The organism is Streptomyces xylophagus, assembly GCF_000716435.1.
Taxonomy (GTDB): domain Bacteria; phylum Actinomycetota; class Actinomycetes; order Streptomycetales; family Streptomycetaceae; genus Streptomyces; species Streptomyces xylophagus.
This window is the reverse complement of record NZ_JNWO01000001.1, coordinates 573025-630695: the sequence shown is the minus strand read 5'-3', so window position 1 is coordinate 630695 and position 57671 is coordinate 573025. Positions and strand designations below refer to the sequence as shown.

General features: G+C 70.3%; 46 protein-coding genes and 1 pseudogene (2 of these 47 only partly in view). 22 read left to right on the top strand and 25 right to left on the bottom strand.

Annotation, left to right across the window (positions count from 1 at the left end; all coding sequences use genetic code 11):
- A protein-coding gene (locus tag OO70_RS02820; protein WP_043663123.1) for a SpoIIE family protein phosphatase crosses the window boundary here: on the top strand, window positions 1-620 show its 3' end. The gene continues 2317 nt to the left of window position 1, outside the view; only the last 620 of its 2937 coding nucleotides appear in the window; its start codon lies beyond the left edge, outside the window; its stop codon occupies window positions 618-620.
- Here OO70_RS02820 and OO70_RS02815 read toward each other — a convergent pair.
- Window positions 577-1158, bottom strand: a complete 582-nt coding sequence (locus OO70_RS02815; RefSeq protein ID WP_043663120.1) for an AAA family ATPase — start codon at window positions 1156-1158, stop codon at window positions 577-579. The genes OO70_RS02820 and OO70_RS02815 overlap by 44 nt on opposite strands.
- Window positions 1159-1401: 243 nt before the next feature.
- On the opposite strand from OO70_RS02815, the gene OO70_RS02810 reads away from it, so the two are divergent.
- A complete protein-coding gene (locus OO70_RS02810; protein WP_043663117.1) occupies window positions 1402-4611 on the top strand; it encodes a TIM-barrel domain-containing protein in 3210 nt (1069 codons plus the stop codon).
- Window positions 4612-4694: 83 nt separating this feature from the next.
- Here the strand turns inward: OO70_RS02810 and OO70_RS02805 are convergent, their stop codons facing one another.
- The 3 genes from OO70_RS02805 to OO70_RS02795 all read right to left on the bottom strand — a co-directional run bounded on the left by OO70_RS02805 (window position 4695) and on the right by OO70_RS02795 (window position 7845).
- Complete coding sequence (locus OO70_RS02805) at window positions 4695-6269, bottom strand: flavin-containing monooxygenase (RefSeq protein ID WP_234336675.1); 1575 nt, start codon at window positions 6267-6269, stop codon at window positions 4695-4697.
- A 2-nt stretch (window positions 6270-6271) separates the two neighbouring features.
- Window positions 6272-6736, bottom strand: coding sequence for a cupin domain-containing protein (locus OO70_RS02800; RefSeq protein ID WP_234336674.1), 465 nt, complete (start codon window positions 6734-6736; stop codon window positions 6272-6274).
- Window positions 6737-7059: 323 nt separating this feature from the next.
- Window positions 7060-7845 (bottom strand): IclR family transcriptional regulator, encoded by a 786-nt coding sequence (locus tag OO70_RS02795; RefSeq protein WP_043663655.1) that lies wholly within the window; start codon window positions 7843-7845, stop codon window positions 7060-7062.
- A gap of 65 nt (window positions 7846-7910) precedes the next feature.
- Between OO70_RS02795 and OO70_RS02790 the strand changes: the two genes are divergently transcribed.
- Genes OO70_RS02790 through OO70_RS02775 form a run of 4 tightly spaced genes read left to right on the top strand, consistent with a single transcriptional unit; the run spans window position 7911 to window position 11003 of the window.
- On the top strand, window positions 7911-8693 hold the full coding sequence (locus tag OO70_RS02790) for an SDR family oxidoreductase (protein ID WP_043663111.1): 783 nt from the start codon (window positions 7911-7913) through the stop codon (window positions 8691-8693).
- Window positions 8693-9196: a cupin domain-containing protein gene (locus tag OO70_RS02785; protein WP_043663108.1), complete on the top strand. Its 504-nt coding sequence runs from the start codon at window positions 8693-8695 to the stop codon at window positions 9194-9196. Before OO70_RS02790 ends, OO70_RS02785 begins: the two co-directional genes overlap by 1 nt.
- Entirely contained in the window at window positions 9193-10071 is an 879-nt protein-coding gene (locus tag OO70_RS02780; RefSeq protein ID WP_043663106.1) for an alpha/beta fold hydrolase, read from the top strand. Before OO70_RS02785 ends, OO70_RS02780 begins: the two co-directional genes overlap by 4 nt.
- Window positions 10068-11003 (top strand): DODA-type extradiol aromatic ring-opening family dioxygenase, encoded by a 936-nt coding sequence (locus OO70_RS02775; protein WP_043663103.1) that lies wholly within the window; start codon window positions 10068-10070, stop codon window positions 11001-11003. Before OO70_RS02780 ends, OO70_RS02775 begins: the two co-directional genes overlap by 4 nt.
- Before the next feature lie 53 nt (window positions 11004-11056).
- Here the strand turns inward: OO70_RS02775 and OO70_RS55250 are convergent, their stop codons facing one another.
- Window positions 11057-11515, bottom strand: a complete 459-nt coding sequence (locus OO70_RS55250) for a hypothetical protein (RefSeq protein ID WP_199827244.1) — start codon at window positions 11513-11515, stop codon at window positions 11057-11059.
- Here OO70_RS55250 and OO70_RS02770 point away from each other — a divergent pair.
- The gene (locus tag OO70_RS02770; RefSeq protein WP_234336673.1) at window positions 11495-11869 is read left to right on the top strand and encodes an MmyB family transcriptional regulator; all 375 of its coding nucleotides are present in this window, start codon (window positions 11495-11497) and stop codon (window positions 11867-11869) included. The genes OO70_RS55250 and OO70_RS02770 overlap by 21 nt on opposite strands.
- A 21-nt stretch (window positions 11870-11890) precedes the next feature.
- On the opposite strand, the gene OO70_RS02765 is transcribed toward OO70_RS02770, so the two are convergent.
- Window positions 11891-12868, bottom strand: a complete 978-nt coding sequence (locus OO70_RS02765) for an Lrp/AsnC ligand binding domain-containing protein (protein WP_043663101.1) — start codon at window positions 12866-12868, stop codon at window positions 11891-11893.
- Window positions 12869-13097: 229 nt separating this feature from the next.
- Here OO70_RS02765 and OO70_RS02760 point away from each other — a divergent pair, with 229 nt between their 5' ends.
- Entirely contained in the window at window positions 13098-13940 is an 843-nt protein-coding gene (locus OO70_RS02760) for a PhzF family phenazine biosynthesis protein (protein WP_043663649.1), read from the top strand.
- Window positions 13941-13965: 25 nt separating this feature from the next.
- On the opposite strand, the gene OO70_RS02755 is transcribed toward OO70_RS02760, so the two are convergent.
- Window positions 13966-14409, bottom strand: coding sequence for an Lrp/AsnC family transcriptional regulator (locus OO70_RS02755; protein ID WP_043663098.1), 444 nt, complete (start codon window positions 14407-14409; stop codon window positions 13966-13968).
- Between the two features lie 183 nt (window positions 14410-14592).
- Between OO70_RS02755 and OO70_RS02750 the strand changes: the two genes are divergently transcribed.
- From OO70_RS02750 to OO70_RS02740, 3 genes are all read left to right on the top strand, one after another.
- Window positions 14593-15777 (top strand): trans-sulfuration enzyme family protein, encoded by a 1185-nt coding sequence (locus OO70_RS02750; protein ID WP_043663097.1) that lies wholly within the window; start codon window positions 14593-14595, stop codon window positions 15775-15777.
- Between the two features lie 176 nt (window positions 15778-15953).
- Window positions 15954-17267: an amidohydrolase family protein gene (locus tag OO70_RS02745; protein ID WP_043663095.1), complete on the top strand. Its 1314-nt coding sequence runs from the start codon at window positions 15954-15956 to the stop codon at window positions 17265-17267.
- 164 nt (window positions 17268-17431) lie between these two features.
- Window positions 17432-18013: a GNAT family N-acetyltransferase gene (locus OO70_RS02740; RefSeq protein ID WP_051740512.1), complete on the top strand. Its 582-nt coding sequence runs from the start codon at window positions 17432-17434 to the stop codon at window positions 18011-18013.
- Between the two features lie 22 nt (window positions 18014-18035).
- On the opposite strand, the gene OO70_RS02735 is transcribed toward OO70_RS02740, so the two are convergent.
- The 3 genes from OO70_RS02735 to OO70_RS02725 all read right to left on the bottom strand — a co-directional run bounded on the left by OO70_RS02735 (window position 18036) and on the right by OO70_RS02725 (window position 21505).
- On the bottom strand, window positions 18036-19019 hold the full coding sequence (locus OO70_RS02735; RefSeq protein WP_234336672.1) for a threonine ammonia-lyase: 984 nt from the start codon (window positions 19017-19019) through the stop codon (window positions 18036-18038).
- Window positions 19020-19336: 317 nt separating this feature from the next.
- On the bottom strand, window positions 19337-20011 hold the full coding sequence (locus OO70_RS02730) for a hypothetical protein (protein ID WP_158711400.1): 675 nt from the start codon (window positions 20009-20011) through the stop codon (window positions 19337-19339).
- Window positions 20012-20239: 228 nt separating this feature from the next.
- The gene (locus tag OO70_RS02725; RefSeq protein WP_158711399.1) at window positions 20240-21505 is read right to left on the bottom strand and encodes a hypothetical protein; all 1266 of its coding nucleotides are present in this window, start codon (window positions 21503-21505) and stop codon (window positions 20240-20242) included.
- Window positions 21506-21717: 212 nt separating this feature from the next.
- Between OO70_RS02725 and OO70_RS02720 the strand changes: the two genes are divergently transcribed.
- Window positions 21718-22134 carry a response regulator gene (locus OO70_RS02720; RefSeq protein ID WP_051740510.1) on the top strand — a complete coding sequence of 139 codons (417 nt, stop codon included), beginning with the start codon at window positions 21718-21720 and terminating at the stop codon, window positions 22132-22134.
- Between the two features lie 18 nt (window positions 22135-22152).
- Here the strand turns inward: OO70_RS02720 and OO70_RS02715 are convergent, their stop codons facing one another.
- Together OO70_RS02715 and OO70_RS02710 are read right to left on the bottom strand one after the other, a co-directional pair.
- Window positions 22153-22812: a response regulator transcription factor gene (locus OO70_RS02715; protein WP_043663087.1), complete on the bottom strand. Its 660-nt coding sequence runs from the start codon at window positions 22810-22812 to the stop codon at window positions 22153-22155.
- Window positions 22813-22871: 59 nt separating this feature from the next.
- The gene (locus tag OO70_RS02710; protein ID WP_234336671.1) at window positions 22872-24593 is read right to left on the bottom strand and encodes a sensor histidine kinase; all 1722 of its coding nucleotides are present in this window, start codon (window positions 24591-24593) and stop codon (window positions 22872-22874) included.
- A gap of 480 nt (window positions 24594-25073) precedes the next feature.
- On the opposite strand from OO70_RS02710, the gene OO70_RS02705 reads away from it, so the two are divergent.
- Genes OO70_RS02705 through OO70_RS02695 form a run of 3 tightly spaced genes read left to right on the top strand, consistent with a single transcriptional unit; the run spans window position 25074 to window position 28018 of the window.
- On the top strand, window positions 25074-26768 hold the full coding sequence (locus tag OO70_RS02705) for a GH25 family lysozyme (RefSeq protein WP_043663083.1): 1695 nt from the start codon (window positions 25074-25076) through the stop codon (window positions 26766-26768).
- Between the two features lie 32 nt (window positions 26769-26800).
- Window positions 26801-27217: a hypothetical protein gene (locus OO70_RS02700; protein WP_043663081.1), complete on the top strand. Its 417-nt coding sequence runs from the start codon at window positions 26801-26803 to the stop codon at window positions 27215-27217.
- Window positions 27218-27268: 51 nt separating this feature from the next.
- Entirely contained in the window at window positions 27269-28018 is a 750-nt protein-coding gene (locus tag OO70_RS02695; RefSeq protein WP_043663080.1) for a D-Ala-D-Ala carboxypeptidase family metallohydrolase, read from the top strand.
- Between the two features lie 65 nt (window positions 28019-28083).
- Here OO70_RS02695 and OO70_RS02690 read toward each other — a convergent pair whose 3' ends face one another.
- Complete coding sequence (locus tag OO70_RS02690; RefSeq protein WP_043663079.1) at window positions 28084-29160, bottom strand: helix-turn-helix domain-containing protein; 1077 nt, start codon at window positions 29158-29160, stop codon at window positions 28084-28086.
- Window positions 29161-29430: 270 nt separating this feature from the next.
- On the opposite strand from OO70_RS02690, the gene OO70_RS02685 reads away from it, so the two are divergent.
- Window positions 29431-31575, top strand: coding sequence for a tetratricopeptide repeat protein (locus OO70_RS02685; protein WP_158711398.1), 2145 nt, complete (start codon window positions 29431-29433; stop codon window positions 31573-31575).
- Window positions 31576-31600: 25 nt separating this feature from the next.
- On the opposite strand, the gene OO70_RS02680 is transcribed toward OO70_RS02685, so the two are convergent.
- The 9 genes and pseudogenes from OO70_RS02680 to OO70_RS02645 all read right to left on the bottom strand — a co-directional run bounded on the left by OO70_RS02680 (window position 31601) and on the right by OO70_RS02645 (window position 49509).
- Window positions 31601-32278: a hypothetical protein gene (locus tag OO70_RS02680; protein WP_043663078.1), complete on the bottom strand. Its 678-nt coding sequence runs from the start codon at window positions 32276-32278 to the stop codon at window positions 31601-31603.
- A 34-nt stretch (window positions 32279-32312) separates the two neighbouring features.
- Window positions 32313-33191, bottom strand: a complete 879-nt coding sequence (locus OO70_RS02675) for a TauD/TfdA dioxygenase family protein (RefSeq protein WP_043663076.1) — start codon at window positions 33189-33191, stop codon at window positions 32313-32315.
- A 43-nt stretch (window positions 33192-33234) separates the two neighbouring features.
- A complete protein-coding gene (locus tag OO70_RS02670) occupies window positions 33235-33930 on the bottom strand; it encodes a hypothetical protein (RefSeq protein ID WP_199827227.1) in 696 nt (231 codons plus the stop codon).
- Window positions 33875-34945, bottom strand: a complete 1071-nt coding sequence (locus tag OO70_RS02665) for a GSCFA domain-containing protein (protein ID WP_043663074.1) — start codon at window positions 34943-34945, stop codon at window positions 33875-33877. The genes OO70_RS02670 and OO70_RS02665 overlap by 56 nt, the downstream gene beginning before the upstream one ends.
- Window positions 34946-34955: 10 nt before the next feature.
- Entirely contained in the window at window positions 34956-40679 is a 5724-nt protein-coding gene (locus tag OO70_RS56780; protein WP_324604828.1) for an SDR family NAD(P)-dependent oxidoreductase, read from the bottom strand.
- A 326-nt stretch (window positions 40680-41005) separates the two neighbouring features.
- A pseudogene (locus OO70_RS56775) lies at window positions 41006-44056 on the bottom strand (amino acid adenylation domain-containing protein); the annotation flags it as partial.
- A complete protein-coding gene (locus OO70_RS02655) occupies window positions 44056-48033 on the bottom strand; it encodes a non-ribosomal peptide synthetase (protein WP_407702731.1) in 3978 nt (1325 codons plus the stop codon). The pseudogene OO70_RS56775 and the gene OO70_RS02655, both read right to left, overlap by 1 nt.
- A 570-nt stretch (window positions 48034-48603) precedes the next feature.
- Window positions 48604-48990 carry a cupin domain-containing protein gene (locus OO70_RS52005; protein ID WP_078651203.1) on the bottom strand — a complete coding sequence of 129 codons (387 nt, stop codon included), beginning with the start codon at window positions 48988-48990 and terminating at the stop codon, window positions 48604-48606.
- A 39-nt stretch (window positions 48991-49029) separates the two neighbouring features.
- Window positions 49030-49509, bottom strand: a complete 480-nt coding sequence (locus tag OO70_RS02645) for a MarR family winged helix-turn-helix transcriptional regulator (protein ID WP_043663068.1) — start codon at window positions 49507-49509, stop codon at window positions 49030-49032.
- A 96-nt stretch (window positions 49510-49605) separates the two neighbouring features.
- Here OO70_RS02645 and OO70_RS02640 point away from each other — a divergent pair, with 96 nt between their 5' ends.
- On the top strand, window positions 49606-50496 hold the full coding sequence (locus tag OO70_RS02640; RefSeq protein WP_043663065.1) for an alpha/beta fold hydrolase: 891 nt from the start codon (window positions 49606-49608) through the stop codon (window positions 50494-50496).
- A gap of 82 nt (window positions 50497-50578) precedes the next feature.
- On the opposite strand, the gene OO70_RS02635 is transcribed toward OO70_RS02640, so the two are convergent.
- Window positions 50579-51784 carry a glycosyltransferase gene (locus OO70_RS02635; RefSeq protein ID WP_043663062.1) on the bottom strand — a complete coding sequence of 402 codons (1206 nt, stop codon included), beginning with the start codon at window positions 51782-51784 and terminating at the stop codon, window positions 50579-50581.
- 367 nt (window positions 51785-52151) lie between these two features.
- Here OO70_RS02635 and OO70_RS02630 point away from each other — a divergent pair, with 367 nt between their 5' ends.
- Both OO70_RS02630 and OO70_RS02625 read left to right on the top strand, forming a co-directional pair.
- The gene (locus OO70_RS02630) at window positions 52152-52841 is read left to right on the top strand and encodes a glycosyltransferase family protein (RefSeq protein WP_106971596.1); all 690 of its coding nucleotides are present in this window, start codon (window positions 52152-52154) and stop codon (window positions 52839-52841) included.
- 130 nt (window positions 52842-52971) lie between these two features.
- Complete coding sequence (locus OO70_RS02625; RefSeq protein ID WP_234336670.1) at window positions 52972-53862, top strand: NHL repeat-containing protein; 891 nt, start codon at window positions 52972-52974, stop codon at window positions 53860-53862.
- A gap of 126 nt (window positions 53863-53988) precedes the next feature.
- Here the strand turns inward: OO70_RS02625 and OO70_RS02620 are convergent, their stop codons facing one another.
- Window positions 53989-54648 (bottom strand): MSMEG_1061 family FMN-dependent PPOX-type flavoprotein, encoded by a 660-nt coding sequence (locus tag OO70_RS02620; protein WP_043663057.1) that lies wholly within the window; start codon window positions 54646-54648, stop codon window positions 53989-53991.
- A 364-nt stretch (window positions 54649-55012) separates the two neighbouring features.
- The gene (locus OO70_RS02615; RefSeq protein WP_043663054.1) at window positions 55013-55432 is read right to left on the bottom strand and encodes a RidA family protein; all 420 of its coding nucleotides are present in this window, start codon (window positions 55430-55432) and stop codon (window positions 55013-55015) included.
- Window positions 55433-55580: 148 nt separating this feature from the next.
- Here OO70_RS02615 and OO70_RS02610 point away from each other — a divergent pair, with 148 nt between their 5' ends.
- The 3 genes in view from OO70_RS02610 to OO70_RS02600 are tightly spaced (at most 2 nt apart) and all read left to right on the top strand, a layout consistent with a single transcriptional unit that may run on beyond the window.
- Window positions 55581-56405: a fumarylacetoacetate hydrolase family protein gene (locus OO70_RS02610; RefSeq protein WP_043663052.1), complete on the top strand. Its 825-nt coding sequence runs from the start codon at window positions 55581-55583 to the stop codon at window positions 56403-56405.
- A gap of 2 nt (window positions 56406-56407) precedes the next feature.
- Window positions 56408-56893, top strand: a complete 486-nt coding sequence (locus OO70_RS02605) for a cupin domain-containing protein (protein ID WP_043663049.1) — start codon at window positions 56408-56410, stop codon at window positions 56891-56893.
- A protein-coding gene (locus tag OO70_RS02600) for an acyl-CoA thioesterase (protein WP_043663046.1) crosses the window boundary here: on the top strand, window positions 56890-57671 show its 5' portion. It continues 172 nt past the right edge of the window; the window shows 782 of its 954 coding nt (coding positions 1-782); its start codon is at window positions 56890-56892; its stop codon lies off the right edge, out of view. The genes OO70_RS02605 and OO70_RS02600 overlap by 4 nt, the downstream gene beginning before the upstream one ends.

The following is a 57671-nucleotide window of genomic DNA, read 5'->3' as shown; positions in this document are numbered from 1 at the left end:
GCACCGCGCACCGGACCGAGAGCGGCGAGGAAGCGGACCTGGAGCAGCTCTGCGACACCCTCACGGCGGGCCTGCTCCCCGCCGAACACCCGACGGCCGACGACGCCGCCCTCCTCGTCGCTCGTCTCCACGCCCTGACCAGCGACCGGATGGCCTCCTGGCCGCTGCCCGAGGACCCACGGGCGGCCGGCCAGGCCCGCCGTCACGTCCGGGAGCAGCTGCGCACCTGGGGCCTGGAGGACCTGACCCCGACCACGGAACTCCTGGCCAGCGAGCTGGTCGGCAACGTCGTACGCCATGCCAAGGGCCCGGTCAGTCTGCGTCTGCTGCACGGCGCCGAGTTGATCTGCGAGGTCTTCGACGGCAGCCTGACGATGCCCCGTATCCGCCGCGCCACGGACACGGACGAGGGCGGTCGCGGTCTGCAGCTGGTCGCCGCCCTCTCCCAGCACTGGGGCACGCGCTACACACCGACAGGCAAATGCATCTGGACGGAACAGGCCCTTCTCACTCCGGGGGCCCGGCAGGAACTGCCTTCCGACGACCTGGAGTTGATGTTCCCGGGCATGGAGAACTTCAACGGGGATCTCGACGCGCTGCCGTTCGGGGACGAGGACTGACCGGGCGGGGCCGATTCGCCTTGCGAACCGCGTCGATCACGCTGTCCACCACCTCGGTCACCGGCTTTGACGCGTCGATGATCGTCGCGCCACGGCTTTCGTAGCTCGCTCGCATCCGAGGATTCCACTTCAGGGCGGCTGCAAGTTCCTCGGGATGTTGCCCGAACGCGTTCGTGGTGCGGGTCGCGAGCCGGTGGCGGAGGGTGTCCTCGTCGATCACCAGGCACACGACGAGGTCGAAGAGATCGCGGACGTCCGCCTCGTTCTCCGCCGACCCGCACAAGAACGCGGTGCGGGAACGGGACTCCTCGACGAGGGTCTCCACGCGGTCGCGGACGATCGCCCACCCGTATCGGTCGAGCCAGCCCTCGGGAACCGGATACGGAGGGTCCCTCACGACCTCGCCCTCAGCTCGGTCGATCCAGCGGCTGAAGCCGTCCTCGTCGGCGTCGAGCGCGACGTGGCCGCGCTTCCGCAACGCCCCGCAGACCGTGGACTTGCCGGTCCCTGAGTTGCCCGTCACCCACACCAACGTCACGCCGCCAGCGTAGACGGCCGATCGATCCTCAACAGCCCCTCGCACGAGAGGACTTGACAACGATGTCGGCAGGCAGCAGATTCCACCGGGCGCGAACGGGAACCGGCACACCTTCACCACGGGCCCCCGCAGGCCCGTTTCAGGACGGAGCTGTCCGTGAGAAGAAGAAGATCGACGTTTCGCACGACGCGCCTCCCGCGACGGCGTGTCACGGTCGTCGCCCTCGTCAGCAGCCTGGCGGCCATGATCGTGCCCGCGGCCGGAGCGGCATCGGCGGACGCACCGGCGGCGGCCCATCGCCCCGCGTCGGTGACGTCGGGCAACGCACGTTTCCAGGTCCTCTCCCCCACCCTGATCCGCACGGAGTACGCGCAGGACGGGAAGTTCACCGACAGCGCGACGTACAACGCGATCGGCCGCAGCGCGTTCGCGCCGACCTCCTACACCTCCAGCACGTCCGACGGCTGGCTGACCATCACCACGAGCGCGGTCACCCTGCGGTACCAGGTGGGGTCGGGACCGTTCGACGCCCAGAACCTCTCCGTACGGCTGTCGGCCGGTGGAACACCGGTCACCGCCGCGCCCTGGCAGCGGCTCACGTGTGGTCTGGGCGCCCTGTGCGAGGCCGAGCAACTGCCGCGCAGCGGGCCCTCATTCGCCTCGGACCACACCGGTTACACCGGCTCCGGTTTCGTGGCGGGCTTCGAGGGGACGGGCAACTCCCTGTCCGCCGACGTCGACGTGGCAACGGCGGGGACGTACCAATTCGATGCCCGCTACGCCAACTCCCTCGGCGGCGACGGCCAGAACACCACCCGCACCCTGACGTTGTCGGTGGACGGCGGCGCGAGCCGGACCGTCAGCCTGCCGACCACCGCGAACTGGGACACGTGGGCCCTGGCGACCAGCGCGGTGCAACTGAGCGCCGGCCACCACACGATCACGCTGACGAGGACCGCCACGGACTCCGGTGACGTCAACATCGACAGCGTCGCCCTGGTGAACCAGGACGGCGGCTTTCCGGCGACGTCCACAACCGCGATCGTGGGCTGCGGGTTCGGCGCGAACTGCGAGGCAGAGGCCGGCCGCGCCTCGGGCACGGCGATCACGGCCACCGACCACGCCGGCTACTCCGGCAGCGGCTTCCTCGCCGAACTCAACCAGGGAGCGGGCACGTTGACCCACGTGGTCGGCGTACCGGCCGACGGCACCTACGCGTTGCAGGTGCGCTATGCCAACGCGACCGGCCGTGACGGGCTCTACCAGACCCGTACGGCCACGGTGTCCTCCGGCGGCACCACGCAGACCCTGTCTCTGCCTGTCACCGGCAACTGGGACACGTGGAAGACCGCCTCGGTCCCCGTCACTCTCAAGGCAGGGGCGAACGACGTCGCCATCGCCTGCCCGGACGCCGCGAGTTGCCACGTCAACCTCGACACGGTCGCCGTCACCGCGACCGGCGCGGCGGCCCCGCAACCGCACCTCGCGCTCGGCGGTTACCGCCGCAGCCTCGACGGCTACAACGGCGACAACGGCGCGCCGGCCATCACACCCGGCCTGTTGTACAAGGACGGCTGGTACCTGCTCGACGACACGGCCTCGGCTCTCTACGACACCGGCACCCGCCAGGTCACCCAGCGCCCGTCCCACGGCGGGACGCCGTACCAGGACGGCTATGTCTTCGGCTACGGCCACGACTACAAGCAGGCCCTGTCCGACCTGGCCACCCTGACCGGCCCGTCCGAACTGCTTCCCCAATGGGCGTACGGCGTCTGGTACTCGGAGTACATCGACCGCACCGCCGCCGACTACGAGAACAAGATCCTGCCCGCCTTCCGCGCCGAGGGCGTACCCCTGGACGTCCTGGTGACCGACACGGACTTCAAGTCGCCCAACACCTGGAGCGGTTGGGAGATCGACCCGTCCAAGTTCCCCGATCCGAAGGCGTTCTTCGACTGGGCCGCCTCCCAGGGTCTGCACGACACGCTCAACATCCACCCGAGCATCCTCAGCAGCGACCCGCAGTTCGCACAGGCCCAGGCGACCGCCAAGGGCAAGCTGCACAAGGGTGGTTGTGCCCCTGCCGCGAGCAGCGGGGCCGGGGACTGCTACACCTTCGACTGGGGCGACCCCGACCAGCTGAAGGCGTACATGGACCTGCATCAGACCATGGACCAACAGGGCAACGACTTCTGGTGGCTCGACTGGTGCTGCGACGCCTCCCAGTCCTCGCTGCCCGGTGTCACTCCCGACGCGTGGATCAACCAGCAGTACGCGACGGACGCCGACAAGACCGTCGGCCGCGGATTCGCCGTCTCCCGCGCCTACGGCTCCCTCCAGGCGGGCGGCTACAGCAGCCAGCAGGGCCTGCCGACCGGGCCGTGGGCCGACAAGCGCACCACCGTCCACTTCACCGGCGACACCTCCTCCACCTGGGGCACCTTGAAAGGGGAGGTCGGCTACACACCGGGCGAGGCGGCCGCCACCGGCCTCTCGGCGATCAGCCATGACATCGGCGGCCACAACGACACGACGAACCTGACCGGTTCGGAGACCTACACCTCCGGCGGCACGACCCAGACCACGCACAGACTCCCCGACGACATGTACGCCCGCTGGGTCCAGCTCGGCACCTTCCAGCCCATCGACCGCCTGCACAGCAACCACAGCGACCGACTGCCCTGGCAGTACGGCACCGCGGCGCGCGCCTCAGCGGACAAGTTCCTCAACCTCCGCGAGAACCTGGTGCCTTACACCTATTCGCTCGCACAGCAGGCTGCCACGACCGGCGTCCCGGTCACCCGCCCGACGTACCTGGAATATCCCAATGAGCCGCAGGCGTACGCCACTTCGGGCAGCGAGTACTTCTACGGCCCCGACATGCTCGTCGCCCCCGTCACCACACCCGGCACCACGGCGACGACGTCGGTGTGGTTCCCGCCCGGCAGCCAGTGGACCGACTACTTCACCGGGCAGACCTACGCCAGCGGCACCACCCAGAACATCACCAACGGCCTCGACACCATGCCGGTGTTCGTCAAGGCGGGCTCCGTCGTCCCGACCCGCACGGACAACGTCACCAGCAACGACAAGGCCCCACTGACCAAGGTCACGCTCACCGTCGCCGCGGGCGCCTCCGGCTCCTACAACCTCTACGAGGACGACGGAACCACCACCGGGCACGGCCACAGCGCCGTCACGAAGATCCGGTACCGCGAGAACGGCTCCCGGCACACACTGACGATCAGCCCCACGACCGGGTCCTTCCACGGCCAGGTCAAAAACCGGCAGTGGACCGTCGCCCTCCTCGGCGTCACCGCCCCGAGCGTCGTGCGGGTGGGAGGGGCTCAACTGCCCGCTCACGCCTACCACTTCGACAGCACGACCGGCACCCTGACCGTCACACTCCCCGCGCGGAGCGTGCACGCACCGATCACCGTGACGTACGGCTGACCGGCTCCCGCCGGTGCCCGCGTCCCGGCTGAACTGCCTCCGCACCCCGGCGAGTTCGTCCCGCGCCGGGGTGCGACGGTTCCTCAGCCCTGCGACGAGGTTTTCGTCAGGCTCTCCGGCGACGTACTTCCCGGGCCGGGAAGGGCACGGAGGTGCGGTCGGTCCCGGTCTCCGGGCTCGGCCGGCGTCAGGCGCTCGATCAGCATCGGCGTCAGCCGTCGGTACGCGGCCGGATCGACCGGGCCGAGCCAGTGAACGGCGCGGACGAGCCGGTTGATGTTGAGATCCAGGTCGCCGAGTACTTCGTCGGCGTTGTGCATGGAGAACGGGATGATCTTCGTGCCGCGACAGTGGTGCGTGTCGGTGGCGATGTCCATGAAAGCCAACTGCTCGACGACCGCGTGCCTCATGGTCTCGGTGTCGGGTGTCTCCAGCGCGCCGGCGAGGTCGGCCGCGATCCACAGCGCGGCGATCTCCGCGTTGAGCGGGCTGAAGAAGGAGGAGTTGTAGCCGTTGAAGAACAGGCCGGGAATCCCCAGGGGCAGGATCTGGCGGTAGAGCATGAAGTTCCCGCGCTCGTCCAGCAGTTGCTCGCGCACCCCCTCGGGCAGGAACGGGACGCCTTGGGTGAAGCCGGTGGCGCAGACGACCAGGTCCGCCCGCAGCGTGGTGCCGTCGGACAGGCGGGCGGAGGGCTCGCCGTCCACGACGAGGAGTTCCTCGATGGTGCGGTCCCGGTGGACGGTGATGTCACCTGCCGTGACAGCCTCGAAGAATCCCTCGGTCGCGAGCCCGATGGCGCCGCGCACGATGTCCTCCATCGTTCCCTCGGGCACCAAGTCGAGCCGCCTGAGGCCGAGTTGCCGTATCGACACCGTGCCGATGGAGTTGATCATCCGGCGGCGCAGGCCGTTGCCGGGGCCGTGCAGGAAGCGTTCGAAGCCGCGCGGGCGGATGTAGCGGAACAGTCCTTCGCCGAGCCGGGTGAGCAGCAGCATCTTGAAGTTCAGCCGGCCACCGATCTTCCGCGGGACCTTCCACAGCAGTTGCCGCGCGATCACGTCGGTGCGGGCGGCGACAGCACTGATCGGCACAGCGACATCGCAGGCCGACTTGCCGTAGCCGACGACGAGGACGTTGCGGTCGCGCGCCTGCTCGGCGTCGTGGAACTCGGTGCCCGCGCACACCCGGCCGCCGGCCGCGGTGAACTCCGCCAGGCCGTCGAACTTCGGCACGGCCGGTTCGCAGAACACCCCGTTGGCGACGACGAGTCGGTCGTAGATCTCCGTGTCGTGCGTACCTGCGGAGTCGCGGTACTCGACGCTCCACCTGCCGTCGTCGGTCGGGGCGGCCGAGATCACCTCGGTGCTCAGCCGCAGCGCGGGTTCGAGGCCGAAGTGGGCGGTGTAGTCGGCGAGGTAGGACTGGACCTGGGCGCCGTTCGGCCACTCCGGGAAGTCCGCGGGCATGGGGAAGTCGGAGAACGAGTACTGCGCTTTCGGGCTCTGTGTGGTGACTCCCGGATAGCGGCGCGTCCGGCTCCACACGCCGCCCACGTCCGGGGCCTTCTCGAACACGTCCGTGCGGTGCCCGGCCTGCGTGAGCACCTTCGCGGTGACCAGGCCCGCGAGGCCGGCACCGATGATGGCGATTCTCATGGTCACGCGACCTCGGGCGGCAGTTGGAGCTCGATGCCGAAGTCCGCCATGATCTTCTTCATCAGGCCGATGTCCTTCGGGCCGGGCGGCATGTCCGCGAGCGTCTGGTAGTACTCCTCCAGGCCGGCGGGCGAGACGACCGAGATGACGCGCGACTCCTCCGGGTAGGGGTTGCGGAAGGCGTGGATCACGTCGCGCGGCAGGTACAGGTAGTCGCCGTGTTCGAGGACGAAGTCCCTGCCACCGAGGTGCACGTCGAGCCGTCCGGCCAGGCAGATGAAGGACTCGTCCTCCCGGGTGTGCAGGTGGGGCGGCGGCCCGTCCGTCTCCGGCGGGACCGTGTACTCGAACAGCGAGTACGCGTCGTGCGTCGCCGCGCCGTCCGCCTTGAGGGTGATGCCCAGCCCGATCGCCGCGATCTTGTGCCCTTCGCGGGAGGGCAGCATGTAGCCACCGCCTAGAGTCACCGTTGTCTCCTTCCGGTCGCCACCACGGCCGTCCGACCGCGGCGCTGGTCCGCTGCGATCAGCGTCGGTTCGGCGCGACGGATACGCAATCATCCGTCCCACGTGCTGGGACTATTTCAACGGCGGGCACCGTGCGCCCGGGAGGCCGCCGCGGCGGCGAGCCGCACCGAGGGCCCGGCCCGACCAGCACGGTCCACGGCCGTGGACCCCGTGACGAACAAGGCCGCAGCGACCCGACCGTCCGGGCCGAAGACCGGGACGGCGACGCAGCTCCGATCAACGCGGCCGACACGCAATCAGCCGTCCCACCCGCCAGGACGACTTCAACGGCGCGTGCTGTACGCCCGAGAGGCCGCCGCGGCGGCGAGCCGCACCGCGGGCCCGGCCCGGTCGGCGCGGACCAGGGCGGTGGGCCCGGTCACGGACAGGGCCGCGGCGACCTCGCCGTCCGGGCCGAAGATCGGGGCGGCGACGCAGCTCACGCCGATGTTGCCCTCCTCGCGTTCGACCGCCCAGCCCCTGGCCGGCACGGCGGTCAGCTCGCGGATGACGGCCTCCTTGGTGGTCAGTGTGCGCGGGTTGCGCGGCGGCGTTCCGGCATCGAGTACGGCGTCGATGGTCGCGGTCTCGCTGTAGGCGAGGATGGCCCGGCCCAGCGCCGAGCAGTACGCCGGGACGATCCCGCCGACCTGGGAGAGCATGGGCATCGGGCGGTGGCCGGTGATCTTGTCAACGACCAGGATCTGCGCGCCGTCCAGGACGCCGAGCTGCACGGTGGTCCTGGTCGCGCTGTGCAGGTCCTGGAGGTAGGGCAGCACGGCCTCGCGCAGCTCCAGCCGGATCGGCGCCAAGCTCCCGATCTCGAACAGCCGGTTGCCGATCCGGTAGTGGCCGTGGGGTTTGTCCAGCCAGCCGAGACGGATCATCCGGTCCGCCGTCCGGTGCGTGGTCGACCGGGGCAGCCCGCACCGGGCCACGAGCGCGGAGAGAGTCAGCTCGCGGTGCGCCGCGTCGAAGGCACCGAGGATCGCCGCCGCGCGCTCGAGGCCCGAGGTCTCGGCCCTGCTGTCCCGCGCAGTGGGACTCGTCCCTTGTTCCCCGGGGGTCATGCCGGTCACGCTAAGGCTGCTCCCACCCGGCGGACAAGGGGTGGATTCAGGAGGATGCCAACATCATGCGGACAGCATTGGTCGGCGGCGGCGCCAGTGGTATCGGCCACGCGATCGCCGAGCGCCTGGCGGGTTCGGGCGACCGGGTGGTGATCACCGGCCGGCGCGCCGACGCCCTCGAAGCCGCGGCCGACCGGCTCGGCCGCGCGGTGGACGACGGCCCGGCGCGCGAGGTGCACGCCCTGGTGAGCGACATGGCCGATCCGGACTCGGCCGCGGCCGCGATGGAAGAGGTCGAGCACCGCTATGGCGGCCTCGACGTGCTGGTGCTCAACGCAGGCGGTCCGCCGCCCGGTGGAATCCTCGACCTCGACGACACGCGCTGGCGCGAGGCGTCCGAACTGCTGTTGCTCGGCCCGCTGCGGCTGGCCCGGCTGGCGATGCCGGGCATGGCGAAGCGGGGCTTCGGGCGGGTGGTGTTCGTGACGTCCACGGCGGTGCGCCAGCCCCAGCCGGACCTGGCCGCGTCCGTGGTACTGCGCTCCGCGGTCACGGCCGCGGCCAAGCTGCTCTCCCGTGAGTTCGCAACCGAGGGCGTGACCGTCAACTGCGTTGCCCCCGGCGCCACTTCGACCGAGCGGCGCACACAGATCCTCACCAACCGGGCCCGCGCCGCACACCAGGGACTCGACGAACTCGACGCGCAGGACCTCGCGCACATTCCGGCCGGGCGCGCGGCACGCCCGGCGGAGATCGCGGCGGCCGTGGCGTTCCTGGCCTCCGACGACGCGGCATACATCAACGGGACCGTACTCACGGTCGACGGCGGAAGGACGGAGACGATCTGATGGCGGCATCGGGATCCCGCTTCACCATGGCCGATTTCCTCGGCTCGATCCAGGACAGCGTGCAACCCGGCGCCGCGCGGCCGGTCGTCGTGCACGCCGACGAACTCGCACCGCTGCCCGCCGACCAGGTACACAACCCGACCGTGCTGGCGATCGCGGGACTGCTGCCGACGGCCACCTTCGAACTCTTCCGGCAGACCATCCCGGCGGGTCTCAGCTCGGACATGCAGCGCCACCATCACGAGACGGTGCACTTCGTCATCAGCGGGCACGGCCACAGCGAGATCGAGGACGACACCGAGCCCTGGGCCGCCGGCGACTTCATCTACACCCCGCCCTGGACCTGGCACCGCCACTACAACGACTCACGGACCGAGCCGGTCGAGTTCCTGACCATCGAGAACTCCCGCCTGCTGAACCTGCTGGGCGTCGGCCGGCGGCAGAGCGCGGGCCTGGCCACGGTCGCCGAAGCCCGCGCACGATTCAAGGAGGAGCAGGCATGAGCCCGCTGCCCGCCCACATCGGCATCTGGGGCGAACTGTCCGACGTGGAGCACGAGTTGCGCTTCGTCGACGTCGCCGGCGTCCGCACCCGGGTGCTGCGCGCGGGGTCCGGCCCCGAGCTGATCCTGCTGCACGGCACCGGCGGACACCTCGAGGCCTACGCCCGGGACATCGCCGGCCTCGCCACCGACTTCCGCGTCACCGCCTACGACATGGTCGGCCACGGCTGGTCCGACCTCCCGGACCGGCCGTACACGATCGACGTGCTCTCCGATCACCTCCTCGGCCTGATGGACGCGCTGGGCATCGACTCGGCGCACCTGTCCGGCGAATCGCTCGGGGGCTGGGTGACCGCGTGGACCGCGGCGTACCACCCCGAGCGCGTCGAACGCCTCGTGCTCAACACCCCCGGGAACATCGCCAACAAGCCGGAGGTGATGGTCCGCATGCGCGAGAGCACCCTGGCCGCCGTCCGCGACCCCAGCGACGAAACCGTGCGCCGCCGCGTCGAGTTCCTCTTCCACGACACCTCGATGGTCACCGACGAGCTGGTGAACCTGCGCCGAGCCGTCTACGGCCGCCCCGGCTTCCTGCGCGCGATCGAGAACACGTTGGTGCTCCAAGACCCGGAAATACGCAAGGACTTCGCCTGGGACCCCGCCTGGGTCGGCCGGATCACCGCGCCCACGCTGCTCCTGTGGACCGACCACGACCCGACCGGCGGACTCGACGAGGCGGCGATGCTCCAGAGCTGGCTGTCCGACGCCCGCCTGCACGTGATCGAGGACGCGGGCCACTGGCCGCAGTGGGAGAAACCGTCCGAATTCCTGCGCGCCCACCGCGACTTCCTCCTCCTCGGCAAGGACCCGGCATGAGCGAGATCCTCGGCCTGGTCGCCATGTCGCACTCCCCGTTCGCCACCCTGCTGCCGCCCGACGGCCCCGAACAGCCCGGCGGCCGGTTCCTCGCCGAGGCGGCCCGGCTCCCACAAGCGGTCGCACGCCTTGCGCCCGACGCGGTGGTGGTCATCGGCCCCGACCACTTCCACGCGAACTTCTACGACGCGATGCCGCCGTTCCTCATCGGCGTCGAACACGCCGTCGGATTCGGCGACTTCGGCAGCCGGTCGGGCCCGCTGCCCGTCGCCGGTGAACTGGCCTGGTCCGCGTACGACGGGCTCACCCGCGCGGGCTTCGACCTGTCGCTGTCCTACTCGCTGACCATCGACCACGGACTCGTGCAGAGTTACGAGATGGTGTGCGGCGGCACCGACATTCCGCTGGTGCCGCTCGTCGTGAACACCGCCGCGCCCCCGCTGCCGACCATGGAGCGCTGCATCGCCTTCGGCCGGGCGCTCGGCGACGCCCTGCGCGGCGACGGCGCCGCCGGCCGGGTCCTGGTCATCGCGAGCGGCGGGCTCTCCCACTGGCTGCCCAGCAACGACCCGCGTGATCCGGCGATGGCCGAGGAACGCCGGCACTCGGTGATCCACGGCCGCGAGGACGCCCGCGCCTTCGCCGCCGCACGGGAACCCCGGGTCCGGGCGATGGGCGGCGACCCGCACGCCCACGTCAACACCGCCTGGGACCGCTGGTTCCTCAAGCAGCTGGGCACCGGCGAGACCGAGCCGGTCGCGGCACTCGGCGACGCGGGTCTGGAGGAACAGGCGGGCAGCGGCGGCCATGAGATCCGCACCTGGCTGATCGGGCAGGCCGCGGTGCAGGCACCGCTGGTGTGGACGGCGTACGAGCCGGTCCCGGAGTGGATCACCGGTATGGGGATCGGGGCGACCTTCGAGGTGCGCTGACATGCCGGAGGCCGCCGCTGTTCTGCATGTCGGCGCCGTTCGCACCCAGCCACCTACTGGTCGGTCCGGTGGATGCGGAGGGTGGCCGCCAGCCGGGTGATGCCCTGGACGGCGATCTCGGCGAGGTTCGAGCGGGTGACGATCGCGGTGGTCTCGCCGTGTCGGCGGACGCTGCGCAGGTCGCGCTGGACCTGGCGGGAGAGCTGGTGAAGTTCGCGTTGGGCGGTGGCGAGTCGCTGTTCGGAGGCGTTGCGGGCCTGGCGGTGTTCCCTTCGGGTGCGGAGAGTGCCGGTGGCCTCCGAGGAACTCGGTGCGGACATGCCGGCGCTCGATTCTGTGCTGGGCGGCTGGGGCACGGCGACGGGGCGGACACCGACGGTGTCGAGGTACTTCTCGAGGGTGCCGAGGTCGGCGGTGTCGACATACCGGCGACGTATCCGTCCGGACGGACGAGCGCCGACTTCACCCGCCAGCCCCAGAAGGAACGGAACATGCTGGCGCTCTTCCTGCACCCCCAGGCCGACCGCACCTGCCCCAACCGGGCAGCCACCGTCGCCGAGCTCATCGGGATGCTGCGCACCCAGGTCGCCGCCGATCCCGGCCACCCCCGCGCCGTGGAGCTGGTGGGTGAACTCGCCGTCCGCAGCGACGAGTTCGCGGCCCTGTGGGCCCTGCACGACGTGGAGGAACCCACCCGCGGCCAGATGCGCCTCACCCATCCCCAGGTCGGCGAACTGACCCTGGACTGGGACGCCTACCCGATACCGGGCAACCCCGGCCCCGCGCTCCTGGTCTGCACCGCAGCCGAAGGCAGCCCCGACGCCGAACGGCTCCACCTCCTCGCCGGCCGGCTGGGCGCCCCCTGACCCGACAGGGACGTACAGGAGTCAGAGGCTGCCGGGGCGGACCAGACCGGTCCTCTTCACGCCGCTCAGGATGGGCGTGACCTCGATGGTGGAGACGTGGGTGAGGGCGCCGATCGTGTCGCTGAGGAAGTGGTAGAGCGCGTTGAGGTCGGTGGCGGCGACGGCCACGAGGAGGTTGGCCGACCCGGTGGTGGCGGAGGCGAAGCGCACTTGCGGGTGGCGGCTGAGCTGCCGCCCCGTCTCCTCCAGGCCGCCGGGTGCGACGGTGATCCACAGCAGTGCCTCGGTGCGGATGCCCAGCCGGGCGAGGTCGACTTCGGTCGCGAGTCTGAGGACCTGGTCGCCGACCAGCGCCTCGAGTCGGCGCCGGGCGGTGAGAGGCGTGGTGTCGGCGCGGCGGGCGAGGTCGGCGTAGGAGGCTCGTCCGTCCTCGACCAGAGGTGGGATCAGCGCGTGGTCGAGGGGCTGGAGCGCTGAGCGGGCGGCGGGGACGGATACCTCCGGCCGCAGGCCGGTCAGTTCCGCTTCCGTCAGCAGGCCGCCGCTCCAGTCGAAGGCCGCCGGGAAGACCCGCAGGAGGATGTGCGAGGTCCACGACTGGATCGCGGAGGTGGCGGGAAGATCGCGCAGCAGCAGGGAGTTGCGCGCGTCCGGCCCGTCCAGAAAGAGGATGGTGCAGATTTCGTCGCCGCCGCCGAGGATGTCCACCCAGATGGTGTCGGGGCGGCGGGCCAGGGTGGCGGCGATGGCGCTGATCTGGTGGGGCCGGCACCGGATGCGCAGCGCCAGCGGGATCAGATCGGGGAACCAGACAGGGTTGCGTACGGCGGTGGCGCGCAGCGTCTTGTCGTGGAACAGCGGGGCCGCGCGACGCACCACGGTGCGCTCCGAGATGCCCAGGACGCGACCGACGGTGCGCCAGGAAGCCCGCGGGGAGGCCAGCAACGCGCCGGCGATCCGGCTGTCCGTTTCATTCAGAGGTTGGCTTGCTTTCGTCATATCCCTGGGCCTGCTGTCTTTCCTTCGCGCCGTGAATACCTCTCTGTGACTCCCATTGATGCTCCCAGGACCGGCGGCAAGTTCGCCACCACCGGGTCGGCCGATCAGTCCACTTTGTTGTGGCTGGCCCTGTCCTCGTCGCGGCGGCGCCCGTTGGGATGGACCCACTCCGCCCGAGGGGCGGGACGCGCACAATCCGCTGCAGCCGCTTGAAAGGTCCTTGATGACCATGCCGCGCACACGCTCGTTCGTGCAGGTCGACGTGTTTTCCACGAGCCCCTATTCGGGCAACCCGGTCGCGGTCGTCCTGGACGGGACAGACCTGAGCGACGAGGAGATGCAGCGCCTGGCGCGTTGGACGAATCTGTCCGAGACCACGTTCGTACTGCCGTCCACCGTCCCGGAGGCTGACTACCGGTTGCGGATCTTCACTCCCCAGGGCGAGCTGCCGTTCGCCGGGCACCCCACCCTCGGCTCCGCGCGCGCCTGGCTGGACGGCGGCGGCACACCGCAGCACGACGACCACATCGTGCAGGAGTGCGCCGCGGGCCTGGTCACCGTGCGCCGTAGCGAGAACACTCTGGCCTTCGCCGCCCCGCCCCGTGTGCGTGAGGGCGCGCTCGATGACGGTGATCTGCACCGGATCGTGGCCGCGTTCGGCATCACGCGTGACCGGGTCGTGGCCCACCAGTGGGTCGACAACGGTCCCGGCTGGGCCGTGGTCCAACTGCGCACAGCCGAGGAGGTCCTCGCCCTCGAACCCGACCTCGCCCTCATCCCGGACGGGATGGTCGGCGCGATCGGGGCCTACCCTCAAGGGTCCCCGCACCACTTCGAGTTGCGCACCTTCGCCCCCGGCGCCGGCGTGCCCGAGGACCCCGCGTGCGGCAGCATGAACGCCGGCGTCGGCCAGTGGCTCACCTCCACGGGCGCCGCGCCCTCCTCCTACCGGGTCTCCCAGGGCACGCGGCTGGGGCGGTCCGCGCACATCGAGATCACCGCCGACGCGGACGGCACCGTCTGGGTCAGCGGCACCGCCGTCGTCTGCATCCGGGGCACCATCGCTCTCTGACCACGCCACTGGGGTCGGGTGCCCGTCACGCGGTGTCGGCGGAGAGCGTCTTCATGGTGACGTAGCTGGTCACCGTCGCCACGCCGGGCAGGGTGGCCAACTGGTTGGCGTGGAAGTCCTCGTAGGCGGGGAGGTCGGCCACCTCGACCTGGAGCAGATAGTCGAAGTTGCCGGTGATGTGGTGGCAGGCGACCACCTCGGGCAGCTGGGTGACCCCACGCTCGAAGGCGACCACGTCCGCGCGGGTGTGCCGCATGAGCCGGACACCCGCGAACACCCGCAGACTGCGCCCGACCGCGGCGGGATCGATCAGCGCCCGGTAACCGCGGATGACCCCGGCCTCCTCCATCTGACGCACGCGCCGCAGGCAGGGGGACGGGGACAGCCCGACCCGGGCGGCGAGCTCGTTGTTGCTGATACGCCCGTGCTGTTCGAGCACGGCCAGAATCGACCGGTCCACTTCATCCATGGCGGCAGATTATTGCGCCCAAGACTCGACTACCACAATCATGCGCCCGTCCTGCGCGCAATTTGCTGCCGAAATTGCTGAGATCCGGTCACATCGGACCGCCGGTCGGCCACGCTTCATGGAGTCACACCTCGTGAAGTCACACCTCATGGAGTCACACCGACGGTCCACGGAAGGGCAGCCATGCCGGGCACCAGCACCATCACCGTTCACGCCGACCGCGAAGTCCACCCCAGCCGTGCCGTGGCACCGCCCATCTACCAGACGGCGGCGTTCTCGGCCGAGGACGCGGAGACGTTCGCGCAGGGCGCCGTGGACCCCCGGGGCAAGGACTTCTACACCCGCTTCGGCAACCCGAACCATGCCCAAGTCGCTGCCGTCGTAGCCGAATTGGAGGGCACCGAGGCGGCGATGGTCACCGCGTCCGGGATGGCCGCGCTCACCACGGCCGTGCTGGCCCTGGTCTCCGCCGGCGACCACGTCATCGGGCAGAGGTCCACCTACGGCGGTACGGCGTCGGTGCTGCTGAACCTGCTGCCCCGGTTCGGCGTGGCGACCACCTTGGTGGACCAGACCGACGCCGAGGCATTCACGAGGGCGCTGACCCCGCGGACCCGGCTCATCCTGGTGGAATCCCCGAGCAATCCGCTGCTGCAGATCACCGACCTGCGCGCCGTGGCCGAACTGGCCCGCGCGCACGGCGTGCTGACCATGGCGGACAACACCTTCGCCACTCCGCTGAACCAGCGGCCGACGGACTTCGGCATCGATCTGGTCTGGCACAGCGCGACCAAGTACCTCAACGGCCATTCGGACGTCTCCGCCGGAGTGCTCGCCGGGCCGGCCGAGATCCTGGACCGGATCTGGGACGTCGGCCTGCTCACCGGTGCCACGCTGGGCCCGATCGACGCGTGGCTGCTGCTGCGCGGCATGCGAACACTGCCGCTGCGGGTGCCTCGGCACAACGCCAACGGACTGGCACTCGCGGAGGCCCTCAACGCGCACCCGGCGGTGACGAAGGTGCACTATCCCGGCCTGGCGACCCACCCGCAGCACAAGCTGGCCGCCGACCAGATGACCGGTTTCGGCGGGGTGCTCGGCATCGAGTTCGCCGGTGGTTTCGAGAGGGCCGACGCCTTCCTGGCCCGACTGCGATACCCCCGCAGGTCGGCCAGCCTCGGCGGCGTGGAGTCGCTGGCCGTGCATCCGGCGTCCATGTGGCGCGGGATGCTCAGCGAGGAACAGATAGCGGAATCGGTTCCGTTGGGCCTCATCCGGCTTGCCGCGGGCACGGAGGACACGGCCGATCTGGTCGCCGACGCGGTGGCCGCGGCCGACGCGGTGCTCGCCGGAGCGGTGACCACCTGAGTGGCCGACCATACGCGAACGGTTTCCGGCGAGTTGGAGGACGGTGCGAGCTTCGGCGTCGCACCCATTCCCCCGAGCTGTAGTTCGGCCACGTCCTCACCAGCCAGGGCCGTCACTGGTTCACCTGGCCGTGCGGCACAACCTCCGGCACCCCTCACCAGTAAGGAGTCCCTCCCATGAAGACCCTGCTCACCGGTGGCACCGTGGTCACCATGGACCCGGCTGTCGGCGATCTCGCACGCGGCGACGTGCTGATCGAGGACGGCGTGATCGTGGAGGTGGCCGAGCGCGTCGACGCACTGGACGCCGAGGTGATCGACGCGACCGACCGGATCGTCATGCCCGGCTTCGTCGACAACCACCGCCACTCCTGGCAGACCGCCTTCCGAGGCGTCGGCACGGACTGGACGTTCCCCGAGTGGGCCGTGGCGATGCACGGCACCGTCAAGCCCCACTACCGGCCCGAGGACGTCTACGCGGGCACCCTGCTCGGCCGCCTGGAGGCCCTGCACTCCGGCGTGACCACGATGCTGGACTGGTACCACGTCGCACAGACCCACGCGCACGAGGACGCCGCCGTCGCCGCACTGCGCGACGCGCCGGGACGGTCGATCTTCTGCCTCGGCGCCGGATGGGGCACCCCCGACTCCGTCGACGCCGACATCCGACGCGTCCACGCCGACCTGGCCGGGGACGGCCTGGTCACCATGGCGCTGGGGCTGCGCGGCGCCGACGACACCAGCATGGACACCGTCGCCCGGGAGTTGAAGCTGGCGGCCGAACTCGGCCTGCGGACCAGCCTGCACGTCGACGGTGACGGTGCGAGCGGCGGCGACGGTACGCGGCACCCCGTCGCGGATCTGCACGAGCACGGTCTGCTGCGGGACACCACCACGTTCGTGCACGCCAACGGCATCAGCGACGAAGAGCTGCGGATGCTCGCCGACGCGGGCAGCTCGGTGTCGATCAGCCCGGACGTCGAACTGAAGATGGGGTTCGGCTGGCCGATGACCGGCCGGGTGCTGGCCGCCGGACTGCGCCCGACGCTGTCCGTCGACGACGTCCCGTCGGTCGGCGGCGACATGTTCTCCACGCTGCGTACGGCCTTCGCCGTGCAGCGCGGTCTGGACGGCGGCCTGCGCTCCCGTGACCTGCTGGAGTTCACCACCGTCGACGCCGCGGAGTCGTGCGGGCTCGGCGCCCGGACGGGCAGCATCACGCCCGGCAAGGACGCCGACGTCATCCTCCTGCGTACCGACGACCTGACGGTGTTCCCGGTCACCGACCCGGCCGCCAGCATCGTCAGCGCGGGCCATCCCGGCCTGGTGGACACCGTCCTCGTCGCCGGGCGCGTCGTCAAACGCGACGGCGTGCTGGTGGGCGTGGACCTGCCGGCGCTGAGGACCCGGCTGCTCGCCTCACGCGACCGGATCGCGGCGGCAGCGGGCATTCCGCTCGACGGCACCTGGCGCCCGCAGCCGACCTCGTGACGGTGGCTGTCACGCAGGCTGACGATTCGTTCGGCATGAGGGTCAAAGACCGGACGGCGAAGGCCACATGCCCCGACCGCCGTCATGCCTCGGACCGGCCCTACGGCTCTACGGCTCTACGGCTCTACGACCCCTGCCGGTGAGCGTGCGATAGCTTGCCCGCCATGGCTGAACTCGAACAGATCACCTGGCCGCCTGCCCCGATAAGAACCGAGCGGCTCGTACTCCGCGAGGCCGAGGCTCGGGACCGTGCGACCTTCATCGAGTTGTTCGCGTCGCCGGAGGTGGGCACCTACCTGGGCGGCCCGCGACCGCGTGACGAGCTGGAGCGCGCGGTGCCCGAAACACCCGGCAGGCGCCCCGGCGTTTTCGTGATCGAGCTCGACGGAACGATGATCGGCACCGTCGAGCTCAACCGACGCGACGCGGAGCACCGGAGCCAAGTCCTTCCGGATACCGGGGCGGCCGACCTCGGCTACCAGCTCCTGCCGGAGGCATGGGGACACGGGTACGCCGCCGAGGCGTGCATAGCGGCACTCGACTGGTTCGCCGAGGCGCTTCCCGGCGAGCCGGTGATGCTCTGCACCCAGACCGCCAACGACCGCTCGATGCGCCTCGCGGCGAAGCTGGGGTTCACCGAGATGCAACGGTTCGAGGAGTGGGGCGCCGAACAGTGGCTCGGCGTGTGGTCCTCGGTCGCACCGACCGACACTCCGGTGCCGACCGACAATCCGGCGTCGACGTGAACGCCGGCATCCTGAGCACGCGTCACAGCCTGGGGAGCGGAGCCGCCCCGACCCACCGGCGATAGTCGTCCACGTCGACGTTGCTGCCGCACACAATGGTGACCACATGTCGGTCGGCGAAACGGTCACGGTCTTCGAGGATCGCCGCGATGCCCAGCGCGGCCGACGGTTCGACGACGAGGCCGGCATGGTCGAGAAGCATCCTCATTCCGGCGACGATCGACGCCTCCTGCACCAGGACGGCGTCGTCAGCGACGAGGAGCAGGTCGTCCAGGACGGCCGGGATGGGACACCGGCCGGCAACTCCGTCAGCGATGGTGTCGGTCAACTCGGTGGTGACGACGCGCCGTTGGCGCCACGAGTGTGTCATCGCCGGTGCGCCCAACGGCTGGACGCAGATCACCTCGACCCCGGGCGCCCGGTCCTTCAGCACGTGACCCACACCGGTGGCGAGCGCCCCGCCTCCGAGAGCGATGAGAACGGCGTCGAACGACGACACGGCATCGACCAGTTCCAGCCCGATGGTCGCCGCGCCCTCGCACGTCTCGATGTCCAGGCTGTCCTCGACCAGCCGGACGCCGTCGTACCGCGCGATGGCCGCCGCCCGCTCGCGAGCCAACTCGTGGTCGCCGTCCACCAGTTCCAGCCTGGCACCCAACGCGCGAATGCGATCGAGCTTGGCCGCGGTCGCGAACCGGGATGCCACGACGGTGACATCAAGCCCCCGGCCACGACCGGACCAGGCGAGGGCCTGGCCGAGGTTGCCCGCGCTGGCACACACCACGGCTCGCGGGCCACCGTCGGCGAGCAGACTCGCGACGACTTCAGTACCGCGCCCCTTGAAACTACGGACCGGGTTGGCCGTTTCGAGCTTGATGCTCACCGTGCACCCGAGGCCGGGCTCCAGCGCCTCGCAGCGGTACAGCGGAGTGTCGAGAAAAACCGGGTCGATCGCCTCGCGAGCCGCCCGGATCCGAGAAGTGTCGAGGCGCGTCTTCTTCTGCACGACACCGGAGCTTGGCATCCTCCCCGGCCTGAGGGCCAGGGTTTCCCGCCTGCTCCGCAGGCTCCACCAGGAGTTCCCCGACCTCATCCGACACTGCCGGTATGCGTAGCGCATGTGGTCCGGCTCGTGCTTCGCCCGGTCCGTGGGCGGTGCGCCACTCAGCATTGCCGATGGACATCGAAGGCACCCGCGCCAAGCTGAATCGCCTCGTCAAGCTCGACGTCCTCGCCGAAGTCGGCGCCGGGAGCTGCACCAGGAAGCAGTAAAGCGAGCAGCAACCCTGCCGCCGCAACCTCACCTCGAGGTGACGAGCAGCTTCAGTCGGAGGGATTCGCCGTCTCGGCGATCTCCAGGACCACAGCGGGAAGCGTGCCTTCCAGCACTTGTCTACGTGGCAGGGAAAGGCCGAAGTATCGTTCGATGATCTCCAGTACGGTGCGGTGCACTTCGCGGCGAGGCACGTTGGCGTCCGGTAGGCCGGCAGCAGCCAGCATCTCCTCGACGCGTACCGCCACCTCACGGTCACCGTTCACGCCGTCGTATCCCCATGAACGGTCAAGGTGGAGATTGAACGCACACACGAGACGATCATCGTGGAGATAGGAGAACTGAGGCGGTACCGGCTTGCCGTTCTCCTCCTCGAATTCCAGCTGGAAGACGTGTGCACCACCCCGAGAAACAGGTGGCCGAGGGCCGAACTCCGCCGGCCAGCCACCGTACTTGACCACGAAGACCCATTCGCCGATCTCTCCATACCGCAGACCTATCGCTGGGTAGGGCTCCCAGGGGCCGTCCTCCACGACGTCGATCAGGTCCTGGCTGGTGAGGCGGGCCAGGCTACGCGCCGTGCGTGGCGGCCCGAACACTGTCGCGGTCAGCCGGGACACCAGCTCTTCGGCGTCCAACCCCCGAGCGAGCACCACGCTGTAGCCACCGAAGGCGATCGACTGGGGAGCAACAAGCCATGCAATTCCGTCGGTCATAGCGATCATCGTGACGCACCTTGCCGGGCGTGTCACGAAGCCCCACAGCTACCCTCCTCCGGCCAAGTCTCCAGCAAGCGGGTCCCGGAAGAAATACACCGTCACGGCTCACCACCGCGCCACTTGAGTCTCTTCCGCTCCCGCTGCTTGATGCGGCAGCCAGGACGCGCGCTGCCTCCACTCCAGAAGAGGCACGATCTCCTGGAGCACATTCCTCTTCGCCACCGGCATCAGGCTTCAGCTGGTCGGCGTCGCATCCGAGGACGTAGGCACCGGAGTGTCGGACGAGCTTCCGGTGTCCGCGCAGACGGGAAGCGACAGACCGTCAGGGCCCCCGGTGAGCGCCGTCGCCGTGACCCACCCGGTCCCACCGGCGCTGAGGACCAACTCGGCCCACAGGTCGCTCGTGTAGCCATGAGCCTGCACCATCTCGCCGTGCGTCAAGCACAGTGCCCGGTACTGGCCGCCCTCCTCGATGTGACTGGTCTGCGCCTCGGCCAGGCCGGGGCCGGTGCGGACGGGCGCGTACGCGGCACCTTCCACCGGCGTGGTTCCCGGCGCAGGGGTGTCGGAGGGCCCGCCGGAGGACTGCTCGGAGGGTTCGCCCGTACCGCTCGGCGAGGACGAGGATGAAGACGAGGACGAGGACGAAGGCTCAGGCGCCGTCGCCGCGACATACACCGTGACCGGCGATCGTCGGCTCACCGTCACGCGGTCCCCCGGCCCCGGCGCACTCGTGTCGACCGGAGGCAACTGCACCGCGTCGGCCGAGCCCTCGGTCGGGATCACGACCCGCGAGACGGTGCCCTCCGTCGTACCGCCGGCCGGCTCCGCCGCGTACTGGACCTGAAGGCAGTCGGCCGTCAACTCCGTGACGGTGTCGGTGACATCGGCACCCGCGGAGACCTCGGGCAGGGTGATGCCGATGGCGTCGGTCCCGGCGCAGGAGGACGCCGTGCTGGTCGGCACGGGCGACTTCTGCTCCTTCGGGGCGTCGGCGATCTCCAGCCGGGTCACCCTGCCGGGCTGTGTGCGCGTGGCGTCGACCACGATCGTGCCGCTGTGCGCCAGGGCGAGGGGCTGTCCGTCCAGCGAGGGCCGGACGCTACGGTCCTTGGCGTCGATCCGGTACAAGGAGTAGACCGAACTCGCGCTCCTTTCCCCGTAGTTGGCGTACTCCGCGCGCGAAACGTGGACCGGCCCCGTGGTCCGGTCCACGAACGCGCTCTGGTCGGCTGCCGTGCCCCGCACCAGATGTCGGATGGCCGCTACGAGGTACGGCTTGGGGTTTCCCAGTTCCTGCTGGAATCCCGACACCGACACCTCGCCCAGCGGCGTGACGATCGACGCGTCCGCGGCGACGCTGATGTTTCCCGACGAGTCGATCGTGAACGTCACCGGCAGGAACTCGGGTTTGAAGGAACCCGACACATTGCCTGCCGGCTTCTTGCAACCGGCGGCCACCAGCGCCGCGAGCAGTACCGGCACGAGTAGCCTCACCATGGAGCCCCGCATACGTTCCCCCCGAAAACGAATCCCGGTGCCCGGGTCGCACGCCGGGCCGAGAACATCCGGTTGCACCCGCGCCCATGGGCTGTTCGACCAGTGTGAGATCGCAGCGGGTCCGGGTCTTCGGGGCAGCCACCCGTCTCGGAACCGGCGTTCTCAGTGCTGGCCCTGATGCCCTCGCCCGCGGGATCCGCCAGCCTGGGGCCATGGGCCGCAGCGTGCTGATCGTGGACGACGATCCCGCCTACCGAGCCGCCGTACGCGACTTGCTGGAGGCCGAGGGTGACTACACCGTGTCGGAGGCCGCCTCGGCGTCGGCCGCCGTGACGGGGATCGCCCGGGGAGACCGGCCCGACCTCGTGCTCCTGGATCTCGGGCTTCCGGGTGAGGACGTGTTCGCCGTCACCCGGGAACTGAACGCGCTGGCGGCCGGCATGGTGATCGTGCTGTGTTCGGTGCGCGAGGCCGACGAGTTCGGTGGCCGGATCGCCTGCTCTCCGGCGGCCGGCTTCCTACCGAAGGCACGGCTCTCGGCAGCCGCGCTGTCCCGCTTCACTGCCGCAGACGGCGCCGGACAACAGGGCGCGGACACAGCACCCCCTGACCGCAGTCAGGAAACCTGAACGGCCGGATTCGCCGAATCAGCCGTGCCGCTCGGACTGCAGATACGTGAGAACGGCGAGCACGCGACGGTGGTACTCCCCTTCGCTCTCGTCGGGAAGCGCGAGTCGCCTGAAGACACTGCCGACATGAGTCTCAACTGTCTTGACGGAGACGACGAGTTGGCTCGCGATGGCCGGGTTGGTCAGGCCCTGGGCCATGAGTTTCAGTACCTCCAGTTCCCGCGTGCTGAGTTTGGCCAGACCGCCTTGCTGGTGGGGGCCGTTGAAGAGAAGTCCCAGGACCTCCTGGTCGAACTCGCACTCCCCCGCGGCGATACGGCGCACCGTGTCCAGGAAGTGCTCGTCGGCCACCCGCTCCTTGAGCAGATAGCCCACGCCCCTGACTCCGTAACCCGTCAGCTCGGTGAGATGGGTGACCTGAACGCTCTGGGAGAGCAGAAGAATCCCCACGCCGGGATGGGACTGTCGGATGTCCACCGCGGCCCGTAGGCCTTCGAGCCGCTTCGTGGGCGGCATCCTGATGTCGATCACCGCGAGGTCGGGCTCGGTGCGGGCGACCGCCGCGCGAAGGGTGTCCGCGTCGCCGACCTGGGCGGTGATCAGGTGCCCTCTGCTCTCCAGCAGCGCGGCCAGCGCGGACCGGAACAGCCTCTCGTCGTCGGCGAGCACGATACGCAAGGGGTGTGTCCGCTGTACGGCGGACGGTCCCTCGCTTTCCGGTGTCCTTGCCGAAGCCGTCATCCTCGTCCGTCCTCCCCCTGGACCGGAGCCGCCCGCCCGGAGTCTCCGGTGAGCAACGTGGCCGACACGACCGTCCCTTGACCCGGCGCGCTGCTGATGGTCATCTCGCCGTCGAACACCGCGACCCGGTCCCGCAGCCCGAGCAGCCCGGTGCCGCGGTCCGGGTCGGCACCGCCTACGCCGTCGTCGGCGACCGCGAGCCGCAGTACGCCGTCCTCGTGCCGGACATCGATGGTGATGGTCGTCGCGCCGGCGTGCTTCAGGGCGTTGGTGACCGCCTCCGCCGCGACGAAGTACGCGGTGGCCGCGAGGGGGCGCGGTAGCTCGGGCACCGCTGCCGCGCTGACCCGGACCGGGCAGGGGGACCGGGCGGCGATCATCTCCAGGGCCGCGACCAGTCCCGTCTCGCTCAGGACCGCCGGATGGATTCCGTGGGCGAGATCGCGCAGCTGGTCCATTCCCTCGCCCATCAACTCCGCGATCCGGTCCAGGAGTTCGGCCAGTCCAGGGTCGGGCGTGGGCTGGTTCGTCAACCGCTGGCGGGCCAGCCGCAGCGTCACCAGCGCGGTGACGAACCTCGACTGTGCGCCGTCGTGCAGATCGTGCTCGATGCGGCGGCGCTGCTCATCCCCCGCTTCGACGATCCGGGCGCGGGACGCCCGCACCTCGGCCAACTGCGCCCGCACCTCGGCGGCGAGCCGCTGGTTGTCCAGTTCCAGCGCTACGGCGGACACGACCGCTTCCAGCACGTACCGGTCCTCGCGCAGCGCCGGATCGTGGAGCAGGACGCCGACCCGTCGGCCGTTCCGTTCCAGCGCGCTGACCTGCTGTCCGGGCGCGGCACCGAGCGTACGGCCCTGGCTGTCGAGGTAGCCGGTCGCGTCAGGGGCGGGGAATCCCACCTGTACGGAGGTGTCGCCGAGGGCTCTCGCGAGCGCGTCCCGCAGTTGTTCCTTCGAGGCGAGCGGCATCCGGCGGAGCAGGTCGGCCACGGCGGTTCGGCCCATCCGAACGCGCCACACTCCGGCCAGGAACGCCAGCGGCAGCAGGAGCACGGCTACGTGCGCGATGTTGATGAGGGGGGTGTGCGTCCACGAGGGTCCGGTCCCGAGCATGCCGTCCAGCGCGGAGGCGAGACCACCCACCAGGCCGACGGCGAAGAGCGGGGTGAGCACACGCCGGGCCGGGCGCGTGGCGGTCGTCCAGCGCACCAGCAGGACGGCGACCACAGCACCGCTCATGACGAACTGGACGACGTCCGTCGCCGGGCGGACCCAGTCCACGGGGTGTACCAGCAGCAGGTTCCGCACGACCGAGGTGGAGAACGGCACGGTCGCCGGCATCAGCACGAAGGCCGTCAGATATCCGGCACCGGCCAGCACCCGGTCGATCCGGGTCCTCAACCGGCCGTCCGGGAACATCAACAGCAGCGGGATGAGGAAACCGCTGGACGCCGACCGGACGAGCAGGCCCACGGTGTGCACGACCGGATCCAGGCTGATCTGCAGGTCCTCCGCGAACCAGCCGATCCCGACCAGCAGCATCATCAGCCCGACGCGGTTGCCGGGCCGTCGCAGCCGCGCCAGCAGCCCTGCACCCAGATACAGACCGCCGACCGCTCCCGAGAACAGGATCGTGGTCGTGGTGGGATACCGGCCCGGGGCGGTCACGACCAGTACGTACGTCCCGAACCCCGCGCCGCACACGGCGAGCGCCACGGCCTCCCACCGGGCCGGCAACCGCCGTATCCGTACCAGGGACAACGAGGGCCGCCCGGACCGGGGAGGAACGGAGGAGGTCGCCGCGCCCGATGACGGCACGTCCGCGGCACCGGACAAGTGAGCCGCCCCCTCCCCCAACGACGCGACTACTCAGCGTAGCGCCGACGCGACGGCCCCCGTGGCGGAATCCCCGCATTACGGCAACTCCGTCCGCAGTCGGGCGAGTTGCGGCAGCTGCGCACCACCGGGTCCTCTCCGCCGACAGACCCACGTCGACACTCCAGGCGATCCCGTCGAGCCCCAACTCCCCCTCCCGTATCCCACGTTCATCCCAGCGGTGCCGCGTCCCCGCAGGTCACAGGCGCGTGACTGTCCCGGCGTCCCGATCCGGATCAAGCGGATCCACCGCGGGACGAGCGTTGCCAACATGGCCGGTGGCCGGGGGCTTCCCGGCACTCATCAGAGGGGGAACACCAGATGGGACAACGGACGCTTCTGCGGGGTCTGACCCTCGCCGTGGCAGCGGTCCTGCCCCTGTACGGGCCCACGGTGGTGCACGCTGCGGAGTCTGCAGCCGCCGCCGCGGTGGCCGTCTGCGGGCATACGAGCGCACAGCCCACGTTGCAGCAGGGCTCGACGGGGGACGCGGCGGTCGAGGCGCAGTGTCAGCTCAATCTGGCGACGAAGCCCAGCAAGTACACGCCGATCGCGGCGGACGGCTCGTTCGGGCCGGCGTCGGTGGCGCGCGTCAAGGAGTTCCAGCGGTGTGCCGGGCTGGGCGTGGACGGTGTGGTCGGCCCGCAGACCTGGGCGGCGCTGAACACCTGGGCCGCCGCGCCGCACACCTGCGCCACCCAGGGCACGTCGAGCACGGCGCAGTCGACCGTGTGCGGCCACACCGACACGCGCCCCACTCTGCAACAGGGCGCGAAGGGCACTGAAGTCGAGGAACTGCAGTGCCGGCTGAACCTGGCCATGGAGCCGTTCCACTATCCGCCGCTGACGATCGACGGCGACTTCGGGGGCGGGACCCAGTCCCGGGTCATCGAGCTCCAGCACTGCGCCAACCTCAGTGCCGACGGCGTCGTAGGCCCCAACACCTGGGCGAAACTGGTGGATTGGTCCAGTCGTAACGCCTACTGCACGCCGCCGCGTCCCGCCGGCTACTCGATCGACGGGCTGGACACGGCCAAGTACCAGCACCCCGGCGGCGCGCCGATCGACTGGAAGGCCGTGAAGGCCTCGGGGGTCGAGTTCGCGACGGTCAAGGCCACCCGTGGACTGAACGTCACCGACGAATACCTCGCCACCGACCTCGTCGCGGCCCGGGCGGCGGGGCTGGACGTCGCGCCGTACCACTTCTACACGGGCTCGGCGGCCGACACGGGTGCCGCGCAGGCCGACCGGTTCATCGCGGCCGTGCGGGCGACCGGCTACACCGGGCAGCGTGCGGGCGACCTGCCGCCGATCTTCGACCTGGAACGCATGGACGACGGCACCGGACGCTGCCCCACCTACGGCACGGTGGCCGACGCCAAGGCCTGGCTCGACAAGGTGGAGGCGGCCTTCGGGCGTACGCCGATCATCTACACCCAGAAGTCGTTCCTGGACGACTGCATGGGTTCGACCACGGCCTTCGCCCGGTATCCGCTCCAACTCGCGGACTACCGCACGTCGATCTCCCAGCCGCCGGTGCCCACCGGCTCGTCCACCTGGGCCATGTGGCAGTACACCGATGCCGCGCTCTTCCCGGGCATCCAGGCACCGGCGACCGGCGACGTGTTCAACGGCACCCAGGCCGACCTGGACCGGCTGGCCAACCGCACCTCCGCTCTCACCGCCCCGACAGCGGCCTCAGCCGCCAACACCGCTGCCGCCGCCACGAGTTGCTACGGCGGAGCCGTGACCGTGCGCTACGGGGACGTGGTCGACTTCGGCCCCTACTGGACCACCAGCCGCTGCGTCGACATCAACATGCGCGTCATCAGTGGCACAGCCGCCTACGTGGACGCCTGCGTGAAGTTCGCGAAGACCGGCGTCTGCAACCGCTGGACCAAGGTCGGCCGGAGCTGGACGACCATCGCCACCGACGTCCTGGACGACACCAAGTTCACGGTGCCCAACGGCATCCCCCTGGAGGGCGACGACGCGGTCGTGCAGATCGCTTTCTGACCACCCCGCCCCCTCATCGAACGGAGACCACCATGGTCCGGAGCAAGGCACTCGTCTCGGCTCTGTTCACCGCGGCCGCACTGCTGGGAGCAGGCGCCACGCCCGCGTCCGCACAGTCCTCGGCCGCCGCGGTCAGCTGCTACGGCGGCGCGAAGACCCTGACGTACCACTACCAGTCGGCCGCCAAGGAATACGGCACCTACACCACGTCCTCGCGCTGCAACGACATCAACATGCGGCTCATCACGGACGAGCCGGGCGTGTACCTGGACGCCTGCGTGGTGTTCACCGACCACACCACCAAGTGCAACAACGGCGACGCGTACACCACCCACGGTACCGAGTGGGGGACGGTCGCCACCGACGTCCTGGACGGCACCCACTTCGTCCTGCGCGTGCACGCCTATGACATCGACGCGCAGAACGTCACGTTCCAGATCGCCTACTGACCTCTTCCCGCACCACCGTTCCCGTTCCTGGAAGTTACCGAAAGGACGACCATGACTTCCTCCTTCCGTCCCATCGACCGCCGCACCATGCTGCGCGGCACCCTGGCCGCCGGCGTCGGCGTCGCGTTCGGCCAGCTGCTGTTCTCCGGTGTCGCGCAGGCCTATTCGTGGTCGCGCACGCTGGAACAGGGCGCCACCGGCGCCGACGTGACCGAGCTGCAGATCCGGATTGCGGGCTGGGCGGCGGACAGCGCCAGTCACAGCCGGGTCGGCGTCGACGGGGACTTCGGCCCCGGTACGGCCGCGGCCGTGAAGCGGTTCCAGGCGGCGTACGGTCTCACCGCCGACGCCAGCGTCGGACCCAACACCCAGGCGAAGCTCAACGCGTTGGAGCAGTCGGACGGCTCCACGCTGCACTTCAACTGGAGCGAGTTCGAGAACCAGACGGGCGGTGCCTTCAACGGCGGCAAGCTGAGCGCGTCGGCGGTGAAGGAGAACGTCCGCCGCTGCATGTACAAGCTGGAGGCGCTGCGCAAGAAGCTGGGCGACAAGCCGATCACGGTCAACTCCGGCTTCCGCAGCATCGCGCACAACGCCGAGATCGGCGGGGCCAGCGACAGCATGCACCTGTACGGCACGGCGGCCGACCTCGACGTGCCCGGGGTGGCCACGAAGACCGTCTACCAGAAGGCGGAGACCTGCGGGTTCTCCGGGCTGGAGACGTACACCGTCGACCACCAGCACGTCGACAGCAGGGCCGACCTCGGCCGTGACTGGTGGTGGGAGGACGGCACGGTCTGACGCCGCTCTCGGGGGAGCGGAGTTCCGGGTACCGCGGCGGCGGTACCCGGAACTCCGGGCCGGCTTCAGCTCTTCGGTGTGTTCTTCAACGCCGCCTCGCAGGAGGGCCAGTCGTGGAAGTCGTGCTTGGCGCTCCACAGCCGGTGGGCCGCCTTGATGTTCCACTCCGGGTCGAACGCGCGCAGCGGTGTGCCGCCCAGCTCCTGCAGACGGCGGTCGGAGATCTGGAACACGCCCCAGTTGCGGCTGCCGTTGGTGTTGGGCAGTACGTACAGCGGGTCGAGGAACGACGCACAGCGGGCAACGGCCACGGCGGTGTCGGGGTCCTCGACGAACACCTCGCGAATCAGCTTCGTCACCTGCGCCGGCGACCAGGTCGTCATGCTCACCTGCTGGGCGTAGAGCGCCTTCTTGGTGGCGTCGTCGACGACGTTCGTGGCAGGCAGACCCGCCAGCACCTGGAACGCGGTCACTCTGCGCAGGGTCTCCGGCCCGAAGTCCCCGTCGATAGCGAGCTTGCCCTTGGCCCGCGCCAGCAAGGTCTGCACCTCGCGCACACACTCGTCGTGCTGTCCCATGCTCACCGTCGTGCACGCACGGGAGTACAGCAGTTCACCGCTGTCCGCCGACGAGCCACCGGTGGAGTTCTCGCCGGGCAGCCACACGAAGCCGGCCACCAGCACGACAGCGACCACGGCGGCGAGGATCGCGAAACGCGATGACAGCTTCTCGGGCACCCGGGACCGCCGCGGCTTCCCGGCCGGGTCGGGCGTGAGCTCCGGCAGGACGACGACGTCATCGCCCGGTCCTGTGCTCGCCCCCACGGCCACGGCAGGTTCGTCCGTCGCCGGTGCCGCTTCCGGGGTCTCCTTGGCGGCCTCGGCCCGTACGTCCCGGTCGGTGTCCGCCAGCGCCCACAGCCGGTGCAGTTCGCGGAGTTCCTCCGCACTGGCGCCGCACACCTTGGCGAAGGCGTGCACCACCCGGTAGTCCGTGGGAACGCTGAGTCCGGAGCAGTACCGATGCAGACTGGAACCGCTGACGCCCGCCTCCTTGCCCAGGCGGTCGTAGCCACGGCCACTGCGGTCCTTCAGCATCCGAAGGTAGGCGGCGAACTTCTCGGTCCGCGGAGAGGCAGCCACACATCCACCCTTGCTCAGGCCTCTACTGACGGGTAGAAGCTACACCGAGGAACGGAGTGCATGCGCCAACACCATTGCAGGGAACGGTAATTGACAGACTGTCAACCGGATCCCGAGCGAGCCTCCCGCACCTCAGGCAAATTCGCCGATTATTCCATGTCAATTGATGAGATGACGACAAAAACCCTATTATGTTCGCCGCGAGGGCGGGATGCCCTACCGTCAAACGCCCAAAGAACGGGACGGCATGCCGGGGGGGCGAGGCAAGGAGTGGAAGAAACGGCTCCGAACGGGGGCGAGCACCACGACCACATCGACTTACGGGGCAGCGAATTCCGGGGCCCCGTCACCGGAAAAGTGGTCATCAACCACTGCCACTGTCCCGTGCTCACCGCGCTCTCGGCCCTGCCCGCGGCCCCCGCGGGCTTCACCGGCAGGCGCACCGAACTGACCAGACTGCTCGATGTCCTGTGCCCCGCGGACAGCCGGACCACCCCGAACCCGGCGGTCATCTGCGCCGTGACCGGGCTCGGGGGTATGGGCAAGACCGCGCTCGCGCTGGATGCCGCGCACACCGCCTGCGCCCGGAAGTGGTTCCCCGGTGGCACTCTCTTCATCGACCTGGGCGGCTACGACGACACCCCGGTGACGGCCGACCAGGCGGTCACTTCCCTCCTCCACGCGCTCGGCGTGGGCCACGTCCAACTCCCGTCCGACGACGTCGACCAGTACGCGCTGTACCGCAGCCGCCTCGCCAATCTCGCCGATCAGGACCAGCCCGTACTGCTCCTGCTGGACAACGCCTCGACCTCGGAGCAGGTCTCCCCGTTGCTTCCCGGCAGCGACCGGCACCGGGTCCTGATCACCTCCCGTGAGCGCCTGGACTCCCTGCCCGCCCGCCAACTCGCCCTGGAGGCCCTCAGTCCGGACAACGCCGTGTCCCTGATCGCCACGGCTCTGCGACTGCGTGATCCAGACGACGACCGGCCCTCGCGCGAGGCCGGGGCAGTGCGCGACCTGGCCCAGCTGTGCGGCCATCTGCCCCTGGGCCTCCAGATCGCCGCCGCCCTGCTGCGCCGACGCCCGAACCGCCCGATCGCTTCGCTGGTGGACGAGTTGCGGACGGCCACCGACACGACACGCGCCCTGGTCAGCGAGGGAGTCGACCAGTACAGCAGGTCACTGGCCCTGGCTCCGGTGTTCGACGTGTCGTTCGGCCGGCTGGGTGCCGACCAGGCAGGAATGCTGCGCGCGGTGGCGCTGGCCCCCAGCACCGAGATCAGCACCGACGCGGCGGCAGCCATGGCCGGGCTGAGCCCCGCCATGGCGCTGCGTCTCCTGGACGACTTGGTCCACGCTCACCTCATCACAGAGGTTGAGGCATCCACGGGCACGACGGAACGGTGGCGCATCCATGACCTCGTGCGCGGCTACACGGCGACGCTGACGGCTGACGACCCCGCGCTGGCCGAGGAAGGCGCGCTGGCGCGGGAGCGCCTGCTGAGTCACTACAGCCGTCTCGCGGAGGCCGCCGACCGCCAACTGCGCTTCCTCCAGGGCGACCCCGTGCCGGAGGTCTTCGCGGGACGCGCGGCGGCGCTGGCCTGGCTCGACGCGGAGCGGGTCAATCTGGTCGCCGCGGCCCAGTGGACCGACGATCGCTACGCCCCGGCTGCCGTCCGCCTGGCACTGAGCGTGGCCGAGTTCCTGCGCTGGCGACGGTTCTTCGACGACGGGATCGCCGTCGGCCGAGCCGCCCGGGACGCGGCCCATCGTCTGGAGGACCCGCACAGCGAGGCGACCGTGTGCAACAACCTCGGCGGTGCGCTGCTGCGGGCGGAGAGGGCGGACGAGGCGATCGAACCACTGACCCGCGCCGCGGGCCTCTTCGACTCCATCGGCGACCGGACCGGCGAGGGCATGGCCTGGAACAACCTCGGACTCGCCCTACGGAGGACGGACCAGGTGGAGGAGGCCATCAACAACCACGTCCGGGCCCGAGACCGCTTCCACACCACGGGCGACCTGCACCTCGAAGGACGCGCGTGGCACAACCTCGGCCTCTCCCTCGACACGGCGGGCCGGACGGATCAGGCCATCGATGCCTTCGCCCGGGCCTGTGAAATTCACCGCGCGACCGGTGACCGGGTCCTCCACGGCGATTCGCTGAACAGTCTGGGCTGGGCCCTGCACGCGGCGGGCCGCGCGGAGGAGGCCATCGCCGCCTACCACGACGCGGTGAAGATCCGCCAGGAGTACGACAACTGGTACGCGACCGGCCAGACCCTGAACAATCTCGCCCTCGCTCTCAAGACCGCCAACCGTCCCGACGACGCGGCGAAAGCCCGAGCCGAAGCGGTCAACGCCTCAGCCCGAGCCGGCACCACCGCCGAGGTCTACGGCCACCTGCACTAGCCTCGCCAACCGGCCCGCCGAGTCGCTACGGCCACGGTGGCGCCAGCGCCGAGAGGAGCCCCTCGGCCAGGCGCGCGGCGGGGAGCGGATCGGCCCGTTCCGTCGTGGCCCGTACGACGGCCCGGAGTTGGGCGCCGGGACACGTGTCGGCGTACGCCTCGCATCCGTCGGTCGCGTACGCCCGTGCCAGCGCGTGGCCGAGTGCCTCGGCGTGGGCCTCGGCGCAGGATTGCGCGCTCGCGTCGGTACTCAGCCGTGCGTACTCGTGCCCGTATCCGTCGGCCTCGGGCGCTGAGAAACCCTTGCCCAGCGCGTAGTCACGGGCGCCCGCATGGGCTTCGGCGTACGCACTCGTCCGGTCGTACGCCGCGTCGTAAAGGCGCAGGAGCACCGGGGTGAGCGCCGACCTCCAGGTGTCCTGGTCCGCTCTCCTGCCACCCGCCGCCTCAGCGTGCAACTCGCCCAGAGCCGTGAACACACCTGAATCCCCGTCCTGCGCCGCCTCGTTGAGCAGCGGCAAGATCGTGGCGGAGTGCCAGACATGGACGGCGCGAAGGCTACTCGTGTCCGGCCCTTCGTCGAGCAGGGCGTGCACACGGGTCGCCCAGTCGTCCCGGGTGTCCACCGGCAACTCCTCGTGGAGGGCCGTGACGACGTGCCGCAGCGCGGCAAGGAATGCGTCACGGGCAGCGGACATGGGCATGGTGGGGCACCGTCACTTCCCTCGATGATCCGGGTCAGGCCTCCAGGCGGCTGCCGTTGACGGCGATCCTGCGACCCTCGCGGGTGTGCGGGAAGTAGTCCCAGACGGCGTGGTGTTGGACGCTGCGGTTGTCCCAGAGGACGAGGGTGCGCTCCTGCCAGCGGACCCGGCAGTGCAGTACCTGGGTGCGGGCTATGTGCGCGTACAGCATGTCGAGGAGTGTGTCGCTCTCGGTGCGGGACAGCTGGGTGATGTGCGAGGTGTAGGGGGCGTTGACGAACAGCAGCTTGCGGTCGGTCTCCGGGTGCCGGACGACGACCGGCTGTTCGGTGCGCGGTACCTCGTACTCGGGCGGCGGGGTCTGTCCGGCGGCGGTCCAGGGCAGGGCTCCGTCGTGGAGGGCGGTCAGGGTTTCCAGGAAGCTGCGCATCGCCGGTGAGAGGAGTTCGTAGGCGAGGTGCATGTTGGCGAAGACGGTGTCGCCGCCGCTGCCGCCCTCGGGGATGGTGGTGATGTACAGCAGTGAACCGAGGGAGGGTTCGGCGTCGGCGGTGCCGTCGGCATGCCAGCCGTTGCCGGCCACGGCCCGGGACTCCTTGGTCGCCTTGATCTCCAGGATGTGCGGGTCGGACCCTTCGGGCGCAAGGGCTACGGGGTGCAGTTCGCCGAAGACGCCCGCGAACCGCTTGTGTTCCTCGGGGGTGATGTCCTGGTCGCGGAAAACCAGCACGTGGTGGGTCTGGAACGCGTGCTTGAGTTCCTTCTCCTGTTGCGGTGTCAGCTCACGCGACAGGTCGAGGCCGGTGACCTCCGCGCCGAGCAGCGGGGTGATCGGGGCGACGGACAGGGTGTCGTAGGGCTCGGCGGGGCGGGTGGTGAGCCGCTCGACGGCCTTGAGTGCGTAGTCCTCCATGAGAAACGACCTCCGTGGTGTCGGTGGGGTGAGGGTGACGGGGTTACAGGCCTCGGTCGAGGAGTTCGGATACGACCAGGCGGCCGAAGGCGAGGCTGCCGTGGATCGTGTCGTCCGGCCGGCAGAACACGGGGCGTTGCCGACCCGTGCCGTCGGTGACGCGGACCCGCAGGTCGATCAACTCGACGTCGCGGACGGCCAGTTCCGCTACGAGGATGTCCTGGGCGGCGAAGAAGACGTCCGGGTCGGACATCCCGGGGACGCGCTGGGGCGGCAGGAGTGCCAGCACCCGTAGGCCCAGCGTGACGGCGTGGTCGTAGAAGGCGAGCGCGCCTCGGACGGTCGCCCTGACCAGGTCGGCGAAGAGGCGGCTGCGCAGGAAGGTGTCCGGGACGGTGCCGTGGCGTTCGCGGTAGAGGTCCCAGTTCTGTCGGGTGGCCACCGTGTGGGCGCTCAGCCCGAATGTGCACACCAGTGGCACCGGCAGTCCGGCGAGCGCGCTCACGTCGAGGGTGTCGAGGAACTCGCGGTACAGCCGCTGCGTTTCGGCCCGCCGGAAGGTGAGGTCGGTGCCGTCGATATCGGCGAAGGGGCCCAGGAAGTCCCGCCCGGAGCCCACCGGGCCGCCGACGAAGGGCAGGTCGGCGGCCTGGGCTGCCTGGCCGACGCAGCCGGCGTGGGAGTCACCGAGCAGCAGGAATCGGGCGGGGGTTGTAGTAGTCGAGCACGGCGTCGTCACACCAGTGGTCCTCTCCGCCGACGACAGGGGTGGGGGTTTCGGGCACGGGTCTCGGCGCGACCGGTCGGCCCTGGAGCGCCTCGAAGAAGTGCCGCATCACGAAGGCCACCCCGTCGGGGCTGACCGTGCGGAGGTTGGGCTCGTAGGAGGCCGCCCGGTAGGGGAAGCCGGTGACGATCTCGTACGACGGGAAGTAGTCGACGTGGTCGGACTCGTCGGCGAGTTGTCCGGCCGCCGCGCGCAGTACGGATTTGGAGTGGGTGGTGGCGACGAGGGCGTGGCGGCCGGTGGCGGTGGCCGTCAGCGGCACCGGGGAGACGGTGAGGACCATGCGCAGCCGGGAGTTGACCCCGCGCGCCAGGTCGAGCACGGACGTCAGATCGCTGTGCACCTGCGCCACCGTGTGGTTGCGCAGGACGTGCCGGGCGGGGTCGAAGGTGCCGCGTACGGTCCCCGGGCACATCGGCAGCACGGTGCCGGTCGGCGTGTCGTGCCAGGCCTCGGTCAGGCCGAGGGTGAAGACAAGGACGTCGGCCTTGATGAGGGCGGTGCGGACGGCGGCGAGGGTGGTGTCGCGGGAGCGGAGCAGGTCGTCGGGGGAAGGGAAGCCGTCCGGTTCGACGGTGGGCCGGTAGGGGTCGTGGAAGACACCGTCCTCCGCCCAGACCTCCTCCGGCGGTTTCTCCTCGTCGAGCGCCCAGGCGATCCACTGGCGCAGTGCGGCAGCGGTGTAGATGTTCCCGGTCCGGAAGGAGAAACGGCGGTAGCCGCGTGCCGACCGCTCCGCGCGGGTGAGTCCCGGCGGTGGCAGTTCGGCGTCGTACCAGTGCATGCCCTCCTCCAGAAGGGCCCTTCCGATGTGGGCGGCGAAGCAGGACCCGGCGGTGACGACGGGGTCGTCCTGTCCGATCGTGAACTTCGGCGTCCACAGGTCGCTGATGTCGAGCGGGTCGGGTTCGGCGACCGCGGTGCGCCAGAAGGAACGCGCGGGGAGGCGGGTGTAGGGGTGCTGCACAGTGGCCTCCTCAGGATCGTCCGGCGGAGTGGGGAACGGCGGCGTGCGTCGCGAGTACGGCGGCGATCGCCTGTACGTGGGGTTCCGCGACGAGTTCGTAGTGGGTGGCGTCGACGTGGTGGAGGCGGTAGGGGCGGGACAGATGGGCGTCCCACGCACCGAGCACGGTCGGTTCCGGGGCCAAGACCCGTTCCTCTACGGGGCGTTGGGCGAGCCATACCTCGACGGGCGTCCGGTCGAGCCGCGGCAACCGGTGCTCGGCCATGGCCGCGAGGTTGGTCCGGCAGCAGTGCGCGAGGCGTTCGGCGTAGGCGCGGCCGGACTCCGACAACCGTTCGCCACCATTGCCGTTGCCGCTCAACTCGCGGGCGAACACGGCGTCCACCTGTTGATCGTCGTAGGCGGCGAGCCGTTGTCCGGCGCCGGGCGGCGGTGGGTCGAGGAGGTGGACCGCCCCGACAGGTCGACCGTCCGCCTCGGCAAGTGCGGCCATGGACAGGGCGGTCCAGGCGCCGAACGACCAACCCGCCAGGCTCAGGCGGATGTTGTGGTCCGGAAACGCGGCGCGGACGGCTTCCAGATAGTGGGCGGCACGCTCGGCGATCGACCGAGCCGGCTGTGACGGGTCGCGCAGTTTCGGGTCGGCGATCAGACAGACCGTCAACTCGTCCGGCAGAGCGGCTACCAGAGGGCGGTAGGCCTGGATGTCGCCGCCCACCGGATGGATCAGGCACAGCACGTCCGTGCCGGGTCCGCGCTGCCACACCTCGACGTCCACGGCGGCGGAGGCGCGGGTGCCGGTGTCGAGGTGGCCGAGGATCTCGGTGAGGCTCACCCGGTGGCTGAGCCGGGACAGGTCGATGTCGGCGCCGTAGCGGCGTTTCACCTCGTCGAGGAGTTCGAGCAGGGTGAGCGAGTCGGCGCCCAGGTCGTACAGCGCGGTCTGCGGGTCGACGGTGTCCACGCCGAGGAGGTCGAGCAGGATCTCGGTGAGTTCGGCCGTGGCGTCGCCGAGTACGGGTTGTGCGGAGGGCACCGGTCGGGAGTCGGCGACCGGCTCGTAGAAGTGGCGGGCCTCCGCCAGGGGCGTGGTGTTGACCATCAGGTGCGGCAACTGCAGGTGCAGGGCGCGTTCGAAGACCGTGGCGCCGTCCTCGGGCGTGAGCGCCGTCTTCAGGTGTTCCTGATGGCGGGCGTCGGTGGTCAGTGCGTGCTGCGCCATGCCTACGTCCCGCCAGGCGTCCCAGCCGATGCTCATACGGACGGTGGCGTCGTCGCCGTCGGGTGCGTGCTGGGCGTAGGCGTCCAGGCAGGAGTTTGCCGCCGCGTAGTCGAACTGTCCAACTCCCCCGAACTGGGCCGCCATTGACGAGCAGTAGACCGCAAAGTCGGGATCGTGCTCGGCGATGAGCCGTTCGACGAGCAGGGCGCCGCGCAGTTTGGCGGCCGTGGCACGGCGGGCGGCGGCGGGGTCGCGGCGGGCGAGGAGCGCACCGGCGGCAGTGCCCGCGGCGTGGACGATGCCGGCGAGGCCGTCGAGGTGCGGGTCGAGTCTGTCCGCGAGCGTGCTCAGGTCGTCGGTGGCGAGGTCGGCCGGGACCAGTGTGACGCGGTCCTGGTGTGCCCGTAGCGCGGGCGGTGTATCGGTTCCTCGGGCGAGGAGGACCACGCGGTTGCCGGGGTGCTCCAGGAGACGCGCGGCGAGCGTTGCGCCGATTCCGCCCGTGCCGCCGAGCACCAGGTGGGTTCCGGAGGCAGCCGAACGGACCGCATCCGTTGGGGAGTTGAGGACCGGGACCGGCTGGAGGGTGCGCTGCCACCAGAAGCCGTCCCGCAGGGCGGTGGCCGGTTCGCCGATCGTGTCGTCCAGGAGGAGGTCGGGCAGATGGGCCGCCCAGTCGGCCGGGCGGGGTCCGGGCAGGTCGGTCCACCGCAGGGTCACGCCCAGTTCCTGCCGGGGGACTTCGAGGGCGGCGGCGAGCAGACCCGCCTCAGGGATACGCACGGGGCCGGTGACCGGCTGGGCGCCCTGGGACAGCAGCCAGGCGCGGGGCCGTTCGGCTTCCGGGACGTCGGCCAGGGCGCGGGCGAGCGCCGCGACGGTGTCGAGGCACGCCCATTGCGCCGCCTCCAGCGCGTGGTCGTCGAGGCTGCCGTCGAGGGCCAGCGGCAGCGCGTGCAGCCAGTCGACACCGGGTCCGAACTGGGCCAGTAGAGCGGCAAGTTGCCCTGAGTCCGCAGGATCGGCCTCGTATCGGTCCTCGTCGAGACGGGCAAGGCTCTCCCCCGCGCGGACGGTCACCACGCGGGCGTAGTGCCGTTCCAGGAACCGCCACGCTGTGCCACCCGCGTCCGGTGTCGTGACCACTACGGCGGTGCGTCGCGGTTCGTGGGCGCCGGTGCGGGCGCGGCGCAGACGTGTCCACGACGGCTGATGCAACCACTGGTCGGCGGGCAGTCGCCCGGGTCCGGTCGAAGGCGTGGGTGCATCGGGTGTGCGCGAGAAGTCGTACTCCGCCGTCTCGAAGGCAGGCGGTGGGAAGTCCCAGGGTGCGGACGCGGGCCCGTCCGGCCATACGAGGATGTGTCCAGCGCTCCAGGCCTCGGCGAGGGCATGGGGGTCCCGGTCCAGGGTCGACAGCCCGGTCTGCGGGTGCGGTGTCGTGACCTCACCCAATGCGTCGAGCCACGCGACGGCGGAGCCGGCATCCGGGCAGACCGCCGCCGCACGGTGGCCGAGCGCGGGGCGTCCGGCCTGGAGGTGGCGCAGCACCTGCGGGTAGGCGTCGGGGTGTGCCCTCAGATAGGCGGCGATACGGCGCCCGTCCGCGCGTACGGCGGACGCGGAGCTGCCGGACAGCACCAGGCACGGCACTGGCACGGGCGGGACGACACCGTACTGCGTCGGCTGCGGTTGCTCGAGCAGCAGATGGGCGTTGGTCCCGCCGATGCCGAAGCTGCTGACGGCGGCCACACGCGGCACGTCCTGCGGCCAGGGTTCGGCCGCGACCGGTATGCGGAACGGCCCGTCGTCGATCTCGGGGTTGAGCCGGTCGAAGTCCGCCGTGGGCGGGACGATCCCGTGGTGCACGGCGAGCACGGCCCGCACCATGCCGACGACACCCGCGGCGGCGCCCAAGTGCCCGATCTGGCTCTTCACGGAGGACAGGGCCACGCGCGCGTCGTCGGCCAGGCCGTACGCCTGGCAAAGCGCCGCCGCCTCCACCGGGTCCCCGAGCCGAGTACCGGTGCCGTGCGCCTCCACATAACCTAGGTCTGCGCCGCTACGGCCGCTGCGGTGCAGGGCGGTGCGGATCGCGGCGCGCTGTCCGGCGAGGGCGGGAGCGCTGTAACTGAGCTTGTCCGAGCCGTCGTTGTTGATGCCCGAGCCCGTGATGACGGCGTAGACCTTGTCCCCGTCGCGGCGGGCTGCGGCCAGGGGCTTGAGGACGACCACGCCGGTCCCGCTGGCCCCGACGGTGCCTGCGGCGTCCGCGCTGAAGGGTCGGCAGTGGCCGTCCGGCGAGAAGATGTGCTGCGGCCGGTAGGTGTAGCCGTCGGTCAGGTCGGCGTCGACGAGGACACCGCCGACGAGCATCACGTCCGCGTCGCCCTGCCGCAGCAGCCCGGCGGCGACATGGACGCCGACGAGCGAGCTGGAGCACGCCGACTGCACGGTGAAGGCGGGGCCCGTCAGACCGAGGTGGTAGGCGGCCTTGGTGGCCAGGAAGTCCTTCTCGTGATGCAGCGCCAGCCGGAAGGTGTCGGGCAGTTCGGCCGGGTCGGCCTCGCGCAGCATGCTCTGGAAGTAGGTGTTCTCCCCGCAGGCAGCGAGGAGTCCGACGCGGTGGGCCGTGGGGTCTCCGATGCCCGCATGGGCGAGTGCCTCGACGCAGTTCATCAGGAGCTGCCGCTGCTGGGGGTCCATCAGCCGGGCCTCGTGCGGGCTGATCGTGAAGCGGCCCGGGTCGAAGTCGAGCATCCCCGCCAACTGGCTGCGGGCGCCGACCCTCTCGTCGGTCGTCGGAATGTGCTCGATGCCTCGCCGGCCGGAGACGACCAGGTCCCAGAAGGCGGCCAGGTCAGGAGCACCCGGGAGCCGTACCGCCATCCCGACGACGGCGATGGGTTCCTCGGCCCCCCTCTCCGTCGGTCGTGGCGCGTCGCGGGTGATCGGATCGGTGCCCTCCACCCCGCGTCCCTCGATCAGACGGGCCAGCGCGCGGAGGCTCACGTGCTCGAACAACTCCGGTACGGCGAAGGCGAGTTCGTCCTCGCCCGCGCAGCGGAGCTGGAAGCGCATCAGGTCCAGGCTGGTGGCGCCGGCGTCGAAGAACCGCTGCTCCACGCCGATGGCCTTGCCTGTCACCGCCTCGAACAGCGCGGCCAGCCGTTCTTCGAGAGGTGACAGGGTCGGGGCGGTAGCGCCTGCCGGGCGCAGCTCGCGGCCCGGGACGGTGAGTGCGGCCCGACGGTCCAGTTTGCCGCTCGGTGTGCGCGGCAGTTCGGTCAGGCGGCGGAAGCGGCCGATGCGCACGTAGGTCGGCAGCAGCCCGGCGAGATGGTCCGCGAGATCCGCGGGATCGGGGTCTCCGTCCCGGCATTGCAGGCACGCCACCAGCAGGCCGTTCGCCACCGCCGCGACGGCGTTGGTCACACCGGGATACTGCAGCAGCGCGGCCTCGACCTGCCCCAACTCCAGCCGGTGACCGCTGAGTTTGACCTGACTGTCGTCACGGCCCGCGTAGTGCAACAGGCCCTGCGCGTCGAAGTGTGCCAGGTCGCCGGTGCGGTAGAAGGTCCCGAGGTCGGAATCGTCGGCGAAGCGGTCCTGGAACGGCGCTTCGTCGCCGAGGTAGCAGCGGTTCGCCATGAGACCGCCGATCAGCAACTCACCGGTGACACCCGGCGGAACGGGGTGCCCGCCGCCGTCGACGACACGCAGGGCGGCGTTCGCGACCGGACGTCCGATCGCGGGGCGCAGCGGCCAGCCGGCGGGGTCGCCGTCGAGGCACAACCCGCTGACGACATGGGTCTCCGTGGGACCGTAGTGATTGAACAGCCGGGCCTCCGGCAGACCGGCGAACCAGCGGCGGATCGCATCGGTGCACACCAACTGCTCCCCCGCCGTGACGACTTCACGCAGCCGAGACGGGAACTGTCCGGTACGCACGCCGTGTTCGGCGAGCAGTTGCAGAGCGACGTACGGCAGGAAGATCCGCTCCGCTCCCCCGGTCTCCAACTCCCGCAGCAGGGACGGGACATCGTGCCGCCAGGCGGGTTCCACCAGGCGCAGCAGGCCGCCGGAACACAGGGTGGTGAAGATCTCCTGGAAGGAAACGTCGAAGGACAGCATGGAGAACTGCTGGGTGACCGCGGGCCCGCGCAGGCCGCCGTCGGTGCGCTGCCAGGTCAGCAGGTTGCACAGCGTCCGGTCGGGGACCTGGACGCCTTTGGGCGTGCCGCTGGAGCCGGACGTGAACAGGGTGTACAGCGGGCGCAGCCCCTGGTGCGTGGGCAGTTGGGGCTCTGCGGTGGGGGTGTCGGTCAGGGTGAGGATGTGCCGGGGCAGGGACGGTGGCGCGATCGCGGCGAGGACATCTTCATCTTGGGGGGCCACGAGGACGCACAGAGGGTCGGCCTGGTCGAGCACGTGCCGCAGGAGGGGCGGCGGGTAGGCGGGGTCGAGGGGTACGACGGTGAGGTTGAGGCGGGCTGCTGCCAGGAGCGCCACGATGTGCTCGACGGAGGGCTGGAGGTAGAGGCCACGGCTGCCGGAGTAGCGGGATCGGCAGGAAGGCGGGTACTCAGAATGACCGCCACCTCGGCTGCCTGTGCGTCGAGTTCGGCGTAGGTGAGGGTCAGCTCGCCGGTGGTGACTGCTGGGGCGTGCGGTGTGTGGGCCACCTGCCGGGCGAAGCCGTCGGCGACGGTGGTGAAGTCCGGTGCCCGTGTGGGGCCTTGGCCGTGGTCGGGCAGGGTGCGGCGATAGTCGGCGACCAGTTCATGCAGGGTGACGTCGGTGTCGCCGGTGAGGTGGTCGAGGGTCTGACGGAAGAGGCGGGCTGCGGCTCGGGCGCGTTCGAGGCCGATGTCGTCGCGGTACTCCCACAGGCAGTCGAAGCCGCCCTCGTGCTCCACCACCGACAGGGTGAGAGCGCATTTGGCGCCCAGCGGTTCGGGCCACAAGGGACGTATCTCGCAGCCGTCCAGGCGTAGTTGCGAGAAGTCGGTGTTCTCCAGGACGAACAGGTAGTCAAACAAAGGGGTTCGCTCGCGGAAGGCACGGTCCGCGAGGATGTCGGCGAGGGCGACCTCCTGGTCCAACAGCACGGTGCGCATGGCATCGGAGTGGGCCGTGAGCTGGGCATCAAGTGCGCGGTGCGGCTCCATCGGCAGATCCAGGAGCACGGTGTTGGCGAACATGCCGACCGTGTCGGCGAATTCGGGCCGGGGCCGGTTCGCCACCGGTGTGGCGATCAGCGGACGGTCCTGCCCGGTCACGCCGTACAGGCTCGCGGCGAACGCGGACACCAGTAACTGGAAGCGTGTCAGGCCGAGTTGCGCGGCGCGGCGGTCCAGTGCGCCGCGGCGGACGAGGTCGAGCGAGGTGCGCAGCAGGCGGGCCCGTGGGGCGTCGGGGGCCGGCAGTGCGGGTGACGGTTCGCCGTCGCGGCCGTAGTGGGAGCGCAGTCGCGTGCGGCGGTCCTTGTAGGCGGGGCTCGTGTGCCAGGTCCGCTGCCAGTGGGCGAAGTCGAGGGGTGTGTAGGCCGAGCCGTCGGCGGTGCAGGCGTCGGTGAGGTCACGGAGGAGGAGGTTGAGCGACCAGCCGTCCACGGCGATGTGGTGCAGGTGCAGCAGGAGCAGTCCGCCGTCGGGCCGTTCCGTCCAGGCCGCTCGCAGCATCCGGGCGTCCGTGAGGTCGAAGCGGTGGTCGAAGAAGCGGTCGGCGGTGTCCTGCCAGTCCTCCCCGGGGCGGGCTTCGAGCTGGTGCCACGGGTCGTAGGGAGCGTCGGTCTGCTGGAGCAGTCCGTCGGGGGTGGGGACCAGCCGGGTGCGCAGGGCCACGTGCCGTTCCACCAGCGTGCGCATGGCGCGGTACAGGGCGGCCGTGTCGACGCGGCCCTGGACGAGGAAGGCCAACGGCACGTCGTAGGAACGGTCTTCGGGCTCGCGTTGGTGCTGGAGCCAGAGGCGCTCCTGCTCGCTGGTGGCCTGTGCGGTCTGTTCGCCGGCGGGAGCGGGCACGGGTGGGTGTTCTCCCGCGGCCGGCTCCGGGGTGTGGACGGCGTCCGCGAGGGCGGCGAAGTCGGCCCGCAGGACGAGGTCGTGCGGCAGGTCGACGGCGAAGCGGTTGAGGATCTCGAAGCGGAAGCGCAACGCCTTCAACGAGTCGCCGCCGCTGGCCGCCCAACTGTCGCCGGGTCGAAGGCCGTTGACGGCGAGGATGTCCTCGGCGATTTCGAGCACTCGCCGTTGCTCGGCGCTGACGGGTGCGTCGTCGTCCGGCGTGCCACGCCACGGGGTGAGAGCGCCTCGCAGCAGCGCTGCCTGGTCGACCTTGCCATTGGCGTTTCGCGGCAACTCGGCGACCAGGTAGGTGTGGTGGGGGCGCATGTAAGAGGGCAGGGCGGCGGCGAGGTGGCGGTCGTAGGCGTCGTAGGAGAGGTCGTTGCCCAGGACGAGGAAGGCGAGGAGTTCGCTGCGGTCCGCTTCGTCGCGGCGGGTGCACACGTAGGCCTGACGGACGGCGGAGTGGGTCAGGACCTGTCGCTCCACCTCGCCGGGTTCGATGCGGAAGCCGCGCACCTTGACCTGCCGGTCGGCCCGGCCGACGTAGGTGATGCGGCCTTCGGGGTCCTGGCGCACGAGGTCTCCGGTGCGGTACCAACGCCGTTGTCCGTCAGCCTCGTTCGTCAGTCGTACGAAGCTGTGGCTGGTCTGCTCCGAGAGGTTGCGGTAGCCGCGGGCCAACGCCGGGCCGGAGAGGAGGAGTTCGGCCACCTCACCCGGTTCGGCGGTGCGGTTGTCCTCGGTGCGCAGCAGTGCGCCGGTGCCGGGCAGTGGGGTGCCGATGGGGATCGTGTCGCCGTCGAAGTCGCGTGGGATGGGGTGGCACAGGGCGAAGGTCGTCGCTTCCGTCGGCCCGTACACGTTGTGCAGGACGGTGCGGGCGGCGGAGTTGGTCTCGTACCAGCGGCGGATGATCGGTGCGTTGAGCTGCTCGCCGCCGACGAGTACCTGCTCGGCGGCGGCGAAGCAGTCGGGCACCTGCTCGACGACCGCGTTGAACAAGGCCGTCGTGATGAACACCGTGTCGACGCGGCGCTCGGCGAGCACGCCGGCGAGTCGCTGCGGGCTGTGCACCTGGGAGTCGTCGAGTACGACGCAGACGCCCCCGGTCAGCAACGGGACCCACACCTCGAAGCTCAGCGCGTCGAAGGCGGGGTTGGCCAGGCAGGCGAAGCGCGCGCCGGGTCGTAGGTCCAGGTAGCCGGGCCGGGCCAGTCGCAGGACGCCTTCGTCGGTGACCTCGACGCCTTTGGGGTGTCCCGTGCTGCCGGAGGTGTAGAAGACGAAGCCCGTGGCGGGGTCGCCGGGGTGCTCCGCGGACACGACGGGCAGGCCGGAGGAGTCGTCACTCAGCAGCAGGCGGACGTCCAACGCCGGGAGATCTGCGGGCAGTTGGGGACCGCCGTCATGGACAACGGCGACGGCGCCCGAGTCGTCGACGATGTGCCGTTGGCGGTCCGGCGGGCTGAGTCGGTCGAGGGGCACGACGGTGGCTCCGGCGCGGCGGATGCCGAGCATGACGCAGACCAGTTGCCAGGAGCGGGGCAGGCACACGGCGACCGCGTCGCCGGGGCGCACTCCGGCGGCGCGCAGCCGCACGGCGACCCGGCCACTCAGCTGTTCGAGTTCCGCGTAGGCAACGACTTGGCTGCCGTCCTCGACAGCCGTCGCCGAGGGTGTTCGGCGGGCTTGGGCAAGGACGGTCTCGGCGAGGGAGGCGGAGCGCGCGGGGGCCACGTCGGCCGGGGTCGAGGTCAGTGCCGGGGGCGCGGTCGGGGTCGGGGTCGGGGTGACGCTGCGAGCGGGGCGGAGGTCCATCACGCCTCCCGTATCGGCAGTGCCAACTCGGCGGCGTGCTGGGCAAGTTCCGCGGCGAGCAGGGTGCCGACCTGGGCCGCTCCGACGCCCTCCAGGATCTCCCAGTGGTCGCACTCCATCGGCTCGACGCGGTAGTCGCCCGCCGCCCGGCGCCGCCAGAAGTCACGGACCTCGGCGTGGAAGGGGGTGTCGGTGCCGTCCGGCACGGCCTGGGCGAGGACCAGGCGCGTCGGGGAAGCGGCCGGGAGGTGTTCGCGGGCGGTGAGCCGGTTGTGGTTGTAGAGGTGGAAGTAGCGCTCGACCTGGGCGTCGTCGATGCCGGGGTACATCCCGTTGAACCTCACGAGTTTGTCGCGGAACTCGGCCTCGTCGACGGCGCCGATCTCCGCGCGGGCGGACACGTCGTCGGTGGCCTGGGTGTCGAGGAGGACGACACTGACCGCTCGGTGTCCGGCGCGGGCCAGGAGCCGTCCCATCTCGTGGGCGACGAGGCCGCCGTAGGACAGGCCGGTCAGGACGAGTGGTGCGTCGCCGAGTGGTTCCAGGAGGCGCAGGTACGCCTCGGCCATGGCCTCCACGGTGGGCAGGAGGTCCTCGTCGGGGTTCACTCCCGGGGACTGGATGCCGTACAGCCCGATGGTCTCGGGCAGGAGTGCGGCCAGGGGGAGGTAGCAGAAGGCGGTGCCGCCGGCGGGGTGGACGCAGACCACGCGCGGGCCGGTGCCGGGGCGGAACTCGATGAGGCTGCCGGGGGCGCGGGCGGTGCCGTCCTCGCGCAGCAGCGCGGCGAGCGCTTCGATGGTGGGGCGCGTCATCACCTCGCCCACCGGGAGACGGCGGCCGAATGTCTCGGTGACGGCGTGGGCCATCTTGATGGCCGACAGTGAAGTGCCGCCGATCTCGAAAAAGTTGTCGCTGACGCCGATGTCGGGGTGGAGCAGGATGCGCTGCCATATGCGGTAAAGGCCGTGTTCGATGTGGTCGCGCGGGCTGGCCGTGTTGACCTGGTTCGAGGTCGACTCCTGGGCCAGGCACAGCAGTTGGGGCCGGTCGAGTTTGCCGCTGCGGTTGAGCGGCAGGGCGTCGAGGTCGAGGAAGACGGCGGGGATCATGTAGTCGGGCAGCCGGCGGGCGAGGGCCGTGCGCCAGTCGTGGGTGGTGCGGGCCGGTGTCGTGCCGCGACCGATGCCGGCGACGAGGCGGGGCTGACCGGCCGCGTCGTGGTCGACGAGGACGGCGGCCTCGCGGACGCCGGGCAGGGCCATGAGCGCCGCCTCGACCTCGGCGGGTTCGATCCGGAAGCCGCGGAGTTTGACCTGGTCGTCGGCGCGGCCGAGGTAGTGGGCCTGACCGTCCGCGGAACGCCGGGCGAGGTCGCCGGTGCGGTAGATCCGCTCACCGGGCACGAACGGGTCGGGCAGGAAGCGCTCCTTGGTGAGGTCGGGGCGGCCCAGATAACCGCGGGCCAGCGACGCTCCACCGAGGTACACCTCCCCCACCACTCCGGGCGGGACGGGTTCCATACGGCCGTCGAGCACATACACACGGGTGTGGGGCAGCGGTCGGCCGATGGGGCACGGACGCTCCAGCGGGCGGGGGTCGTAGTAGGCGGTGCTGTAGAGGGTCGCCTCGGTGGGGCCGTAGCCGAAGCAGATCCGCAGGCCCGGCAGGTGCTCTGCCATACGGTGCAGCGCGGCCTCGGTGAGGGACTCGACTCCCGTCAGCAGCTTGCGCAATGGCAGCCCGCGCAGCCGTACGGCGGGGTCCTCGTCGATCCACTTGACGTAGGCGGGCGGCAAGAACGCCTGGGTCACCGCGTGTTCGCGCATCCACGCCAGCAGTGCCTCGGGGTCGCCGCGCAACTCCTCGGGGACGATGTGCAGTTCGCCGCCGGTGGTCAGGGGCAGCAGCAGTTCGTGGATCGAGGCGTCGAAGCCGATGCTGGACCAGGCCGAGCCGACCTCGCCGGGGGCGGTGCCCATGCAGGTGTGCCAGGTGGCTAAGAGGTTGAGGACGCTGCGGTGCTCCACCGCGACGCCCTTGGGTCGTCCCGTGGACCCGGAGGTGAAGATCACGTAGGCCAGCCGGTCCGGCGTATGGCCGATGTCGGTGGGCGGTCCCTGCCGGGTCGCGCCCTCGGCTTCTCCTTCTGCCTCTACTGTCCTCAAGTCGAGCCATTCCGGGGCACGTTCCGCGCTGTCGTGGTCGCTCAGTACGACAGGGCAGGCCGCGTCCTCGGTCATGCTCGCGAGGCGTTCGAAGGGCTGGCCCGGGTCGAGCGGGAGGTAGGCGGCGCCCGCCTTGAGGATGCCCAGGATGCCGACGGCCAGGTCGCAGGACCGCGTCGCGTGGAGGCCCACCACGTCGCCGGGGCGGACGGACCGGGCGACGAGGGCGTGCGCGAGGTGGTTGGCGCGGCGGTCCAGTGTCGCGTAGTCCAGTGAGCGGTCCCGGTCGACGACGGCGGTCTGCGCGGGGCATTCACGGACCTGGGTCTCGAAGAGTTCGACGAGCCCGGACGCCGCGTGCGCAGCGGACCCGGGGATCTCCGGCTGCGTGGCATCTCCGTCGAGCAGCACCCGTCGGCGCTCCTCCGGCTGCATCAACTCCAGGGCGCGGATGTCCCGTTCGGGGTGGCGGGACATGTCGGTGAGCAGGTGCCGCAGATGGCCTGCCCAGCGTTCGGCGGTGGCGTGGTCGAGGAGGGCCGTCGCGTAGTCGAGGTGCCCGGTGACGCGGCCGTCGGACTCGGTCGCCGAGACGGCGAGGTCGAACTTGGCCGAGGCGTGGGCGATCGGCAGCGGCTGCGCGTTGACTCCGGGCAGGTGCAGCAGATCCCGCCGTTCGGGCACCCAGGCCAGCATGGTCTGGAACAGCGGGGTGCGGGAGGCGCTGCGCGGCGGGTTGACCAGTTCGACGATGCGCTCGAAGGGCAGGTCCTGGTGGGCGAGTGCCCCGCGTACGACGGCGCGGGTGCGGGTGAGGGCCTCGGACACGGTGAGGGAGCCGGACAGATCGATACGCAACGGCAGGGAGTTGACGAGGAACCCGATGAGACCCGCCGCTCCCGGGCCGCGCCGGTTGGCGAACGGGCTGCCGACAACGATGTCTTCCTGCCCGGAAAGACGCGACAGCAGGATCGCCCAGCCGGCCAGCACGGCCACGAAGGGGGTGGCACCGTGCCGTCTGGCCAGGCTGCGGAGCTCGGCCGTGACCTCGGCGTCGAGGCTGAACTCGGCCCGCCCGCCCTCGTATTGCTGTTCCGTCGGCCGTGGACGATCGGTGGGCAGGTCCAGCACCGGCGGCGCGTCGTGCAGCGCGCCCCGCCAGTAGTTCTCCTGAGTACCGAGGTCTGCTGCGCGCTGGGCGTGCACATGGTCCGCGTACTGCACCGCGAGCGGCGGCAGGGGGTTCGGCGCATCGGCCGCGAACGCCTCGTAGAGTTGGCCGAGTTCGTCCATCATGACGTTCATCGAGACGCCGTCGTAGATGCTGTGATGGAACGTCAGCAGGAGTACGTGGCGCTCGGGTGCCAGGGTGAGAAGGCGGCCTCGTCCGAGCGGGCCGGCTTCGAGGTCGAACGGCCGTTGCGCCTCGTCGAGTTGGCGGGCGGCCACGCGCGCTTCGGGTTCGGCGGCGGTGGTGAGGTCCTCGAAGGTCAGGGCGAACCCGGCGCCCGGCGGGTCGATGTGCTGACGCACGTCCCCTTCCGTGGCCACCAGCCGTGTGCGCAGCGTCTCATGACGGTCCGTCAACGTGTCGAAGGCGCGTGACAGTAAGTCGCTGTCGAGCGGGCCCGCCAGGGAGAAGGCGATCGTCTCGTTGTACGCGGCGTTCGCACCCGGCAGTTGGGCCAGGAACCACAGTCGCTGCTGGGCGAAGGAGGCGGGTCGGATGCACGGCACCAGCTCGGCGCCGTCCGTGACCGTGTCGATGGACGCGCCTGGACTGGGGACAGGGTGGGGGGTGTGGTGCACCGGCAGTACCTGGCCTTCCCATCGGTGTGGGGCGGGGTGACATCGGGCGCGACAAGCCGGGGTCACCGGACTGCCGACGGCCCGGAAAAGGGGCGCTCGCCGTCGAGTGGGCGTCATGGGGGGACGGAGCGCGGGGGCCTGGGGCCGGGACGCGCGGGGGCACTGTCACCGCGGAACTCTCACCGGGGACGAGGCACACATCAGATCGTCGATGGAAAGGTCTGGTCCACGCGCCGGTACGCCCGAAAGCGGCCTGGTGATTCGATAATTCGACGCCCGAAATAACTCGACAATTACCTGGTCACATCGTTTTGCTGCTCACTCGGATTTCCCTTCCAGAACTCCGTGACACAGTCGTAATCATCAATCACAGGCTCAGGACATGTCAATACTCGACATTCCGCAGCACTTCGCAGAAGGCCCACATCGAAAAAGAGTCCCACGAAACTCGCATATAGGAAGAAGGGTTCCACAACGCCACACGTTTTCCCCCGGAGTGCGGCGAAACGCCGTCACGGGCAAAGAAGGTCCCATATTCCGGCTGGCCGGACCCGATTAAAGGTTTCCGGTTTACGCTCTCGTCCGCTCTTCCTCCTGCGGTACCGCGTATCCAGGCACGGAAGGCCATCTCACTGTCAGCACCACGGACTCGTCCTCCGCGACCCACGAGTGGTCCACTCCCTGGCCCCAGACGACATAGTCGCCTTGTTCTTCCAGCAGCACGCTACGACCGGGGAACTCCAGACGGAAGCGACCGGTGATGAGGACCAGAAGAGCGGTACGCACTTCGCCCTCCACCCACCGCGCCCGCTGTTCGCCTCGCGCGTGAACGCCCCATTTGACCTCCAGAGCATCGCTGTGACGAGGATCGCCGTGCTCCTTGAAATGCCCGAGCAGCCATCCCCGGTCCAGTGCCGCGTCCTTGCCCGCATTGCCCACGTACACGCCGTCTTCCATGCGCCGGAACGCTAGCAGTCGACCTGGGCGGGACGGACGCTACGCCGGCTCGCCGAGGTCCTGTGCGATCCAGCCCGGCGCGTCCAGACGTACGGGCCGAGCACCGACCAGCACCGCCAAGTGCGCCTCAAGGCCCGCGAGTTCGGCGGAGCCGATCTGCTGCTCCCACTGGTCGCGCAACTCGTCGAAGATCGCTTCACCCTGCCGCAACAGCTCGAAACCGAGCGCGGTGACGTGAAGGCGTTTGCGGCGGGCGTCGAGGGGGTCCGCATCGCGTGCCACGTATCCGCGCTCCTGGAGCACGGCGATGGTCTTCGCCGCCGCCTGCTTGGAGACCGACAACCGCCGGCCCAGTTCCGAAGCGTTGTCGGCGCCGGCGGCAATGGCCCGCAGGGCGAAGTCGTGGACGGGGCGCACGTCCTCGTGGCCCCGGCGGGCCAGTTCGGCGGTCGCGGCGTCCACCATCGAGCGGAAGCCTCCGAGCAGGAGCAGCGCGAGATCAGCGCCGGATCGTGACATGGCAGAAGCCTACGGCCACACCCCTGGACAACGACAACCTTGTTGTCTAACGTCAGGACGACATGGACAACATGGTTGTCGATCTGAGGAGAAATGATGGACGTCACGCCTACGGGCTCCACGCTTCCGGGGATCACGCACCACCGCGTCGAAGTCAACGGAACCGACCTCCACTACGTGGCCGCGGGAACCACCGGCTCCCCGATCCTGCTGGTCCACGGGTTTCCCGAGACCTGGTGGGCCTTCCACAAGCTCATCCCGCTGCTCGCCGAGCACCACCGTGTCTTCGCCGTCGATCTGCGCGGCTTCGGCGACTCGGGCAACGGGCCGGGCGCGTACGACAGCGCCACCTCGGCCGAGGACCTGCACCTTCTGATCGAACATCTCGGCGTGGGCCCGGTCCATCTCACCGGACAGGACGTCAGCGGAGGGACCGTGTTCCGACTCGCGACAACGCACCCGCAGGACGTGCTCAGCCTCATCGCGATCGAGACGGGACTGCCCGGGTTCGGCGTCGAGGCGCTGGCCGACATCACCCACGGTGGCGCCTGGTACATCGGCGTTCTCACCACGCCCGGCATTCCCGAGATGCTGCTGGCCGGTCGCGAGCGCGAGTTCCTGGGCCAGTTCGCGTTCTCGGCATCGAGCGCGACCCCGGATGCGAGCACCGACGCCGACATCGACGAATTCGTCCGCAGCTACGGGCGTCCCGACGGTTGGCGAGGAGCGATCGGCCTCTACCGGTCGATGCTGAGCGAGGGCTCAGAGATCAAGGCTCTCGCCGACGCGCCGGGCCTGACCGTACCCGTGCTCGCGGTCGGCGCCGGCGGAGGCTCCTTCACGGCCACCACCATGACGCGGGCCGGCGCGGCGACCGAGGTCAGCTCGGTGTCACTCGACGGGATCGGCCACTACGTCGCGATGGAGGCTCCCGACGAGCTGGCGAAGGCAGTTCTCGAATTCACCGGAAACGTCGACGCGGGCTGACGGTTGTAGGTGACCGGCAGGAACGATCACACCAACGCGGGCACGGGCCCGGGAACTTGGACGCCCATCCCGCCGGTCCCGCTCACCGGAGGGCGTCGAGCAGCAGGCTCGCGGCCACCGCCGCTCCGTCGGTGCGGAGCTTGGCGCCCAGCGCCCTTGCCCGCGCCTGGGTCTCGGGTGCGAAGGCCGTCTTGAAGGCGACGCTCAGCGACTCGGCGGTCGACGTCGGACCGTCCAGTGCCACGCCGATGTCCAGGTCGGCGACCCGGCCGGCCCAATAGGGGTTGTCCGCCAGTTGGAGAGGTACCACCACTTGCGGGGTGCCCGCCCGGGCGGCCGTGAGCGTCGTACCCGCTCCGCCGTGGTGCACCACGGCGGCCACCTTGCCGAACAGCCGCTGGTGATTGGCCTCGCCGATGGCGAAGCAGTCGTCCCGGCCGTCGACCACATCCAGGTCCGCCCAGCCTCGGGAGACGAGTACGCGGTGCCCCTGTGCGCGGATCGCCTCGACTGCCCTGCGGACGATGTCCGGCGACGGGCTCATGCTCCCGAAGCCCACGTAGACCGGCGGCGCGCCCGCCTCCAGGAACGCCAACAGGTCGGCCGGGAGCGGGCGTTCGTCCGGCAGGGTCCACGCACCCGTCTGTGTCACGTCGAGGCCCGGGGTCTCCCGCCACGGTCCCAGAACCGGGTCCGCCGCCAGCCACGGCCGGTCGGTGAACACATGGTCGCGCACGTTGTCCACCGGTGGCAGACCGATCGCTGCCCGCCGACTGTTGAGTGGGTCGGCGAATTGGACGTTCACGTTGTGGGCGTCCAGCTCCCACAATGTCCGGTTGTCGGTCGCCTCCGGCTCCGGCCAGCCCGGCCGCGGTGGTGGCGCGTGGTGCGGCGACGGCAGGTTGACCGCCGAATAGCTCGTGTACACGTAGCGGATGCCCGCGGCCTCGGCCACGGACCGCGCGGCGATCTGCGCCAGGCCGGCCGCCACCAGCGCGTCACATCCCTCGACCGCCGCGGGGAAGATGTCGAACTGCGCGTCGACCATCTCGGTCCGGTACCGGGACAGATCCGCCGCCGACGGCAGAGTCGTCCCGCGCATCAACTCCCGCACCGGCGGCCCGATCGGCACCAGTTGCACCCCGAGACCTGCCAGCCGCTCCGCGAACTCCTCGTCCGGCGGGGCGCACATCCGCACGTCCACGCCGAGCGCCCGTAGCCGCACCGCGAGTGCCACCAGCGGCTCGACATCGCCACGCGTCCCGTATGTGGACAACAGCACCCGCATTCAGCGTCCTCTTTCGCTCTGTCTTCCCATACGTCTCGGCCTGTGCCCGCCAGGCTTCAAGCGGTCCTCGTCGAAGGTGAGTTGATGGCGATGCGACGGTCGTGGCGGGTGCGCGGCAGCAGCATACGTCGCGTGGTGGTGATCGCGGCAGTGGTCGCCGAACAGCAAGGTGTCGGGGCCGGGCGCGTCCTGCCCTCGTCCAGGCACACGGGCAAGTGCGGGCTGTCGTAACAGAGTTGGGGGAATTCGACACCGGACGGGTATCTGTCCTGGAGCGCCGTGCGGTGGTTGGTCCACCAACCGGCGAGGCACGCAAGGTTCCGGATCGTCAACACAACATGAGAGCCACTCCATGCATAGTTCGTCCGTGCCTGTCCCCGACGTCTCGGTCATCCTGCCCTGCGCCGGCTTCGGTACGCGGTTCGGGGCGCCCTACTCCAAGGAACTGCACTGTCTGGCTCCCGGGGTCACCGTGCTGGACCGCAGCCTGGAGGCCGTTGTCGAACTGGCCAAAAGCGGGCTCAACGTGCGCCTGGTCGTCGTGTTCGGGACGCACAAGCTGGACACGGTGAGTTATCTCGCGCGCTACGCCGAGACCTTTCACATGGTCTTCGTCTATCAGGACCAGTCGTTCGAACCGGATCTCGCCGGCGCGATCCGGTCCGCCTTGCCGATGACGCGAGGACCGGTCGCTCTCGTCCTGCCCGACATCGTTGTCTCCGGCGCGGGCAGTGCGGGCAGTCTTCTCGCCGCACTGCGACAGACAGAGGTGGCGGGTTGGAGCGTGGTGGCCGCCGAGGAGCGTGATCCGGACACGCTGCGGCAGATGGGCGCGCTGGCCCTGGTCGAGGGCAGCGGCGTCACGACCGTCCGGACGGCCACCGACAAGCCGGAGGATCCTTCGGGCTTCAACGCGTTCTGGGGCATGGTGGCAGTCGCCGAGGAGGAGGCGCACCGGCTGCCCGACGTGGTGCGCAAAGGGGCGGACAGCCCACTGTCCGGTGCGGTCGCCCTCACCGTGGAGCGAATCGTCAACTACAACACCACCACGGGCTGACTCCCCAACCGCCAAAGTCCCGGCCCCAGTTGGTGAACCTCCCCGTATCCCCGCCCGTAGCCAGTGCAGTGCCCGCGGCGATCCCGCGGGCCCTCCCATCGTCGACGGACAGGAACGGATGGACTCAATGATGAGATCTAGGACCGCGACGCGACTCCCGCTCGACCGTCCCGCCCGCTCGCTCACCGGACGCGGGCGCGCGCTGGGTGTGGCGCTGGCCCTCGGCGCGTTGCTGGCGTCGGGCGCGACAATGACCCTCGCCGCTCCGGCAGTTGCCGCGACGGGTGACGTCAAGTGCCCGTCCACGGACTGCGCGCGGATCGCCCCGGCGGCCGGCTCCCCGGTCGCCATCGCCCCCGACAACGCCGGCGCGGTGTATCTGGCCTACTCGGGAGGCGACCTGCTCAAGCTCGACCTGGCCACCGGAGCGCTCACCACGGTCACCACCGGTCTGGGCAATCTCCGTGGAGTGGCCGTCGCCGACGGCAACGCGTACATCACCGCCTTCGACGGCACGCTTCAGCAGGTCACCCTCGCCACGGGCAGTCGCCGTACCCTGGCCTCCGGCCTGCCCTCGCTCTTCGGTGTAGCCCGCTTTGGCACCACGACCTATGTCACCGACGGCAATGGGGAGATCGTCTCCGTCCCGGACGGCGGGACAGCGCGCGTGGTGGCCACGGGTCTGGGCTTCTCCTACGGCCTCGCGTTCGACAAGGCGGGACTCGCCTACACCGCGGACATGGGCCAGGGCCGCATTCTGCAGACGAACGTGGCCACGGGTACGACGCGGGTGCTGGCCAGTGAGGCCTACGAACCCACGTCGATCTCCGTCGGCGGCGACGGCCTCGTCTACTTCCAGGTCGGCGACGAGGTGAAGCGGGTGAACGCCGCCACCGGGGTGCAGTCCCACGTCACCAACATCGTCGGGGTCAACGCCTTCAGCTTCTCGCTGGCGGCGTCCGGGGACGCGTACACCGCCAGCGACGGTCTGTGGCGGATCAACGGGCTGACGTCGCGATGAGGCGGTAGGCACCGCGCCCGGTGGTCCGAAACACCGGAGCACCGGAGCACCGGAGCACCGGAGCACCGGAACAGTGATCACGGAACGGTGCCCGGCGGGTTTCCTCCCGCCCGGGCACCTTTCCCGTTACTCGTACCGGTACTTCAGCGAGTCCGCCTCCGTCTGCTCGATGTCGGCGATCGTCAGCTCCGGCATCCGGAGTTGGGCCAGCGTCACCTCGGCCGAGGCAGGCTGCGCGTCCGCCGGCAGCCACTGCTCCGGCTTCCACGCGCCGCTGCGCAGCAGCGACTTGGGGCAGTGCGGGTAGACCTCCTCGATCCCCACCACCAGCGCGCTGGCGGGCGGCTTGCCGACAGCGGTCAGCTGCGACAACAGCTCCGGGCGGGTGGAGACGCAGGCCCGGCCGTTCACCCTGAGTGTCGTGGTGCGCCCCGGGATGACGAACAGCAGCCCGGCCCGACCGGTGGCGATGACGTTGTGCAGGGTGTCCAGCCGCTTGTTGCCGGTCGCGTCCGGTATCGCCACCGTCCGTGCGTCCAGGACGGCGACGAACCCGGCGGGGCCGCCGCGCGGGGAGACGTCACAGTTGCCCTCGGCGTCCGCGCTGGCGACGAGGACCAGCGATGCGCAACCGATCAACCGCCGCGTCTGCTCGGTGAGTTCGCTCATCTGCTTCCGCACGGCCGCGTCGCTGGGGCGTTCGTAGACCCGGCGCAGCGCCTCCTGGTCGGACACGGCGTCGAGGCGCAGCGAGTCGAAGGCACTGCCGGCAAGGGATGTCGTCATACCTACGACCCTAACGAGCCGAGGCGCGATCGACCTTGACCGGTGGCGGTGGAGACAGACAGACCGCCGTGCGCGCCGAGGGCATCGCGGAACGGTGCCAGTCCTCTCCCCGGGTCTGCGTCACGTACGCCACCGCCGAAGGTCGCCACGCGCACCCACCCCACCGGTACCCCGGCCACAGTGAGCCCGGCAGCGAGACCCACCTCACGATCCCCGCCCCAGTCTCCGACCGCCCCGCCAAACGACCCACCCGGCCCAAACCCGGCACCGAGCCGACGCGCATCCACACCACGGCCGGCCGAACCCGCAAGCCGCCCGCCCGCCCGCCCCAACATCAACCCCGGGTCAGCCCGTCACCGGCCTCTCATTCCCCCGCCCGAATCACCCGCTCATCCGGAATCACCGCGACGCCGAGGATCTCGATCATCGCCTCCGGCTGCCACAGCGCGGTCGTGCCGATGCCGGCCATCGCCGGGTAGACCGGGCCCGCGAGCTCACGCCAGGCCTTTCCGATCTCCTTGCCGTGTGCCTGGTAGTCGGGGATGTCGGTGAGGTAGAGCGTCAGGCTCACCAAGTCCTCGGGGATCCCGCCGGCCGCCCGCAGCGTGGTGAGCACGTTGCCGAACGCCTGCCGGAACTGCTCGACGATGCCACCGGGGACGATCCGCATGTCCGCGTCCAGGGCCGTCTGCCCACCCAGATACAGCGTGTTGCCGCTCAGCGTGCCGTGCGAATAGCCGCTCGGTGCGGGGAGCGAGGGCGGGTTCACCGGGATCGGAGTCATGACGGGTTCCTCCTCGGACGGATCGGACGCGCTGGTGCAGCCACCCTAACTCATCTATTGACTGTTTTCGACGGTCGTGAAAATCTCGCTATAACGCACGCAGCCCGGTCACCCACTCCGACCGCCGCCACCCCCGAGGAGAACGCCCATGAAGCTCGCCACCGTGGCCCACGGCGGCCGCACCACGGCCGCCGTTCTCGACGGCGACCACTGGCGGGCACTCCCGGCCGACGACCTCTCCGCGCTGCTGACGACCACCGAACCCGACCGTGTCGCGGGCCTCGCCGGGGCCGAACTGCCGGGCGCCACCCCGGTGTTGCCGCTCCCGTCCCCGCGCAAGGTCGTCTGCTGCGGCCTGAACTACGGCGACCACATCACCGAGATGGGCCGCGAGCTGCCGACGCACCCCACGCTCTTCGCCAAGTACGCCGACACGCTGACCGGCCCCGAGGACGACCTGGCCCTCCCGCCCGGCCTCGACGTGGACTGGGAGGCGGAGCTCGCGGTCGTCGTCGGGGCGGAACTCAGCCGCGCGGACCGGCACACGGCCGGACGGGCCATCGCCGGATACACCGTCGCCAACGACATCAGCGTGCGGGACTGGCAGAAGCGCACGCTGCAGTGGTTCCAGGGCAAGGCGTGGGACCGCACCACCCCGCTGGGACCGGTGGTCGTCACACCCGACGCACTCGACCCGGTCGCGGGTGTCGAGGTGATCTGCCGGGTGAACGGCGTCGAGCGGCAGCGCGGCAACACGCGCACGCTGGTGTTCGACGCCGCCGATCTGCTCGCCTACATCTCCACCTTCACGGTGCTGCGTCCCGGCGACATCGTGCTCACCGGCACCCCCGGCGGCGTGGGGTCCGGCATGACGCCGCCGGTCCATCTCGCCGACGGCGATCTCGTCGAGACCGAGATCCCGGGCATCGGCACCCTGCGCAACCGTCTCCGTCTCACCGACTCCAGGAGCTGATCATGGAACCCGATTTCTCCGAGTACGTCCTAGAGGGCGACAACTCGTCGTACGCGAACGAGTCCGGCCTGGTCGTACCGGTCGTGACCCGTGCCGGTCTGGAGTTCGGTGCCACCGGCCAGTCCGCCGGCGCGAGCCGGATCTCCGGCGTCTCCGTCCAGCACACGCCGGCCACGAAGCTGTGGTTCGGGAAGGTGAGCAACGAGTCGGGCTACCGCTCGGTCCCCCACCACCACGGCGAGGCCGAGACCGGCGGCTACGTCCTCTCGGGCCGAGCCCGGATCTATTTCGGCGAGCGCTTCGAGGACTATCTCGACCTCTCGGAGGGCGACTGGGTCTTCGTCCCGCCGTTCATGCCGCACGTCGAGTGCAACCTCGACCGCAACAACCCGCTGACCTGGATGACGACCCGTACCCCGGAGAACATCGTGGTCAACCTGGACGAGGTGGCCGACGCCGACCTGCGCGACTGGCTGGACCGGCCGTGAACGACACCCAGAGCACCGGCGCCGACTCCCGAGCCACCCGCGCCGACGTCCGCTCCGGCCCGACCTCGGCGGTCTTCACCGACGCGATCGCGCTCACCCCCGTCGAGCCCGAGCACTTCGACCTCGCCTTCACCGCGACCACCCAGCCGTGCCCGTGGCCGAAGGCGTACGGCGGCGACATGGTGGCCCAGGCCACGGCCGCCGCGATGCGCTCGGTCGAGGGCAAGACGCTGCACTCGATGCACTCCTACTTCCTGCGGCCGGTCGACATCGGCGCCGAGGTCCGCTACGAGGTGGAGCTGCTGCGCGACGGCCGCGGCTACGCCACCCGCCAGGTCCGCGGCTTCCAGAACGGCAAGCCCGTCTACACCTGCCTCGCCAACTTCGCCGCGGGCGAGCCGGGCGCCACCTTCGCCGCCGAACCCCCTGCCGGCGTCCCGGATCCCACCGAACTGCCCAGCTCCGCCTCGTACTTGCGCGACACCGCCGCGCCCCGGGGCACGATGACGGACACCTCCGAGGAGTACTGGAGCGGCGGCCGCAGCTTCGACATGCGGCACATTCCCGGACCCGTCTACCTCACGGTCGAGGGCGAGCGCGTGCCCCAACAGGCCTTGTGGGTAAGGCCGTTCGACGCCTTGCGTCCCGTCGACGGTCTGACCGACGAGCAGCGCGACCTCGCCGCGCTCGCCTACGTCTGCGACTACACGATCCTCGAACCCGTCCTGCGCGTACTGGACTTGCCGTGGGCCAAGCCCGGACTCGTCACGGCCAGCCT

What these genes read in the sequence shown, in the direction of transcription:
- OO70_RS02810 (WP_043663117.1), top strand. Translation starts at nt 1,402, where the DNA reads ATGATCGTGCCCGCGGCCGGAGCGGCATCGGCGGACGCACCGGCGGCG.
- OO70_RS02805 (WP_234336675.1), bottom strand. Translation starts at nt 6,269, where the DNA reads ATGAGAATCGCCATCATCGGTGCCGGCCTCGCGGGCCTGGTCACCGCG.
- OO70_RS02795 (WP_043663655.1), bottom strand. Translation starts at nt 7,845, where the DNA reads ATGACCCCCGGGGAACAAGGGACGAGTCCCACTGCGCGGGACAGCAGG.
- OO70_RS02790 (WP_043663111.1), top strand. Translation starts at nt 7,911, where the DNA reads ATGCGGACAGCATTGGTCGGCGGCGGCGCCAGTGGTATCGGCCACGCG.
- OO70_RS02785 (WP_043663108.1), top strand. Translation starts at nt 8,693, where the DNA reads ATGGCGGCATCGGGATCCCGCTTCACCATGGCCGATTTCCTCGGCTCG.
- OO70_RS02780 (WP_043663106.1), top strand. Translation starts at nt 9,193, where the DNA reads ATGAGCCCGCTGCCCGCCCACATCGGCATCTGGGGCGAACTGTCCGAC.
- OO70_RS02775 (WP_043663103.1), top strand. Translation starts at nt 10,068, where the DNA reads ATGAGCGAGATCCTCGGCCTGGTCGCCATGTCGCACTCCCCGTTCGCC.
- OO70_RS02770 (WP_234336673.1), top strand. Translation starts at nt 11,495, where the DNA reads ATGCTGGCGCTCTTCCTGCACCCCCAGGCCGACCGCACCTGCCCCAAC.
- OO70_RS02765 (WP_043663101.1), bottom strand. Translation starts at nt 12,868, where the DNA reads ATGACGAAAGCAAGCCAACCTCTGAATGAAACGGACAGCCGGATCGCC.
- OO70_RS02760 (WP_043663649.1), top strand. Translation starts at nt 13,098, where the DNA reads ATGCCGCGCACACGCTCGTTCGTGCAGGTCGACGTGTTTTCCACGAGC.
- OO70_RS02755 (WP_043663098.1), bottom strand. Translation starts at nt 14,409, where the DNA reads ATGGATGAAGTGGACCGGTCGATTCTGGCCGTGCTCGAACAGCACGGG.
- OO70_RS02750 (WP_043663097.1), top strand. Translation starts at nt 14,593, where the DNA reads ATGCCGGGCACCAGCACCATCACCGTTCACGCCGACCGCGAAGTCCAC.
- OO70_RS02745 (WP_043663095.1), top strand. Translation starts at nt 15,954, where the DNA reads ATGAAGACCCTGCTCACCGGTGGCACCGTGGTCACCATGGACCCGGCT.
- OO70_RS02740 (WP_051740512.1), top strand. Translation starts at nt 17,432, where the DNA reads ATGGCTGAACTCGAACAGATCACCTGGCCGCCTGCCCCGATAAGAACC.
- OO70_RS02730 (WP_158711400.1), bottom strand. Translation starts at nt 20,011, where the DNA reads ATGATCGCTATGACCGACGGAATTGCATGGCTTGTTGCTCCCCAGTCG.
- OO70_RS02725 (WP_158711399.1), bottom strand. Translation starts at nt 21,505, where the DNA reads ATGGTGAGGCTACTCGTGCCGGTACTGCTCGCGGCGCTGGTGGCCGCC.
- OO70_RS02720 (WP_051740510.1), top strand. Translation starts at nt 21,718, where the DNA reads ATGGGCCGCAGCGTGCTGATCGTGGACGACGATCCCGCCTACCGAGCC.
- OO70_RS02705 (WP_043663083.1), top strand. Translation starts at nt 25,074, where the DNA reads ATGGGACAACGGACGCTTCTGCGGGGTCTGACCCTCGCCGTGGCAGCG.
- OO70_RS02700 (WP_043663081.1), top strand. Translation starts at nt 26,801, where the DNA reads ATGGTCCGGAGCAAGGCACTCGTCTCGGCTCTGTTCACCGCGGCCGCA.
- OO70_RS02695 (WP_043663080.1), top strand. Translation starts at nt 27,269, where the DNA reads ATGACTTCCTCCTTCCGTCCCATCGACCGCCGCACCATGCTGCGCGGC.
- OO70_RS02680 (WP_043663078.1), bottom strand. Translation starts at nt 32,278, where the DNA reads ATGCCCATGTCCGCTGCCCGTGACGCATTCCTTGCCGCGCTGCGGCAC.
- OO70_RS02675 (WP_043663076.1), bottom strand. Translation starts at nt 33,191, where the DNA reads ATGGAGGACTACGCACTCAAGGCCGTCGAGCGGCTCACCACCCGCCCC.
- OO70_RS52005 (WP_078651203.1), bottom strand. Translation starts at nt 48,990, where the DNA reads ATGGAAGACGGCGTGTACGTGGGCAATGCGGGCAAGGACGCGGCACTG.
- OO70_RS02645 (WP_043663068.1), bottom strand. Translation starts at nt 49,509, where the DNA reads ATGTCACGATCCGGCGCTGATCTCGCGCTGCTCCTGCTCGGAGGCTTC.
- OO70_RS02640 (WP_043663065.1), top strand. Translation starts at nt 49,606, where the DNA reads ATGGACGTCACGCCTACGGGCTCCACGCTTCCGGGGATCACGCACCAC.
- OO70_RS02635 (WP_043663062.1), bottom strand. Translation starts at nt 51,784, where the DNA reads ATGCGGGTGCTGTTGTCCACATACGGGACGCGTGGCGATGTCGAGCCG.
- OO70_RS02625 (WP_234336670.1), top strand. Translation starts at nt 52,972, where the DNA reads ATGAGATCTAGGACCGCGACGCGACTCCCGCTCGACCGTCCCGCCCGC.
- OO70_RS02620 (WP_043663057.1), bottom strand. Translation starts at nt 54,648, where the DNA reads ATGACGACATCCCTTGCCGGCAGTGCCTTCGACTCGCTGCGCCTCGAC.
- OO70_RS02615 (WP_043663054.1), bottom strand. Translation starts at nt 55,432, where the DNA reads ATGACTCCGATCCCGGTGAACCCGCCCTCGCTCCCCGCACCGAGCGGC.
- OO70_RS02610 (WP_043663052.1), top strand. Translation starts at nt 55,581, where the DNA reads ATGAAGCTCGCCACCGTGGCCCACGGCGGCCGCACCACGGCCGCCGTT.
- OO70_RS02605 (WP_043663049.1), top strand. Translation starts at nt 56,408, where the DNA reads ATGGAACCCGATTTCTCCGAGTACGTCCTAGAGGGCGACAACTCGTCG.